Origin of the sequence: Clostridium chromiireducens, assembly GCF_002029255.1 — a bacterium.
In the GTDB taxonomy this organism is placed as follows: Bacteria; Bacillota; Clostridia; order Clostridiales; family Clostridiaceae; genus Clostridium; species Clostridium chromiireducens.
Window position 1 is genome coordinate 1 of sequence record NZ_MZGT01000043.1, and the last position, 50842, is coordinate 50842.

Annotated in this window: 35 protein-coding genes and 1 riboswitch; of the genes, 34 read left to right on the forward strand and 1 reads right to left on the reverse strand. The window is 29.4% G+C overall.

Annotation, left to right across the window (positions count from 1 at the left end; genetic code table 11):
- Positions 1–399 precede the first annotated feature (399 nt).
- The 24 genes from hflX (at position 400) to CLCHR_RS15600 (ending at position 32809) form a co-directional block, all read left to right on the forward strand.
- Positions 400–2205 (forward strand): GTPase HflX, encoded by a 1806-nt coding sequence (gene hflX, locus CLCHR_RS15485; protein WP_079440740.1) that lies wholly within the window; start codon positions 400–402, stop codon positions 2203–2205.
- A gap of 65 nt (positions 2206–2270) precedes the next feature.
- A complete protein-coding gene (locus CLCHR_RS15490) occupies positions 2271–2870 on the forward strand; it encodes a hypothetical protein (protein WP_079440741.1) in 600 nt (199 codons plus the stop codon).
- Positions 2871–3025: 155 nt separating this feature from the next.
- The gene (locus CLCHR_RS15495; RefSeq protein ID WP_079440742.1) at positions 3026–3931 is read left to right on the forward strand and encodes a nucleotidyltransferase domain-containing protein; all 906 of its coding nucleotides are present in this window, start codon (positions 3026–3028) and stop codon (positions 3929–3931) included.
- Positions 3932–3960: 29 nt separating this feature from the next.
- On the forward strand, positions 3961–5397 hold the full coding sequence (locus CLCHR_RS15500) for an aminotransferase-like domain-containing protein (RefSeq protein ID WP_079440743.1): 1437 nt from the start codon (positions 3961–3963) through the stop codon (positions 5395–5397).
- Between the two features lie 24 nt (positions 5398–5421).
- Entirely contained in the window at positions 5422–6069 is a 648-nt protein-coding gene (locus tag CLCHR_RS15505) for a YigZ family protein (RefSeq protein ID WP_079440744.1), read from the forward strand.
- 47 nt (positions 6070–6116) lie between these two features.
- Positions 6117–8216 (forward strand): sensor domain-containing diguanylate cyclase, encoded by a 2100-nt coding sequence (locus CLCHR_RS15510; RefSeq protein WP_079440745.1) that lies wholly within the window; start codon positions 6117–6119, stop codon positions 8214–8216.
- A 100-nt stretch (positions 8217–8316) separates the two neighbouring features.
- Positions 8317–9057 carry a YebC/PmpR family DNA-binding transcriptional regulator gene (locus tag CLCHR_RS15515; protein ID WP_079440746.1) on the forward strand — a complete coding sequence of 247 codons (741 nt, stop codon included), beginning with the start codon at positions 8317–8319 and terminating at the stop codon, positions 9055–9057.
- Positions 9058–9600: 543 nt separating this feature from the next.
- Positions 9601–11316 (forward strand): methyl-accepting chemotaxis protein, encoded by a 1716-nt coding sequence (locus CLCHR_RS15520; RefSeq protein ID WP_079440747.1) that lies wholly within the window; start codon positions 9601–9603, stop codon positions 11314–11316.
- 642 nt (positions 11317–11958) lie between these two features.
- Positions 11959–12990, forward strand: a complete 1032-nt coding sequence (locus CLCHR_RS15525) for a type IV pilus twitching motility protein PilT (protein WP_079440748.1) — start codon at positions 11959–11961, stop codon at positions 12988–12990.
- 150 nt (positions 12991–13140) lie between these two features.
- Positions 13141–13223, forward strand: a riboswitch (cyclic di-GMP riboswitch).
- Positions 13224–13378: 155 nt separating this feature from the next.
- Positions 13379–14131 carry a prepilin peptidase gene (locus CLCHR_RS15530; protein WP_079440749.1) on the forward strand — a complete coding sequence of 251 codons (753 nt, stop codon included), beginning with the start codon at positions 13379–13381 and terminating at the stop codon, positions 14129–14131.
- Between the two features lie 123 nt (positions 14132–14254).
- Positions 14255–15940 (forward strand): GspE/PulE family protein, encoded by a 1686-nt coding sequence (locus CLCHR_RS15535; RefSeq protein WP_079440750.1) that lies wholly within the window; start codon positions 14255–14257, stop codon positions 15938–15940.
- A gap of 66 nt (positions 15941–16006) precedes the next feature.
- Complete coding sequence (locus CLCHR_RS15540; protein WP_079440751.1) at positions 16007–17209, forward strand: type II secretion system F family protein; 1203 nt, start codon at positions 16007–16009, stop codon at positions 17207–17209.
- A gap of 79 nt (positions 17210–17288) precedes the next feature.
- The gene (locus tag CLCHR_RS15545; protein ID WP_079440752.1) at positions 17289–17693 is read left to right on the forward strand and encodes a prepilin-type N-terminal cleavage/methylation domain-containing protein; all 405 of its coding nucleotides are present in this window, start codon (positions 17289–17291) and stop codon (positions 17691–17693) included.
- Positions 17694–17816: 123 nt separating this feature from the next.
- The gene (gene pilM / locus CLCHR_RS15550) at positions 17817–19028 is read left to right on the forward strand and encodes a type IV pilus assembly protein PilM (RefSeq protein ID WP_079440753.1); all 1212 of its coding nucleotides are present in this window, start codon (positions 17817–17819) and stop codon (positions 19026–19028) included.
- 13 nt (positions 19029–19041) lie between these two features.
- Complete coding sequence (locus CLCHR_RS15555; protein WP_079440754.1) at positions 19042–19599, forward strand: PilN domain-containing protein; 558 nt, start codon at positions 19042–19044, stop codon at positions 19597–19599.
- 1 nt (position 19600) lies between these two features.
- Complete coding sequence (locus CLCHR_RS15560; RefSeq protein ID WP_079440755.1) at positions 19601–20905, forward strand: pilus assembly protein PilO; 1305 nt, start codon at positions 19601–19603, stop codon at positions 20903–20905.
- Between the two features lie 15 nt (positions 20906–20920).
- Positions 20921–21856 (forward strand): PulJ/GspJ family protein, encoded by a 936-nt coding sequence (locus CLCHR_RS15565; RefSeq protein WP_079440756.1) that lies wholly within the window; start codon positions 20921–20923, stop codon positions 21854–21856.
- Between the two features lie 11 nt (positions 21857–21867).
- Positions 21868–24213 (forward strand): hypothetical protein, encoded by a 2346-nt coding sequence (locus CLCHR_RS15570; protein WP_079440757.1) that lies wholly within the window; start codon positions 21868–21870, stop codon positions 24211–24213.
- Between the two features lie 29 nt (positions 24214–24242).
- Positions 24243–24791 carry a type II secretion system protein gene (locus CLCHR_RS15575; RefSeq protein ID WP_079440758.1) on the forward strand — a complete coding sequence of 183 codons (549 nt, stop codon included), beginning with the start codon at positions 24243–24245 and terminating at the stop codon, positions 24789–24791.
- A 154-nt stretch (positions 24792–24945) separates the two neighbouring features.
- The gene (locus CLCHR_RS15580) at positions 24946–28398 is read left to right on the forward strand and encodes a VWA domain-containing protein (protein ID WP_079440759.1); all 3453 of its coding nucleotides are present in this window, start codon (positions 24946–24948) and stop codon (positions 28396–28398) included.
- A gap of 238 nt (positions 28399–28636) precedes the next feature.
- A complete protein-coding gene (locus tag CLCHR_RS15585; protein ID WP_079440760.1) occupies positions 28637–30076 on the forward strand; it encodes an O-antigen ligase family protein in 1440 nt (479 codons plus the stop codon).
- Positions 30077–30477: 401 nt separating this feature from the next.
- Positions 30478–31131: a DedA family protein gene (locus tag CLCHR_RS15590; RefSeq protein WP_079440761.1), complete on the forward strand. Its 654-nt coding sequence runs from the start codon at positions 30478–30480 to the stop codon at positions 31129–31131.
- 396 nt (positions 31132–31527) lie between these two features.
- Positions 31528–31992: a hypothetical protein gene (locus tag CLCHR_RS15595; protein WP_079440762.1), complete on the forward strand. Its 465-nt coding sequence runs from the start codon at positions 31528–31530 to the stop codon at positions 31990–31992.
- A gap of 160 nt (positions 31993–32152) precedes the next feature.
- Entirely contained in the window at positions 32153–32809 is a 657-nt protein-coding gene (locus tag CLCHR_RS15600; protein ID WP_079440763.1) for a LysM peptidoglycan-binding domain-containing protein, read from the forward strand.
- A gap of 435 nt (positions 32810–33244) precedes the next feature.
- On the opposite strand, the gene CLCHR_RS15605 is transcribed toward CLCHR_RS15600, so the two are convergent.
- On the reverse strand, positions 33245–34558 hold the full coding sequence (locus tag CLCHR_RS15605; RefSeq protein ID WP_079440764.1) for an aspartate kinase: 1314 nt from the start codon (positions 34556–34558) through the stop codon (positions 33245–33247).
- Positions 34559–35308: 750 nt separating this feature from the next.
- Between CLCHR_RS15605 and glnA the strand changes: the two genes are divergently transcribed.
- The 10 genes from glnA (at position 35309) to CLCHR_RS15655 (ending at position 50732) form a co-directional block, all read left to right on the forward strand.
- On the forward strand, positions 35309–36640 hold the full coding sequence (gene glnA, locus CLCHR_RS15610) for a type I glutamate--ammonia ligase (RefSeq protein ID WP_079440765.1): 1332 nt from the start codon (positions 35309–35311) through the stop codon (positions 36638–36640).
- A gap of 40 nt (positions 36641–36680) precedes the next feature.
- Positions 36681–37241 carry an ANTAR domain-containing response regulator gene (locus CLCHR_RS15615; RefSeq protein ID WP_079440766.1) on the forward strand — a complete coding sequence of 187 codons (561 nt, stop codon included), beginning with the start codon at positions 36681–36683 and terminating at the stop codon, positions 37239–37241.
- 170 nt (positions 37242–37411) lie between these two features.
- Positions 37412–41989: a glutamate synthase large subunit gene (gltB, locus tag CLCHR_RS15620; RefSeq protein ID WP_079440767.1), complete on the forward strand. Its 4578-nt coding sequence runs from the start codon at positions 37412–37414 to the stop codon at positions 41987–41989.
- 13 nt (positions 41990–42002) lie between these two features.
- A complete protein-coding gene (locus CLCHR_RS15625) occupies positions 42003–43472 on the forward strand; it encodes a glutamate synthase subunit beta (protein ID WP_079440768.1) in 1470 nt (489 codons plus the stop codon).
- Between the two features lie 284 nt (positions 43473–43756).
- On the forward strand, positions 43757–44686 hold the full coding sequence (locus CLCHR_RS15630; protein WP_079440769.1) for a CPBP family intramembrane glutamic endopeptidase: 930 nt from the start codon (positions 43757–43759) through the stop codon (positions 44684–44686).
- 136 nt (positions 44687–44822) lie between these two features.
- On the forward strand, positions 44823–45746 hold the full coding sequence (locus CLCHR_RS15635; RefSeq protein ID WP_079440770.1) for a CPBP family intramembrane glutamic endopeptidase: 924 nt from the start codon (positions 44823–44825) through the stop codon (positions 45744–45746).
- A gap of 412 nt (positions 45747–46158) precedes the next feature.
- Positions 46159–46446, forward strand: a complete 288-nt coding sequence (locus tag CLCHR_RS15640) for a hypothetical protein (RefSeq protein WP_079440771.1) — start codon at positions 46159–46161, stop codon at positions 46444–46446.
- 346 nt (positions 46447–46792) lie between these two features.
- On the forward strand, positions 46793–48001 hold the full coding sequence (locus tag CLCHR_RS15645; RefSeq protein WP_079440772.1) for an NADP-dependent isocitrate dehydrogenase: 1209 nt from the start codon (positions 46793–46795) through the stop codon (positions 47999–48001).
- A 409-nt stretch (positions 48002–48410) separates the two neighbouring features.
- Positions 48411–50213, forward strand: a complete 1803-nt coding sequence (locus CLCHR_RS15650) for a PAS domain-containing sensor histidine kinase (protein ID WP_242966109.1) — start codon at positions 48411–48413, stop codon at positions 50211–50213.
- A gap of 48 nt (positions 50214–50261) precedes the next feature.
- A complete protein-coding gene (locus tag CLCHR_RS15655) occupies positions 50262–50732 on the forward strand; it encodes a hypothetical protein (RefSeq protein WP_079440773.1) in 471 nt (156 codons plus the stop codon).
- Positions 50733–50842 lie beyond the last annotated feature (110 nt).

Consider the following 50842-nt stretch of genomic DNA (forward strand, 5'->3'; position numbering starts at 1 on the left):
ATTAAGGATAATTCATTAAAAGAATTATCAAAATAATAATATATTTTTGACGTTTTTCAACAGTTTATTCCAAAAATGTGAATTGTACATTGTCAATTATGAATTATATAAGTTATAATTAGGCATATGAAAGAAAATAATAAGTCTATGATGCAATGTATATTTTTCGTTAGCCAAGGAAGTATATTTGCCTCATAGCGGGCTATTAGGCGAATATGCTGACGAAGTATAACGGAAAATATACTAGCATGCTGACTTATTATTTTTTTTATATGCCTTAATGAATTAATAGTATAAAATTATATGAAAGTTGTCAAGATAGGGATATGAGGGAAAATAGACGGACATACTGACTTTTTATTTTGTTGAATATCCCTTGGGATATGTGAGGTGTTTTTTATGATATACGGAAATATTGAAGGAATAAGAAAATCTATAATAGATGAATTAGAGAGTGTCTACTCTATAAGGAACTTAAAAGATGAAGTTTGTGATGTAGAAATTTTGAATATTATTGCGAGAATTTCTAGTCAAATTGAAAGAGAAGTAAGTGTAGGAATTAATAGAAAAGGAAATGTTACTTCTGTTGCAATTGGTGATTCTACATCTGTTGAAGTTCCATTAATAGATATAGAAGAAAAAAGATTATCAGGAGTTAGAGTAATTCATACTCATCCAAATGGCTATTGCAATCTGTCAGCTTTAGATCTAACAGCATTGTTAAAATTAAAATTAGATGCCATTGTATCAGTAGCTATAATAGATGGAAAGATAATCGATTTCTCATTAGGAATGCTTACATTATACAATAGTAAGCTAGAAACAGATGAAAAAATAAATCTATCACTAGAAGAAATACTGTCTATACACATTTTAGATAAAATAAGATTTATAGAAAATCAAATTAAAACAAATGATGTAATAGAGGATACAGAAGAAAAGGCCATATTGGTTGGATCAGACACAAAGGAAAGTCTAGAAGAGTTAAGAGATTTAACAGAAGCATGTGATATACCTGTCTTAAAAACTGTATTTCAAAGTAGAAATAAAGTAGATGCTGCTTATTTTATTGGTAGAGGTAAAGTTTTAGAGATAGCAGCTATGAGACAAGTAGAAAGAGCTAATGTAATTATATTTGATGACGAACTATCAGGATCTCAAGTAAGAAATTTAGAAGCAGCTTTAGGAGCTAAGGTAATTGATAGAACTACTTTAATATTAGAAATATTTGCAACAAGAGCAAAGAGTAAAGAAGCTAAAATACAAGTAGAGTTGGCTCAGCTTAAATATAGATTAAGCAGATTACAAGGCTTAGGTACTATATTATCTAGAACTGGTGGAGGAATAGGGACTAGAGGTCCTGGTGAAAAGAAATTAGAAACTGATAGAAGACATATAATGGAAACAGTATATGATTTAAAAGATGAATTAAAGAAAATCAAGAAGACTAGAGATGTACAAAGAGAGAAAAGAAACAAGGAGAATATCCCTAAGGTATCTTTAGTTGGATATACTAATGCGGGAAAATCCACTTTAAGAAATGTTCTATGTGATATAGCAGCTAATAAAGAAAATAAAATTAAAGAAAAAGTATTTGAAGCAAATATGCTTTTTGCTACACTTGATACTACAACTAGAGCATTGACTTTAAGTAAGAAAGGTGTGATAACTCTTACAGATACAGTTGGATTTGTAAGAAAATTGCCACATGATTTAGTTGAAGCATTTAAATCAACATTGGAAGAAGTTATATTCTCAGATCTTTTATGCCACGTAATAGATTCATCCTCAGATGCATCAGTAGAGCAATACGAAGCAGTAAATGAAGTATTAAAGGAATTAGGGGTAATAAATAAAGAGACAATCTTAGTTTTAAATAAAATAGATCAGGCAACAGAAGAACAGATTGCAAAAATTAAAGAAGCAATAGGTGATAATGAAGTAATAGAAATTTCAGCTAGGGAAAAAATCAACTTAGACGAATTGTTGAATTTGGTAGAAGAAAAATTACCTTATAATTATAGAAAAGTAGAATATTTAATACCGTATGAAAAAGGTGATATTCAATCATTTTTACATAGAAATGCAAGAATACTTGAAGAAGAGTATAAAGATGATGGAACTTATATGGTAGCTGAAGTAGATGATGAGGTATTAAATAAAACTAAAGAGTATGTACAAACAAATGTAATGGTAACTAATTAATTGATAATAAATATAGTCTTTTTATAATATACTTAAAATGAGTATATTATGGGGGACTATATTTTATGGAAACAAGTGGACCATTTAATCCAAACGACCCGAGAAGTGCAAGATCACTTAGAAGTGCTCAGAGAGTAATAAATCAAGGGGCTACAGAAGGGGCAAATGCAACTGAAAGTCCTGGTAACGCAGCTGATACAAGTAATGCAGGAAATCAAGGTACGGCGGCATCAAGTGATCAAATGGCAGTGTTGCAGAATAGGGTATTAGAGCAGCTTAATAGAATGAGTGAGGCAATAGCGGCAATAAGCACAGCTCAAACTAATGTTGCTTCAATTAGAATTGAGCAATTCAGTATAACTTATTTCACTAGAGAGGTGCGTCCTTTGCTTGATGCTCTATATTTTATATCTATTTCATCTCTAAATATAGCAGGTGTAGCTCAAGCATTACAAAATAATACCTTTGGCGAGAGAAAAGAGCTAAGGGAATCGTTGGAATTAGTTTATACAATGAACCATGAACTTGAAGGAATATTAGAGTCTTTAAGCAGGCGAATGAAGATTTACATACATCAGATAAAGAAAATGGATAAAAATTGTCCTCCTTTTGTAAAAGCGGATGATAATTGTCCTCCATTCGATAGTAGGACAGAAGATTCTTAGATGTTTTTATTTAAGAATCTTTTTTTATTAAGTTTTATAGATTTCATTATCCTAAGAAGTGGTGCCTTTAAATAAATACTTGTTTAAGTTATAATAGTAATAATATTGTTTTTTATAGAGTACATAATGCCTTAGGCAAAAGAAGGTGAGATAAGGTGTCAAAATCCATTTTGGATTATCAAAAATCCTCTGAAAAATTAATAAATATATTAAAGACTAATAAAAAGGTTCTGGCTATATTTGCATTTGGAAGTATAATTAGCGGAGATCTTTGGGAAGAGTCTGATATAGATTTATTTGTTGTTTATAAAGATATATTTGAAGATGTTAGAGATATATATACGGAAATGCTTAATATACCAGTTCACATGAAAATATTAAGTAAAGAAAAGTTTTTAGCGTTATACGAGAGCTATGGGAAAAAAGGCCTTATAAGAAATTTACTTATATCCTCTAAAATAATATTTTCAAGAGATGAAGAAATAGAAAGTATTTTTAATAAAGCTAAGTATAGTTTAGATAAATATAAGGAAACATGGAATTTAGTATATCTAGGCAATATCATAAAAGATATTGGAGTAACTAAGAAATATTTACAAAATGATAGCATATTTACATCCTATGAGGTTTTAATTAGAGCTTTAGATAGTTTCGCTAAATTGTATTTAAACCTAAACGGTTATACTGTAAGCAAAGATGCAGTAAAGATGGTAACTAACTTTGATAATAGGTTTAGCATAATAATAGAAGAGTTATTTAATGGTAAGTTTATAAAACAAAATATACAAGATACTGTAGATTATATTGAACAGTTTTTAAATGAGAATATTAATGAGGCATCAAAGCTTATATTAGATTATCTATATGAAAAGAATAAATTCTTAAGTTCATATGAAATAAAAAATAGTGAACTATTTAAGGAATTTGATATAAAAGTTGAGGATATCTTAAAGGAATTATACAAAAGAAAATTAATAATTAAAAATACAAAGAACTTAGATTTACCATCTAATGAAAAGTTGATAAGTGAAAATGTATATTCATATAAGGTTTATAACTAGATGCATTCTGATAATAAAGGGGAAATGTTATGGATATATACAAAGATTTTAAATTCGAGAATAACGAAACACCGAAGTATGTTCAACTAGCTAACTATATAAAGAATATGATTGATAAAAGAAAAATAAAAGAAGGAGATAAACTTCCGACTATTAGAGATTTATCAAAAAGATTAGGTGTAAATAATGTTACTATAGTTAGTGCATATAATAAATTGAAATTAGAAGGATATGCTTATCAAAAAGTTGGAAGTGGAAGTTATGCAAAGAGAAAAGAGGTTGCTTCAAATTTTAGAAAAGAATATTCAAATGCATTAAAGAAATTATCTATGGAGATTTTATCCGAGGTAGTTGATTTTACAGGGGAAACCACTGCAGAAGTATTATTCCCTATTGATGACTTAAAGAATATTATTAATGAAGTGCTAGAAAGAGATGGGGCCAATGCTCTGCTTTCTGACAATAGAAATGGGTATACAAATCTTATATATACCATAAATAAAGTTTTTTGGGATAATAATCTTAATAATGAAGATATAATAATTGTTTCAGGAGCGCAGCAAGGAATTGATATAGCATCAAAGGGTATATTAAATATTAATGATAATATTATAGTAGAAAAGCCGACATATGTTGGTGCACTATCAGTTTTTAAATGGAGAAAAGTAAATTTATTTGAAGTTCCAATAGAGGAAGATGGAATAAATTTGGATAAATTTGAAAAAATACTTCAAAAGAATGAAATAAAATGTTTTTATACTATGAGTTATTTTCAAAACCCAACAGGTATAAGTTATAGTATAGAAAAGAAAAAAAGAATTTTAGATCTTGCAGAAATTTATGATTTTTACATAATCGAAGATGATTATTTATCGGAACTTATATATGAAAATTCTTTAGAATATGTTCCTTTTAAATGGCTTGATAAGAGAGATAGGGTTATATATATAAAAAGTTTTTCTAAAATATTTTTACCTGGAATAAGACTGGGGTACTTAGTGGCTCCAGAAATATTTAGAGAAACGCTTCAAAATTCAAAACATAATACGGATATTACAACATCAAGTTTAATGCAGAGAGCATTGGAGTCATATATTTCAGGACAAAAGTGGAAAAAGAATATAAAAGATTTAAATGATGAATACATTCAAAGATATACACAAATGAAAAGTATACTAGATAATGAGTTTGGCGATATATTAACATATATAGACCCAAGAGGTGGACTAAATTTTTATTTAACCTTAAAAGATGACTATAGAGTAAATACAAAAGAACTCTTCATGAGCCTAAAAAAGAGGAATGTGTATATTACTCCGGGGGTTATGTTTTTTACGTCACAAAATGATGGACAAGATTCCTTTAGATTATCATTTTATCAAACTGATAAAGAGAGAATAGAAAAAGGTATGAGAATACTTAAAGAGGAAATTATTTCGATAGTAAATAATCAAAGAGGATATTAAGACTTGGAAAGGAGCTAGATAAGAATGTCCTACATTACAATAAAAGATTTTGGTGAAGATAGATTTGAAGAAAAGAAATCTGAGTTTATTGGATATGCAAAAAGAGTTGAAAGTGAAGAAGAAGCTAAAGCTTTTATAAATGAAATAAAAAGCAAGCATAAGCAAGCTACTCATAATTGTTCTGCATATATTATTGGGCAAAATATGAATATTCAGAGGTATTCTGATGATGGAGAGCCGCAAGGAACAGCTGGAATACCTATTCTCGAAGTAATGAAGAAAAGTAGAATAACTGATTGTGCTGTTGTAGTAACTAGATATTTTGGAGGAATCCTTCTTGGTGCAGGAGGATTAACGAGAGCGTATACCAAGGGAGCAAGTATAGCTATAAAATCTGCAGGAGTTGTTGAAAAGGTTGACGGCTTAAAATTAAGTTTTGAAATGGAATACGATTTGTTTGGAAAGGTTCAGCACTTATGTGGACAAAATTCATGGCATATAGAGGATACAGAATACAGTGATAAGGTTGTTGTTAATATATTGGCAGAAAAAGCAATATCAGAAGATATAGAAAACGAAATTATAGAAGCAACTAATGGGAAAATTATAGTTAGAAAAAGCGAAGAGGGAATTTATTTCAAGGAAGGTAACAGACTATATACGAGAATTTAAAACTCATATGTTAAAATATAGATTATTACATGGTAAGGGGGAGAGTAATGAGCAGATATCCAGAGTTAGATGAGCATATCAAGTTGTTGAAACAAGATGAAAATCATATGAAGTATTTCAGACAGTTTGCATTGGAAAATATTAATTCTGATCCCAAATATGTTAAAAAGGTATTTGAGCATTTACTTGAACTAGTAAAAGAGTGGAATTACAAGTCAGCCGAGCATTGGTGCTTAGTTTACATTGGATGGTGTGAAAATTTTACTAATAATTTTCTAGAAGCGTCCACTACTCACTTAATCGCAAATGAGTTTTTTGAAAAGGAACAAGACGTTGAGGGAATAATAACAACATGCAACGCACTTCTTTCGGATTATTTAAATCTAGGTGAAATAGAGCTGGCGATAAGAAACGGTATAAGAGGGATTGAATTAGCTAATGAGGTGAAAGATGAATGTAATTTAATTGCATTACTTCTTAACACGGCAGAAACTTATATTGAAAGTGAAAATTATGATGAGGCATTGGCATTAGTAGAAAGACTGAGAAGTTATAATTACACCATTAAAGTTACAGACGAAGTTATAATACTAGGAATATTATCAAAAATTTCGTTAAATGATAATAAGCTTAAAGAGGCTTATGAGTATTGTAATAAAGCTCTAGAGATTATGGAGAAAAACCATGATATTATTGATAGAGAAGAACTTATGGGAACAAGAGCTGAAATTAATTATAGGCTTGGAAATTATGACGAAGCAGTAAGAGAATTTGAAGAAATAATTGAGATGACCGGAAGAAATAATGATCCATATTTTAAAATTAAAACTTTAATTAGATGGGCCAAATGTTACTATAATTTAGGTCAATATAATTTTTCAAAAGCAAAGCTGCTTTTGGTAATCAATAGTGAAAGATTAAATGATTATATTAGAATAAGAGTAAAGGCATATGAGCTTTTGAAGGATATTTATATTAAATTAGGTGAATATGAAAAAGCGCTTGAAGCGTTTAAAAAATATGATGAGTATAAGGATAAATCCAATATAAATCATAGTAATTTATGGTTATCGGTTTTAAAATATAAAAGCGCAGCGAATGAAGCAAAAGCTTATAAATCCTTATATAAAAAAATCGATCTTATTTCTGAGATTGGAAGGAAAATAACATCAAGTCTGGATCTTGAAGAAATACTGAAATCAATTCATGAGGAAATTGAAAAAATAGTTGATACGGATATACTAGGTATTGCTTTGTATAACAAAGAGAAGAATATGTTAAACTATGATTTCTTTATTAAAGATGGGAAGAGATTTCAAAAAAGTGAAAAGGCAATTAATGATAATACAAGTTTTGGAGCATACTGCTTTAATAGTAAAAAAGAAATATTGATTAATGATATAGTTAATGAATATTGGAAATATATAGACAAATCAGGTATTAGTGAAGAAAAATTAAGGAGACTCTCTACCTCGGTAATATATTTACCAATATTAATGAATGATGAACCAATAGCACTTTTGACAGTACAAAGTGATAAAAAAAATGCTTATACAAGGCATGATATATCAGGTTTAAAAATTTTAGCCTCTTATATTGCAATTGCAATTGAAAATGGAAAACTATTTAATGAGGTTAATTATTTTGCTAATAATGATGTCTTAACAGGTGTCTTAAACAGAAATGGAATAATTAGAAATGGCGAAGAAATGCTGATAAACAATAGAAATTGCAGCAATTCAATAATAATGATGGATATTGATTACTTTAAAACAATTAATGATACATGGGGGCATCATGCCGGGGATATTGTACTTAAAAGCGTAGCAGAAATTGCTAGTGACAAAATTAAAGAGTATGGTAGTATAGGCAGATACGGCGGAGAAGAATTTTTAATTATACTTCCAAATAGTGATTTGGCTAAAGCTAAGAAAATTGGAGAATCAATTAGAAAAGCAATAGAACAATATAATTACCCTATAGATAATAATAAATATGGAAAGATTACTGCCAGCTTTGGAATATATGAGTTTGTGAATACACATGAATCCTTACTTGATGGATTAAAGAAAGCAGACCAGGCTCTTTATAAAGCAAAAGCTTCTGGTAAAAATATATGCATTAGCTATGTAGAAGAATTTGATTAAAGGGAAATTAAGTATATACGTACATTGTGAATTAAAAAGAAGTGTGTTATAATTTCAATGGATTTTACAAGATTAAAAGGAAAAGTAAGGAGGAAAACACATGTCAGGACACTCAAAGTGGCATAATATTCAAGCAAAAAAGGGCAAAACAGATGCAAAAAGAGGGAAAATTTTTACTAAGATAGGTAAAGAAATCGTTATGGCGGTTAAAAATGGTGGTGCTAGTCAAGAGATAAATGCAAAATTAAGAGATGTAATTGCTAAAGCTAAGGCAGCAAACATGCCTAATGACACCATTTCAAAAGCAATTAAGAAAGCATCTGGGGAATTATCATCAGTTAATTACGAAAATATAGTTTATGAAGGTTATGGCCCTAGTGGAGTGGCTGTAATAGTTGAAACTCTTACTGATAATAAAAATAGATCAGCAGGAAATGTAAGAAGTGCCTTTACAAAAGGTGGCGGAAACATGGGGACATCAGGTTGTGTAGCGTTCATGTTCCAAGAAAAAGGAGAAATTGTCATTGAAAAAGAGGATAAAGATGAAGATGAATTGATGATGATAGCCCTAGATGCAGGAGCGGAAGATTTCTCAAGTGATGAGGATGAAGTGTTTGTAGTAACTACTTCACCAGAAGATTTTGGAGCAGTCAGAGAAGCCTTAGAAGCACAAGGGATTGAATTCTTAGAAGCAGCTGTAAAGAAGATTCCAGATACATATACAGCAATAGATGAAGCAGATGCTAAGAAGTTCCAAAAGATGCTAGACTTACTTGAAGATGATGACGACGTTCAAGAAGTTTACCACAACGCTGAATTCCCTGAAGGATGGGATGAATAGGACATTTCAGGGAGATTTGAAATTATAAATAGCGCTGAATCATTATAAATTTATATATAATAATGACACTTTCAATATTGATATACATAGTTATCAATATTGAAAGTGTTTTTTCTTTTTCTAGCCATGCAGATGTAGATTTATGTAGGGCTGTAGGAGCCGAAAATTATTATAGAGTGACGAAAAAATAAAAATGGTGATTAATGTTAGGAAATGTGAATAATAAGATTATTAATATATAAAATAATTGAATTATGGATAAAGATTATTAAATAATATAGATTTTTTTGTAATAATATGTTAAAATGAATCAAACAAAGTACACTCAAACATTTAATAAATTCCATTAAATATGAGAATAACTCAGTAGAAAAAGATCTTTAGCGCTTTTTTATTTTTTGTCATAATATATTGTTTTACTTCAAAAATATAATTTTTTTATACATTAAGCTTAAATCAAATTTAACGATAATAAAATAAAAGTGTAAAAAAACAGAAAAATGTAATAAGAATAACAATTAAATAATTTTAGGGGGTATTTTTTTGAGACTGTTTGAAAATTTAAAGACTATACAAAAGTTAATATCTGCATTTATCTTAGTGTCTCTATTTATAGCTGTGGTTGGATTTATTGGAATTAATAATATGGGGGCAATCAATTCTAATGCAACTTCAATGCATGACTATAATCTTGAATCAATAAAGGAATTAACAACAATAAGGCAAAATATTAGTGACATAAGATTTAATGTATTAAAAATTGATGCCCAAAGAAATTTGAATAACCAAAATGAGTCACTTGAAAATGAAATAAAGCAATTATATGATGAAACAAATGCAATAATATTAGATTATGAAAAATCAATATTATCTGATGAGGAAAAGCCAACATTTAATAAGCTTAAAGATGACTTAAATGAGTATAAAAGAGCATATGATTTGGTAATACAACGGGCAAATGAAAATAATTATACCGATGCCGATGCAAATTATACTAAATTAACGCCAATAAGGACGAAAATATATAATGAAATAGGTGAATTAATAAAGATAAACGTTAATCAAGCAGATAATTCATATCAAGAGAATAATTCAATGTATAAAAGCTCTTTATATAAAATAGTTGCAATAGTTTCTTTTGCTTTAATTATTGCAATCATTTTAGGAATTTTTATATCAATTTGGATTTCAAAGCAATTAAAGAAAGTATTAATTTTTGCTGAAGCTATTGGAAGCGGAGATTTAACTCAATCAATAATGATTGATACAAATGATGAAATTGGAAGTCTTGCTAAAGCACTGAATCAAGCTAGTCAAAACATAAAAAATTTAGTCGGTGAAATAATTAATAGTGCTAGTGATATAAGTTCAACTAGTGAGGAATTATCAGCAACTGCTGAAGAGGTTTCATCAAAAATGGAAGTAGTAAATGAATCAATAGAACAAATAGCTAGAGGGGTTCAAGATTTAAGCGCAACTACTGAAGAAGTAAGTGCTTCAACAGAGGAAATAAGTGCTAGTACTAATGAGCTTACAAATAGAGCGAATGAGGCAGAGATATCTGTAGGTGAGATAAAAAAACGTGCAATAGATATAAAAACTAAAGCCTCAAAAAATATAGAAGAAGGTACTGTTATATATACAAAAAATCGTACTAATATTTTAACGGCTATAGAAGAGGCTAGGGTTGTAGAAGAGATAAAAGTTATGGCTGATTCTATTGGAACCATAGCAGAGCAGACTAATTTACTAGCATTAAATGCAGCCATTGAAGCAGCAAGAGCTGGAGAACAAGGAAAAGGGTTTGCTGTTGTTGCTGATGAAGTAAGAAAGCTTGCGGAACAATCTGCTGAGGCGGTTATGAATATTAAAGGGATGGTTACACAAGTACAAGTTGCAGTTGCTAAACTTTCACAAAGCGGGGAAGATGTACTTGAATTTATGGAGAATGATGTAAAACCAAACTATGAATTCCTTCATAACACAGGAATTCAGTATGAAAAAGATTCGGAATTTGTTAATAATATTACTGAAGAGATTTCGGTTTCGTCAAGGCAAATGAGTGAAGTAGTTGAGCAAATAAGTTTTGCTATACAGAATGTTTCAGCAACAGCAGAGGAGTCAGCAGCAAGTTCTGAAGAAATATCCAATAGTGTTAATGAAATAACTATTGCTATTAATGATGTTGCAAAATCTGCACAAGGTCAGGCGGATTTGGCACAAAGATTAACTGATATGGTACAGAAGTTTAAGGTGTAAAATATATTAATTTAAAGAAATTATAGAACATTTAGAAGAGTTAAAAAAGCCCTGAATGATGGTATATCTATTAAAATAATAACACTTTCAATATTGATATGCATAGCTATCAATATTGAAAGTGTTTTTTCTTAAAAGTATAAGGAAAAACGGAGAGGATATTTTCGGAGTTTAGCATAAGTTGGTTTGTTTCGAAATTGATGTTAATCATGCATCAACATTTTTATTATCCATGTAAGATTATTACTAAAATTATATTACCAAAGTTAAGCGATAATGTGGTAGAATTATATGATATTTATAAATACTGAAAAATTTGTAATATATTTTTTGTGAGTTTTTATATATAGATTATATTTAGACATTTTTATTTATTATTATGTATTATTTAATTTGCTAGTTGGATGTGATTGTTTTAAATATGAATTTATACAATACGGTGTATGGCGAGAATTAAATATAATTATAAAAAGGAGAAAAAAATCCCTTTTGTGGTAATAAGTTTTGACGTAAAACTATCATTTTTTAGTATTAAATTAAATATTTAGAGAATTTTATAAAAAATTGAGGTGACAGTACTATTTTAGTAATGATATAATAATTTTATAAAATATTCTAATATTTATACGGAGGATACAGAACGTGGCTAAAATAGATAAATTATTAGATACCGTTGATATAAGTAGTACATCTGATATACATATTACTTCTGAACAAGTTCCTAAGGTAAGAATAGATGGGGTATTAGTTAAGATACAAGAAGATATAATTTCTCATGGAGAAGTTGGAGAATATATTCAGGATTTAGCTCCTGATAAATTTAGCGAATTTTTAGAAGATGGGGAAATTGATTTTAAATATAATAGACCTGGAATGGGGAATTTCAGAGTTAATGCATATAAGTGTAAAGGAAGTTATGCAATATGTCTGAGAGTAATTAAAGAGGCTATACCTAAACTTAAAGATTTGGCAACCGCACAAGCACTAAAATCGTTTACTGAATTAAGTGATGGTTTGGTACTAGTTACAGGACCAACGGGTTCAGGTAAAAGTACAACGCTTGCAGCTATGGTAAATGAAATAAATTTAACTAAGGAAAAGCACATAATTACTCTTGAGGAGCCAATAGAATATATATACGAAAACCATAAGTCTATGGTAAATCAAAGAGAGATTGGACAAGATACTAAAAGTTATGCAATGGGTTTAAGAGCTGCACTTAGACAAGACCCAGATGTTATATTACTTGGAGAAATGAGAGATCCAGAAACTATTGAAATAGCATTAAGAGCAGCACAAACAGGTCACTTGGTTTTTTCTACATTACATAACTTGGGTGCTGCAAATAGTATATACAGAATTATAAATTCATTTGAGTCTAGTCATCAAAATGAAGTGAAGATTCAGCTATCGTCTTTATTGAGAGGTGTTGTATCACAAGTTCTGCTTCCAAAAGCTTCAGGGCAAGGTAGAACAGCAGCAATGGAGATAATGGTATGTACTCCAGGTATAAAAAATCTAATTAGAGAAGGTAACTTTGAGCAAATAGATAGTTTTATACAAATGGGATCTAAATTTGGAATGCAGACAATGGATATGGACTTAAGAAATTTAGTTATGAGTAATGTGATTTCAAGACAAGAGTATGAAAAATGGATACAAACTAATAGATAGAAATTATATTATAAGGTTTTTCATACTTATGAGGAAATATATATTTGAATTGTAGACTATTAAGATGTTATGTGATAAAATTCAAATATATGTAATAGATGGTATGTTTTTGTACAAAAACTGCTCAAAATTGAATAGAAATAGCATTTATATGTTATAGGGAACGATGATTCATATATTTATTTGGGCACTTTATATGTGATGAGTTAATAGTGCAACCGACCTTTATAGTTATAGTATCTTAGGTTGGTTTTTTTGCATACTTTTCAGAAGCAAAAATAACTGCCTGAAGTATAAGGAATTATTAAAAGGTTCTTAAAAATAAATTGGATTATATTACCAGAGAATTTAAAAGAAATATTTCTACAGAGGTATTGGAGAGAGTAAATTGGATTATGGATTAATAATTGTATTGGGATTAGTTATAGGAAGTTTTTTGAATGTATGTATACATAGAATTCCTAGGGAAGAATCAATAGCATTCCCCCCGTCACATTGTACCAGTTGTAACCACAAATTGAGTTATCTAGACTTGGTACCGGTAATTAGTTATATATTTCTCAGGGCAAAATGTAGATATTGTGGTGAAAAGATATCCATAAGATATCCGCTCATTGAGTGTCTTAATGGGATACTCTACTTATTAATATACTTGAAATTTGGCATAACTCTAATTACTATAAAATATTGTATATTCGTATCGTTTCTAATAGTTATTTCCATGATAGATTTTGATACTCAATATGTGTTTACCAGCACTACAATTTTGAGTGGAATAATTGGGATCGTATTTGTATTAACGCAATATTTTATGCATGAAAATGGAGTCCTTAATTTAATTTTAGGAGGATTAATAGGCGGAGGAATTATAGGATTAATTGTATTTCTAACTAAAGGGATGGGAGAAGGAGATATTGAAATTGCTGTTGTTTGTGGGTTGTTTCTAGGTACAAAAGCAATTATGCTAGGATTATTTTTAGCCATAATCTTAGGAGGAATAATAGGAATAATAATTGTTTTATTAAAATTAAAAAAACTAAAAGAAAAGATGGCTTTTGGACCATTTATAGCAGTAGGGAGTATAATTTCCATGTTTTATAGTACAGAAATTTTAAGAATATATTTTGAATTATTAACATAAAGGTGTATATATATTTATCTTTTACAATGTTTTTACTTGTATAATTTTCATGCTGAATTTACACTAATATTGAGGACACAATACTTATTTCATTTATAACAAATAAAAGGGGTTAAACATATAATGGCGACTGAAAAAAGAAGGTTAGGGAACATTCTTGTAAATGCGGGTAAAATTACGGGATATCAATTGCAAGATGCATTAAAGTCTCAAAAGATTCTAGGCAAAAAGTTAGGGGAAATCTTACTCGACAGTAAGATAATAACTGAGGAAGATATAATTGAGGCTATTGAGCAGCAAACTGGAATAAAGAAAGTAGATTTAAATACAATAAATTTTGATAGAAAAGCAATAACTTTAATACCTCAAAATTTGTGTGAGAAATATATATTAATTCCATTTGGTTTTGATAATAATAAGATTAAAGTTGCGCTTGCAGATCCGTTAAATATTTTTGCTATAGATGACGTAGCGATATCCACTGGGTTTGAGATAGAATCATTTATATCTAAAAAAGATGATATCAAAAAATTTATAGGAATATACTATAGCAGCCAAGAAGTTAATAATGCGGCTCAGCAGCTATCTAAGGAAACAGCTGAATCTAAAAATTCTAAACTAAATGTTGAAGATGTCGATAATGTTAAAAATGCACCAGTTGTTAAAATGATAGAATACTTATTTAAAAACTCAATAGAAATGAAGGCGTCGGATATTCATATAGAACCATTTGAAAATGAGATAAGAATAAGATATAGAATAGATGGAAAGTTGCAAATAGTTAATACAATTAATATAGAAAGCTTAGGACCATTAGTGACTAGAATAAAGATACTTGCGGGATTAAATATAGCAGAAAAAAGAATACCTCAAGATGGAAGAATAATGGTTAGTGTAGATGGAAAAGATGTAGATCTTAGAGTTTCAATACTTCCAGTAGTTAATGGTGAGAAAATAGTAATAAGAATTTTAAATACTTCTGGTGGAAATATAGGAAGAGATAAATGGGGAATGAGTAAAGAAAATCTTCAAAGAGTAGATAGAATTATTTCAAATCCTCATGGAATAGTTTTAGTTACAGGACCTACAGGAAGTGGAAAATCAACAACTTTGTACACTATTTTAAGTGAATTGAATAATGATAAAGTAAATATAATCACAGTAGAAGACCCCGTAGAATATACCTTAAGTGGGGTAAATCAAGTAAGTGTAAATAATAAAGCAGGATTAACTTTTGCAAGTGGTCTTAGAAGTATATTGAGACAAGACCCAGATATAATCATGATTGGTGAGATTAGAGATAATGAAACTGCTGAGATCGCAACAAAAGCGGCTATAACTGGACATCTTGTATTAAGCACGCTACATACTAATGATGCTCCATCTTCAGTAATAAGACTTGTGGATATGGGCATAAAACCATATCTAGTTGCTACCTCAGTGGTTGGAATAATTGCACAGAGATTAGTTAGAAAAATATGCACTAATTGTAAGCAACCATATGAAGCTACTGAAATTGAAAAAGAAATACTTGGGGTAAATGAGGACAATCCTTTAACCTTGTATAAGGGCAGCGGTTGTGGATATTGTAATCATACAGGGTATGTTGGACGAACAGGCATATATGAAGTTATGGAAATAACAAGAGAGCATAGAGAAGCTATAAATTTAGGTGAAAGTTCAGATGTACTCAGAGATATATCAATAAAAAATGGAATGACTACCTTGGCTTCGGGTTGCAAAGATTTAGTTATTAACGGCATAACAACTATGGCTGAACTTGCAACAATAACTATGACTAAGGAATAGCGCATGTAATAATATAAGGCGTAATTAGTTATTGTAAATTCTAAATTTAGAGGGGGGATAAATAAAGTGGCTAGTTACAAATACAGAGCAATGAATTCAGATGGAGAAAAAATTGAAGGTATACGAGAAGCTGATTCTAAAGGAGATGTTATGGATTTTATTTCCTCTAATGGATATTATCCTTTGATGGTAGAAGAAATAATTGAAAGTAGTAAAATAGAACTAAACTTTAATGATAGGGTAAGAATTAAGGATATTTCAATTTTTTGTAGACAATTTTATACAATGCTAGATGCTGGAGTGCCAATATTAACTTGTTTAAATATACTATCAAAACAGACTCAAAAGAAAAAGTTAAAAGATTCTATAATAGAAATTGAGCAAGAAGTGCAAAAAGGTGGAATATTATCACAAGCTATGAGAAAACAAAAAAAAGTATTTCCAGAACTTTTAGTCGGCTTAGTGGAAGCTGGAGAAGCAAGCGGTACATTAACTAGTATTATGCAAAGAATGGCAACGCATTATGAAAAAGAGAATAAAGTTAATAATAAAGTAAAAAATGCAATGATTTATCCAGTTATACTAAGTCTAGTAGCTGTAGTGGCAGTTGTATTTATACTAATTTATGTAATGCCAACATTTAAAGGGATTTTTGATCAGACTGGGACAGTATTACCTTGGTCAACTAAACTTATACTTGGTAGTGGAGATTTCTTAAAGGAAAATTATCTGTTGATTTTTACATTGCTAATATTATGTGCAGTTGGTATTAAATATTACTTTAGCACTGAAAGTGGCTCAATTGTTTCAGGTAAGATAAAACTTAAACTTCCAATAATAAAGAATTTTACTGAAATGGTGATAGTATCAAGGTTCACAAGAACATTGTCTACATTATTAGCAAGTGGTTTGTCTTTAGTAAATGCTATGGATATTGTTTCTGGAGTTGTAGAAAATAAGATAGCAGAAAAAGCGTTAAAAACAGTTAAAGAAAAAATAGTCAAGGGTGAAGAGTTAAATACTTCAATGAGGGAAACAGGAATATTCCCAGAGATGCTTTATTCAATGATTAAAATTGGAGAAGAAACAGGATCAATTGATGAAATTTTGAGTAAAACAGCAGACTTTTATGATGAAGAATTAGAAACTACTATACAAGCAACAGTTGCTTTAATGGAACCAATTTTAATAGTAGTAATGGGACTTGTTATTGGGTTTATTATAATGTCAGTAATGCTTCCGATGTATGATAGTTACACCCAGATTTAAAATTGTTTTAATAATGCATAATGTATTATCCATAGTGCGTTATAAAATATAAATTATATAAAAATTAGGAGGAATAAAAATGACTAGTTTATCAATCACAAAAATGAATGAACTATCAAAGAAAAAAAAGAAAGGATTTACATTAGTAGAACTTATTATTGTTATTGCTATTATTGCAATATTAGCAGCAATTGCTATACCTAAGTTTGGACAAATTACAAGAGATGCAAATATAAAGGCTGATATAGCTACTGCTAAGAATCTTCACGGTATAGCAGCTCAGTTAGTGGCGGAAGGTGAGGAAGTAACAGATGCTAATGTTGCAGCTAAGCTAGATGGTTCACCTGCAACATTACCTAATACTAAGGCGACTAAAGCACAGTTTGTGGTAGAGTATGATAATACAGATGGTGATATAACTGTAGGCGATGGTAGTACGGAGATATATCCGACCTTGGGTTCAGGTTATGGAACACAATCTTAAATTATAGCTACAATTAGAGAAGAAAATAAAATTATATGAATATACTAAAAGTGTAAAGCTAAAATAAGCTTTACACTTTACTCTATACACTTAAATATATGAGGGGAAATAGGTGGGGGAATAATGAATAAAATAAAAGAAAAAATTCATTTGGGTAAGAGTGAAGACAATAAAAAGAAAATAGATTTAAGTAAAATTAAAGAATTAATGAATGTTGATATTAAAGATATTAAAGCTAAATTATTAAAAAACAGTAATAATAATAAAAAAAAATATTTTAATAAATCAGAGAAAAAGAGAAAAGTAGTAGCGTTTGATATAGGAAATACAAGTACTAAAATTGTTGAAGGCATTTACTATAAAGAAAACTTGTCAGTAAGTAAATTTATAAGAATTCCAACTCCTAAGGAAGCAATTTCAGATGGAGCAATAGTTAATAAGGAAATTTTGATTTCAAGATTACAACAAACCCTATCTGAAAACTCTATAAGTGCTAGGGAAGGAATATGTACAAGTAATTCTACTTCAATTATAAATAGAGAAATTATGATTCCTAAGGTTGAAGATGATGAAATAGAAACTGTAGTTAGATACGAAATTCAACAATATTTACCTATAAACTTAGATGATTATGTACTTCAAACTAATATTTTAGGCGAGGAAAAGTTTCAAGAGAATCAAAAGTTAAACGTTCGTGCTATTGCATATCCAGAGAAAATGGCTAGAGGATATTATGAATTTTTAGAATTATTAAATTTAAAGCCATATGCATTAGATGTTAATTATAATGCATTAAATAAATTAATTAATTATGTAGATATCATTAATGAATATGAATATAATCCTAAAGAATCAATTGTTTTCATAGATATGGGAGCAACGAGTCTTGATGTTAACATATATAATGAAGGTGTTTTAAAATTTACAAGAATAATAAAGAATGGTGGAATTGATATTGATGAAATATTAATTCAAATGTTAAACATTTCAAAAGATGAAGTTGAACAATACAAACAAAGAAATATAAACTTAAGAGAAGAAAATCTCAGCACCCAAAATGGAGATGTAGTAAATGAAATTGATGACTGGATTGATAAAATAGAAAAAGTAATACAATTTTATAAAAATAAAAATATGGGGATTGGTGTAGATAAGGTCTTTATTTACGGAGGTACATCTAAGATAAAAGGACTAAGTGAGTATATGACTTCGAAATTATCAATAAGTGTGGCAAGGATTCAAAGTATTCCCAAAATAGATTTTAACTATAGTAATGAAACATATGAATCTATTGACAGCTTTATTAATGCAATAGGTTCAATAATAAGGTTGTAGGGGAGGCGTAAAAGTGAGAGATATAAACTTTTTTAGTTATTATCAAGGAAAAAATCAAGAAAAGAAAGATGAAAAAATATATTTTTATATAGCTTATGGAATATTAACTTTAGTAATTTTAATAACGGTTATCATAAATTCAATTAAAATTTTGACTCTAAATAATCAAATAAAAAGTTATACTGAAAAATTAAATGCTGCAGATATACAAGCACAACTCAAAGAGGCTGACGAAGTAAACGGGAAAATAGAAACTTTGAGTAAATATGAGAGCAGTTTGTCGGAAGTGTCTAATTCCATTGCTAAGAATGACATTGTAACAGATGATTTATTAAATGATATATCTAGTACAATTCCAAGTAATGTTTCTTTTAAAAGTTTTAAAATAGAAGGTTATGATTTAACAATAAGTGGAGTTTCACATGATAGGGAAGCTGTTAGTGAATTTGAACATAATTTAAAAGGTTTATCTGAAATAAAAAGTGTTCATGTAATAAACATAAATAATAGTAATGCAGTAGGTGAAGATTATTCCTTTGATATGACTTGTGTGTTAAAGGAGGTTAAATAATATGAAAATAAGTAAAAGAGAAAAGCTAATGCTACTTATCTTAGGTTTTTTCGCTGTAGGAATTTTATATTATGAATTTGGTTATGCAGCCCTTACTAAGGCTGTAGAAGAAAAAACTAAGGCGAAAAATCAAGTTGAAGAAAAATATAATAAGGCTATGGAAACTATAGATTCTATAGAACTTCAAAGAAGTAAAGTAAAAGTATTAAATGCTAAGATAACAAGTCAGGCTAATCCATTGTATCCTACAATAAGTCAAGAGCATATAATATTAGAACTCGACAAGTTAATGAAAGATAGCGGATTAGAAGGTGGAATGACCTTTGAAACCGTAGAAGTCAAAGGGGTAGAATCAATTAAAGAATCGCAGAAAGATAAAGAGTTACCAGAAAGCTCTTTGCAAAAAGATGCGGATGAATATAATTATAAATACGGGGAAGCAAAAGACGAAAAAAATACTATAAGCAAAGAAAATGATACTAAAGATTCTAATTCAAATAATCAAAGTTTAAAAAATGCTAACAATAATACTTCAAATACAAGTAATAATAACAATTCTAATTCTACAAAAGATAAGAAACAAAGTGACTCAAATACCATAGCTCAACTCAAAATTAATTTGAATTTTAATGGTAGTTATGATGCAGTGATTAAATTTTTGAATTCTATTGGAGAATACGATAGAAAAATTCCAATTTACAACATTAGTATAAATGAAAAGAGTTTAGATGAGGTGGCTGGTTCGTTGAATATGACCATATACTCTATTCCTAAGATAGATGAAGATATAGAGAGTTATTTAAAGTGGAGTTTAAATAATACCTATGGAAAATCACAACCTTTTAATGTAGGAAGTACTGCTGGAGCTGGAATAAAAGCGAATACAGATGTTGCTGATTTTATGGTTTCAGTTAAATCAGCAACATCAGAGTTACCAACAATTATAATGGGTAAGGCTAATGATCTATTAAGAACTACTTATGCTTATGCTGATGGGAATAATGAAGAGAATGCTGAAATTACATTAACTCTGAAGGATAATAAATATTATTATAAATATAAGACTAAGAATGATAAAATTCCTATAGATTATAGTGATCCAGGAAACGAATTTGTACCTAATAGTGAAAATATAGTTTTAAATATATCAAGTGAAAACAGAATCACATCTAATGATAAATCTGGATTAAAATTAAAAATAGTTAATAATACAGATAAGTTAGTAAAGATAACTGTAAGTGGAGATGATGTTAAAGAACCAAGAGTTTCAATTGACGGTGATAGTAAAAATATAAGCGTTAATTAAGAGTAGGTGAAATTTATGAAAAATAATCATAAAAAACATAGAGGATTCACTTTGTTAGAGATGGTAATAGGCATTACTTTGTTGGCAATGTTGATTATTCCTGCATATTCAATAATAATATCAACTATGGACAGTAATAAACAGGCAAAGGTAAAACAATTTGCTGCATTGCAGGGACAGGAGATTTTTGAAAAAATTCAGAGTGAAAAAATAGAGCCGCGTATAGATGAAGAAGGAAATATTACTGGAATTAGTAAGATTGGTACTTTAGTTATTCCAGAGGGAAAAAATGAGGCGACACAGACGGTTGATCAGATATATAAAGTCACAGTTAAAGTAGTTAAAAATGAAGATATAACTTTGGCTAAAGAAATCACCGCAGGAATTACAACTAATGATTTAAAAGTTGATTTAAGTGGAACTACTGCTTCTAATTCTACTTCTATACAAGTTAAATCAGATAATAATAATGATAAAGATGATGGGAAATTAAATATTCATAATTTAGACACAACTTTAAAATTAGTTATAAATACTATGACAAAAGGAAATCAAAAAATAGTAGTCGTTAAAGATAGCGGCAATAATGATATTCTAACTTATCCAGTAACGGTAACTGATGAAAATAAGAGTAATCAAATAAAGCTAGTGTTAAATTTTGATGGGTATGAAGTTGTAAGTAATACTGATTCAACTAAATTAAAAACGGTTGAAGTAAGTGTATACAATCAAGATGATAATCGCTTGAATTTGTTTTTACAAAAGTCAACAAATTTAGATGTGCAAGTAGATACTAAACTTGGAGATGTCAGAGTTTATGATAATCGTTCATTGAATCCTTCTAAGCTTGGAGAATTATATAATATAAACATAACAGTAACTAAAGAAGAAGATGGGAAAGAGATAGAAATATTTTCTGGAAAAAGCAGCCAAAATATAAATATTAATTAGGCGGTGATTAAATGATAAGGAAAAAAAGAGGCTCTAGTTTAATTATGGTAGTTATTATTTCTGGTATTTTAATTACGGTAGGAACAGCTATGCTATCAATGTCAGTTGGGGATTACAAAAGGAGAGTAGTAGAAAGTACAAGAATAAAAAATTTATATTCATCAGAATCAGGATTAGATGCTGCGTATAATATACTTGTAAAAACTTTTGATGCGGCAGCTATATATGGAGTTAATGAAATAGAGAGATACAAAGAAACAGAAGCGATTATTAATATAGATACTGAAATACAAGAAATAAAAGACAGTACTACAATTACCAATAAAGATGAACAAATAAAAGAACAGGAAGCTGAAAAGGATAGAAGGATTAATGAACATTTTAAAGAAGTTTTCAGTACGTTTATATATAAGGAAAACGCAGTTGAATCAGTGAATTCAGATATTCCAACTAATGAAGATGAACTTAGAAAATCTATAAACGGAAAAAAATATGTTGCTTTTAATGAAGATGGAACAGAAGCATATCGACATGTGACTTTAAATGTAGACGATGGAGAAGACGATGAAGCAGATCTTTCGGTTGCTATAGAAGGTAATTATAAAATAACAATAACGTCTAATTATAGAACAATAGATACGAATGTAAAGGCAACAACTAAAAGAACACTTCAATCAACATATAATATGACAGTACCAAATTATAAAGATATTGTATTTAGTGAACGAAAAGTAGAATTACCTAAGTACACATTTTTGAATGATAAAGCAATAATTGTTGGTGGAAATATGAATGTAATAGATTCTCCTCTTTCTGTTACAGGAAATATATTTATTCAAGGCAATGGATATAATGATATAGATGTAGATGGGATAGATAGGGCGTATAATAAATATAATGGTGGAATAGTTCTAGATGCATCTACAAATAAGAAAAAAGTTATATTTAATGGAGATGTTGTTACAGGAAAAACTTTTAATATTAGAAATTATGTAGAATCAACTATAAATGGAAATCTATACGCTATGAATGTTTACGCAGGTAATGAAAATGCAGCAGATGATTCAGCCCGATATTCAACTTTATATGTTAGTAAGACTTCGCCCGATAAGATACAAGATGTGGAAAGAGAAGTTGTAGTAGATAATGATATTACTTTAAAGGCTGATAATACTAATATTATAATAGATAAGTTTTTTGGAATCAATGATAAGAATTTAAAATATAGTTATGAAACAAGAAGCAATGGAAGAAATGAGTCTGATAGACCATTAGGCAGAACATCTAGTAGTATTATAGTTAATGCACATCAAAATTCTGGTGTTAAAATTATTACGGAAGCCTATATTATGGGAGTGGCTCATATTAATACTGATAAAACAGTTACAACAAATGGATATACTACTGGTGAATCTACAGGTGTTAAAGGTAATTATATAGCATATGCACTACCGGATGTTGATCAAGATGGTAATATTGAATCTGTTGATAATTATGGTCAATTACAATTGTTAAAAGAAGATAATGTTATCATAAAAAGTGAATACTTTAAGAAATATTGGGAAGGAAAATTACCAGTAGAAAATACTGGTGGAATTGAGCTTCCAGAAACGACTAGAGACCATCCAGAAAGAAAGACATGGTCTCTAGGTGCAAGAGTATATAAAGACTCTAACAATGTTGTTAAAGTTGAAGACAGTAGCTATCGTTTAAACGGTATTCCTTCAGTTATAGGTGAGAAACAAAAAATATTTGCTTCAAAAGTATATCATATTGACGGAGAAACATTAACTGATACTGATTTACAAGCTTTATATGACGCATTAGGTCATGAAAAAGACGAGGTGAGTGATTTAATGTCTATAGAAAATGCACTTCAAAGTTATAAGGATGAGAATCCAATTTTCTTTAAAAACTCTGCAGATACATCAGACAAATCAAATCAAAGAAATAATAATGAAAAAGCTATATTTACTGATAAGGATATAATAATTACAGCTTCAGACACAGAAGATATAGAGAGTGATGCTAATAGTATAACAATAAAGGTACATAATAGTACTAATACTTTAAATGCATTTGTGGCTACATCTGGAAAGGTTACTATTGACGGTAATGTTAATTTTAAGGGTAATATAATTGCTGAATGTGATTTAGATATTACTGGAAGTGATCAAACAACTATAGAATATAATAAAGAGTTATCAGACAGAATACAAGCTTCAAATGTTGATCTTTTTTCTTCTGTATTTGGAAATGGAACTATAGAAGCTGAGCCTGGAACTACTCTAGGTAGTTTGAATGTAGAATATGATGTGAATAAATTTATAAAAAATGGAATATGGAAGATTGTTTAGTAAAAAATAAGTAAGGATGTGAGACGGATTTGATAAGTAATAGAAAAAAAAAAGGGTTTACGGTAATGGAACTTGTAATTGTTATGACATTAACAGTTGCTATTTTAGGAATAATATGGACGATGGTTAGTGTAAGTAATGAAATAATTTCAGATGTTGTTATTGAATCCGACTTACAAAGGGAAAGACAAGCAATTCAAGAAGAATTAAGTAAAATTGGAATGGAAGCTAATGGGATTGAACCTATAGATGAAGGTGATATTGATGTTGCAGGTGAAGTAAAAAAAATAACAATTAATTCATACTACAAACATACATCTCCCCATGGATTCGAAATTTTGAAGGAATATTCAGGAGAAAACTATAAAAATGGAAACAATAGATACAATCTTAAAGTTGATAAAATTCCATTTTCAACTAATGTTGAAAGCATAAAAATAATAAATAAAGATAATATTAGTGAAAATAATTATATTGATTTAACGATTAAATTAAGGAAAGATAGAAATTATAATGATAAACCGATAACTTATGATATAAATGTAAGAACTGTATTTAGAAATAAAAATAAAACTTAGTATTTAAATTTATTTAAAAAAAGAAGCGTAGTAATATGTAAATGGTAGTATTTATATTAATATATTATGCCATAAATATCTGCTAGAACCTGTATTATAACAAGATAATTTATAATGTATTAATAAAAAATTTGTAACAAGGGGGGAGATATGGATGAAAATAAAAATGAAATATAATAAGAAATATGGAATATTAAGTTTCATTATGGTTATTACATTTATATTAAATACAATATTAGCACTTAGAGTGAATGCTACAGTTAATCCACCTCAAATTAATGTAAATGTTTCACTTACACCTAATCCGGCACAAAAAGGACAACCTATTACTGTTAGAGGGACTATAACGCCACAGCAATTTGAGACAGATATTCCCAATAAAGAAATAGTATTGGTTTTGGATGTATCTGGTAGTATGAAAGATGAAGTAACTAATTTATGTGATAACACTGGAGACTATTATTGTGATGATTGTAGGAAATATTTAGATGAGACTCCTGAAGAACATAAAAATGAACAACCTTATATTAATCATACAGTTACGTCGTATTGGTGGGGGAAGAATTATTATTATTGTAATGATTGTAGAGAATGGATAGATGAAGATCAACAGACACATAGAAATGCCAAACCATATTTTAAACACAATATTAGAAAGACAACTTATTGTTCAGAACATAACAAGAACGGTGCGCATAAAAGTACAAAAATATATGAACTAAAAAAAGCAGCTAAAAATTTTGTTGATAAAATGAAGAACGTACCGAATTTAAAAATTGGAATAGTAACATATTCTGATACGGCAGATATAGAGAAAGCTTCTATTAATAATAATGATACAGCTTTAATACCTGCTGCTTATGTTGACCAATTAAATGAAATAATTGATGATTTAAATGCAGATGGAGGAACAAATACAGGTGAAGGTTTAAGAAAAGCAACTTATCTATTAAGTAAGAGTAATCAGAATGATAGTACAGCCAACAAAACCGTGATACTTATGTCAGATGGTATACCAACTTTTTATACAAAGATTAATAATTCAAATAATAATTATTATTTGAATACAGATACAGAAACGACTGGAACGATTTCGGATAGTGGCGATGGAAAGGCAGATACATCTGATTTTAAAGATTTAAAATATGCTAAAGCTATAGGTGAAATCATCAAAAATAAAGGATACAATGCATTTTGTATTGGATATGGAATGAATAATGATGGAGTAGATAGGATGAGGCAAATTCAAGGTTCTATGACTGGTAAAAATATGAATGACACCTCGACTACAGACCAACAAAAGGGTTTTTATCCGACTAGTGATGGATCTATAGAAGGAGTTTTTGGTACAATAGCAGATCAAATAATTGATACTTATACTATAACGAATGTTAAATTTAATTTAAATCTTCCAAGTGAGTTTCAATTAGATGGTGGTGGAAATATTGTTTCGGTAGATAACATTACTTATAGGAAAGTTTCGCAAACTGGTAATAAGATAATATATAATGCACAACCAGTTCCTTTTTCTTTTACTTTGAATGCTACTAGAGCTGGAACATATACATTGTTTAATGATTCAACATTAACCTATCAATTTAATGGTACGCCTATAACAAATGATAATATAAATAGTATAAACATTACTATAACTGATACTACTACTGCTACTAGTGATAAAGTTACTATGAAAGTGAGTGATTCTTCGGGGACAATTAATAAAATTTATGATTCTACAGTTAATACTTCTAATTATGTTATTGATAATAACGGAGAAGTATATAAATTATATGGTAAAGCAAATGTTTCAATGAATGTTGCGAATTCACAAGCCACTGATTTGAAATATAGATTTGTAAAAGAGGGACAGGAGTCTAGTGAAAGTGATTGGCAATATATAGCATTAACTGGAGATGTAGATACCGCACATCCAGGATATCTAACTCAAATGCCATATGATGTATCTCATATGCCATTAATGAGTAATGATGCAATGTGGAGTAATAGAAATGAAGTGTATAAGACTCCATTCGCTGATAAAACAGGGCTAATAAGTACCGGTGTTACTTCAGCAAATGCAGAATATGTAACAAGTGAAAATGTTAGAAACAAAGATGGGAATATAATAACTAGGTGGGTACCTAAGACTTTATTTGTTAATAACCAGTATGTTGAGGCGTATGCTAGTGGTTATAAAGAATCAAGAAAAACGTGGGGATATATAAAAGTAAATCAAACAGGAAACTATTACTTCAAAGCTTATTCAGATGATGGCTTTTATGGAACCATTACTGTTAATGGAGAATTAAAAGTTTTAGGTGATTCCTTTGAGCCAAGAGGGGTTAGTGATTCTGGACTAACTGATACTAACGCAATAGCATTAGTAAAAGATGTATATTATCCAATATATCTTGAATATTTTAACTGGGGTGGATCTGCTGCCTTTAGAATTGAGAGTAGTTTAGGTAATAAAAATAATTATCAACTAATCGGATCATCTTCGAGTAACTGCACATTATATCCATCTAAGAGCGATTCTCCTATAGAAACAGGAAATAATATATTTATGGGAGCTACAACTGTAAATTTTAAAACTGAACCAGGAATATATACAATTGAATATGCTCTATTAAAAGAAAAAAGTGCTAGTACAACGTCACAAACAGAGTATGATGAAATTAGTACAGGTAGTTTTGGAAAATTTGAAGTAGAAGAAAGATTTAATGAGCTAAGTAAATCTTTTTCAAAAAATCCGATTGAAAAAGGTGAACATTTTAATATAAACTATACTTTAACGCCGAAACCGATAAAATTAACTGATTTATATAAAGGGAATGATAGTAGTAATAAGCCGAGTTCGTTATATGTAAAAAATGTAATACTAACAGACGAATTACCACAAGGGTTAGTTCTTGCAGAGACTACTAATTCAACAAGTATAAATAAAGTTGCAGATATAGAATATAAATATAATTCACAAAGTGATAAATATGAAGCAAATGAATATACTTTTAATGTTAGTGTAAAACCAAAAGATTCAAATGTAGATAGTGTTAGTTTTAATGAAAGCGGACAAATTGATTACCGTGATATTTCATTAAAAGATGACTCAAGGATATCACAAACACAATATTTTCAAGGTATACCTACATTAAATTTTATCGGAAACAGTTTGATTACTAAGCACGGATTATTTAATGGGAGTACTGTAACAGATAATACGGCTCCAGTAGATGTAGTTGCTTCTATGAATTATACTTTTGGATTCGTGATAGATGTGAAAGGTTCTATAAATAATTTTACGCTTAAGTGTATACCTAATAACGTAAATATTGATAGTGATAATATATGTATATATGAGCTAGATGAAAATGAAAATGTTATTATATCCTCTAAAAAAATCATCAGCGGTACAAAAAATGACAATATAATAACTGTAAACTTAATAAACAATTCTCAATCGTTGCTTGATTCAGGTAAGAAGTATGCAGTGATATATAAGGTAAATAGTGTCAATGGTGATGCTGCCTTGACAGCGCAACTTGATACCGGGGACTATAGGAATTTAAAATTAAAGTTAAAAACAAATCTGCCAGAATTATTTTAAATCGGTTGATTTATATTATAATATATAACCCAATTAATTAATGGATTCCTCACAGGGGTGTTAGTGCCTTGTACGGAATTGTAAACAAAAGCACTCCACTAAATTAAGATTTGGTGGAGTTTTTGCTTGAGAAATGTTAATGCCGATGGGATGATGTGAGAGATGACAATAATATTAAAGTTCAATAACGTGAATCTTAGAGTATTTACTGGATATCAAATGGAAAGGTGGTTTCAAGTTGAAATCAATAACTAATATATCAGAAAAGATAAAGCATACATACAATGATATACACCGAATGACCAAGATTAGTGAGCTTATTGACTATATTTCTATACAGTCAATTGAAAAGGTAGCTGCTATATTGCTTGTGATATGGACATTATCGCCTATTATTATAATGTTTTCATATAATTCTATGCAAGGTATAGAGCCGTATCTTTTCTTAATATTAAAACATATATATTGGTGCCAGATTCTTCAGACAATTGGATTTCTTGGATGTATATTAAATATTATTGTATTTTCTAAAAGTATTTTAAATGCGAAAAGGGAAAGTGTTTCTATAAAACAGTATCTGAAGGATAATATATTTTTGTTATTTTTAGTTCTGATGCTTTTTTGGAGTATCTTTTCATGTCTAGCATCAGATAATTTAGAAATTGCCTTTAACGGAACGCTATATCGTAAAGAAGGACTTGTTACTTATTTTACTTACTTTGGTATTTTTGGTTGTGGTTATATTCTTAGGAATAAACGATTTATACGATATATTCTTGAAGTTTTTACACTATCTTCAGCTGTATTATCATTACTTATGCTTATTAATTCAGAAACCTTAAATAAGTTATTTGGTTTTACAGTTCATTCAACTGTTTTTTTACAGTTTAATCATTTTGGCTATTATCTATGTATGTCGACAATGTGTGTATTACTGTTATTCCAGATAGATAAAAAGTCAAAACTAAGAAGGGTATTTAGGATTACATCGTTCTCTATAATTGCAGCAGCTTTGATGGAAAATGGATCTTTAGGTCCTTACCTTGCTGTAGTAGCAGGATTGTTGTGTAGTGTAATTCTTACAATATGGATTAATAAACTATTTTTGAAAAGAACACTTTTATTAGTTGGAGTATTTATCATTGTAACAATAGCTATGAATATCTATAATGGACATCTTTACAAAGATATTTGGACGCTGGGGGGAGATGTATCTAAGGTAATGAGGGAATCGTCTGATGTAGATAGTGCTGGAACAGGGAGATGGATACTTTGGAGGAATGGAGTAAGATTTATTTCTGAAAAGCCATTGTTCGGCTATGGACCAGATAACCTTGGTGAGCAATATGCAAAGGCTAATGTTGGGACAGATAGAGCACACAACGAAATTATTCAATTTGCTGCAAGCCTTGGTATTCCAGCAGCGATTTTCTATATTATAGCAATGGTTAATTATTTTATAGGTTTCCTAAGGATCAGAAAGAAGGTTTCCACGATTGAAATTGGTATGTTTTGTACGGTAGTAGCTTATTTGGTTTCATCTATGTTTGGAAATACAATGTATTATACAAGCCCATTTTTCTTTATGCTTTTGGGAATATCGAGTGGTATGGAAAAATCACTTAAAAATAAAAATCTAACTGTTTTAGAAGAAGACATAATAAAAGTAGTGAGCTAGTACAAGAGACTTAATGTAATTATTAAAAAATATTAGAATTTAAATATGAGGTTAATATTAAAGCTATGATTAAAATAGCTAGAGTTGAAGTGAATAATAAAATAAAAAAACTTTTGAATGGCTTTTAATACGAAGAACATTTTTAATAAAATCTTAATTTTACTTTGTCGATTAATAATGTATAATAACCATATATGATAAAGTTTCACTTATCCAGGAGCGTGCAGCCGTTATCTCCCACTTAGGCAGACATCTCAAATCTGTGATTTGATGATGGTCGCTTACTCTGTGAGTACTCATCTGACTTTAGGAAGAGGAGTTTCATATATTGTGGGAGTGTTACGTATGCTAGCTATCGGATTAAGATATTAGCGTAATAATTTATATATGGGAGGAAATAAATGAGTACACTTAGTTATCTAATAGATATATTTTTACACCTTGATAGGTACTTAGGCATGGTGATAAATAATTATGGCACTGAAACGTATTTAATACTGTTTGCAATAATTTTTTTAGAAACAGGTCTAGTAGTGACACCATTTTTGCCAGGAGATTCTTTAATATTTGCTGCTGCGGCTTTCGCGGCTATGGGTATGCTTAACATATACATATTAATCGGAATTTTGATTGTAGCAGCAATTTTAGGAGATACGGCAAACTATGAAATAGGAAGAATTTTTGGAGAAAAACTTATTAAGCTGCGTGGTGGAAAACTAATAAAGAAAGAACACCTTGATAAAACTAATAGGTTCTATGAAAAGCATGGTGGAAAGACAATAATCTTTGCGAGATTTATTCCAATAGTTCGTACCCTGGCACCATTTGTAGCTGGAATAGGAAAGATGCAGTATAGACATTTTATTTCCTTTAATGCAATCGGTGGAATTGTGTGGGTATTGGGAGTATCTGCTTTAGGATATTTCTTTGGAGCTATTCCAATAATTAAAAATAATTTTGAATTTGTAATTATAGCAATAATTTTAATCTCGGTATTGCCAGTAGTTATTGAATTCTTAAAAAGTAAAACAAAAAAAGCTAATCAAACAGTGTAAATGATGCCTGACTAAGGAGAAAAGCTAATATAACTTCTTAGTTAGGCATTTAAATTTGAGGTTAAGTATATAGCTTCGAATTAAAATACTTAATTAAGTTTTTTGTTTGAAGACATTAATTTGTAGTATATAATAAATAAAGATAAATTGAATCAATAGTATAAAAGTTGAATTTTGGATAGATTATACATAAAGTCATGAGGGATAAAATGATTCAGACTATGCTAAATGTTTTGATACTAGTAATCGAAAACAATTGAAATTAGTTGATTATTGCTCATTAAATTTAAATATTGACTATAAAACAATAATAGATAAATATTCAAAATATATTTCTCAAAAAAGGTATGATTTTATCCTAGCTTTATTAAAAGAGAGAATAGAGGTGGTGAAGAAATGTTGCTCCCTAAATCAAAGATAGAAACTGTTGAACTTATGAATGAAGAGTATTATTTAGGAGATTTATCTTATGATTTGATTTCAGAAGAATATAGTTTTAAAAGAAATGAAGATATTGATGATTTAAAACTATACCCAGCAGAGTTTTATGGATTATTTAATAGAAAAATTAGAGTAGTTCCAAGTGACGTCATAAGAGAATTTATAGTTGATAGAATAATTCCTTATAATAGAATGAATCTAGATTGTTATCTTGAATATTATAATCTAGATTTTTGGGATGAATGGGAAGTGTTTTTAGCCGCAAAAGGAATGTGCTTTCTGGATACCTTTTGGATAAGAAGAAATAACGAGGAAAGCTACAAAAAACATATAAGATTCACCAATTCTGTAAGAGATGATCTACTCACAGAAGAATATTTTATTAAGAAAAAGTTTAGTAAGATTAGTAGTAGAAAATAGAAAACTAATAAAATATAAGTAATCTTATTTTAAGTAAGTAGTCTATAGGATAGAATAAAAAAACAAAGAAGTTGAAATAACTTACTAAAATATGAATATAATGATTTTTATATGACAATACTTCTAAGAATAATAAAATATTACTGGAGGTAATCATATAATGACTAAAAAACTAATGCCATTAATAGTAATACTGTGTATATTTGCAGCTGTGCTATTGCCTGCCACATTTTACAAAATCGAAAAATCAACAACTTCATCAACTGAAAGTAAAAACAAAAATATTAATACTGATATTTCCACAGAATCTGCTGATACCACTAGGCAAATAAAGACAGATTCTAAAAATGAAAGTTCAAATAAGAGTGTACCCAATATGGTAGCAAATGACACGCAAGTTGTTAAGGAGCAAAAGACTAACAGTGAAAATAGAAAAACTGATATTGATACATCTAACTATTTGAGAAGCTTACAGTGCATTAGTTATAAATTGAAATCAGGAGAAACTTTAACGGATATTGCTAGAAAATATGAAAGTACTTGCAATTTAAACAGTACAATTAAGATGATAAAATCAATCAATAAAATTGAAGATGCAAATACTATAGATTCCAAAACTGTTTTGAATATACCAGAAAGCACAATTAGAACTGGAAAAATGTATACTGTAGTTGAAGGTGATACGTGGTATAAAGTAGCTAATGAAAATTATCCCCAATATACAGCTGAATCCGTAATGAAGCTCTTGGTATATATAAATAATTTGCCCAATAATGATTTACCTCTAGGAGAAAGAATTTTTTTACCAGCTATATAGAAAAGAACATTATTTAAGTGTATTTGTTATAAACTATAATCAAATATTTAGCAGTGTCCTTTGAATATCCTTATTTCAAGCAGAAAATATATAAGGCATAGTTGTTTAGAGGATTTGGGTGTTAAATAAGTGATTATTTAAATATTAATACTAAGGCATGTAATATAAATTTTAAGATATGGTTAGGTCTTAGTTATAGATCAACAATCACATCTTAAAATTATACATTATCAGAAAGAAGGATACACTTTTGTGGAGTGTTGCATTGAGAATATGGCTTTGGGAATTTCTTCATTAGAAGTTGTTCCATTCTTGCTTGTCCTTAGGAACTAAGGAGCATGCAGGAATGGGCACAACTTCTAATGTTAGAAATTCAAAGCTATATTTTCTAGCAACCGGAACAAAAGTGTATCCTTCTTTCGGTTGTATATATTTTTAGTTAAATGCGTTATATATTGCAGCTATTCCTTTTTCAAAGTCATCATTTTCAACACCAACTAAAATATTCATTTCACTAGAACCTTGATCGATCATTCTAATGTTGATTTCAGCTGTTGAAAGAGCTGTAAATATCTTAGCAGCAGTTCCTCTTTGTTTAGCCATTCCACGTCCAACAGTTGCTATCATAGCCATGTTTGGATGAATTTCTATACTGTCAGGATTGCATGCTCTTTTTATTTCTTCAACAACAACTTCTTTTTTATTCTTTAATTGTGAGTCTTGAATTACAAAACATACAGTATCTATTCCAGAAGGCATATTTTCAAATGAAATATTATGCTGTTCAAGTATTGATAAAATTTTTCTACAGAAACCAAGTTCTGAATTCATTGATGCTTTAGCTATTGAGATTACTGTGAAATCTTTTTTACCAGCTATACCTGTTACCGTTGTTGGCTTCATTGAACCATCTGTATCTTTTACGATAAAAGTACCTTCATCTTGAGGTCTGTTTGTATTTTTTATATTTATTGGAATTCCAACTTCTCTTACTGGGAATATTGCATCTTCATGTAATACAGAAGCACCCATATAAGAAAGTTCTCTAAGTTCTGTATAAGTTATTTTGCTTATTGGTTTTGGATTATCTATTATTCTAGGATCTGCCATTAAAAATCCTGAAACGTCCGTCCAATTTTCATAAAGATCAGCATTGATGCTTGCAGCAACTAAAGCTCCTGTTACGTCAGAACCACCTCTTGAGAATGTGATTATATTACCGTCTTTATCTGCTCCATAAAATCCTGGAATTACTGCTTTAGATATCTTAGATAATTTAAAGTGTAGAGCTGAATTTGTTGCAGCAGTATCTAAAGAACTATCAGCATTAAAGATCATAACATCTTTAGCATCTATAAATTCGAAACCTAAATAGTTTGCAAGGATTAGTCCGTTTAGGTATTCACCTCTACTTGCGGCGTAGTCACTTGAAGCCCCTTCTTCAAGATCTTTTTTTATGATATCTAAGTGTTCATTAATATCAAAGTCTAAATTTAAGTCATTAACAATACTGCAATATCTATCTCTTATATGATTAAAAACATCATCAAAAGATATCCCAGTAGAAACATGGGCATGACAAAGATATAGTAAGTCTGTTATTTTGGAATCTTTAGAATTTCTTTTTCCAGGTGCAGAAGGAACTACATATCTTCTTTCTTCATTAGAAAATATTATTTCCTTTACCTTTCTAAATTGACTAGCATCTGCTAGTGAGCTTCCACCAAATTTTGTTACAATAGTATTCATAATAATAGCCCCCATATTTTCATATATTTTATAAAGTGAATCTTAGTTAAACTTATCTAGGGTCGTACCAATGTCACAGTGGCTTGACATCAGATAAATTTTACATCTTAGATTGTAGCAATTTATCAAAAAATGTTCAAGAGAATTATTGATAATAGAAATAATTAGTATTATTATTTCTAAAATATAGTATATTAAATATGTATAAATTGTGAAAGTTATGGGATAAGCACCAGAGAGAAATTATTGACACTAAAAGTATTAATATATATAATTAATGTAAGGATTTAATAATTTATGACGATGAAGTCACAAAAAATGATTTTTTGTGACTTCATTTTTTTATATTATTGCAGTAATTTTTTATCTGTAAAATGTTAAATATATATTTAAAGATTACTTTGGTAATAATAAATTATGATTTTAACAATAATAATTATTGTAATATTAATCAAAAAAGAAACATAAAATACATATTGTAAAGAAAAAATGACAATAAATGTTTCTAAAACAATACGCGTTTGTAAAAAAATGCCACAACACTTTAGATTATAAGTAATGTGGTATCATTTACTTTAAAATTTAAAGTTTCAATAGCGATAATATTTATTTTTTAAGAAAAATCACTTGATTTATTAAAAATAGTATTATATAATTTCATTAGTAAATGAATTGAGCAAAGGCGTTCGATAGATGGTATACCTCTCTATTGTGCGCCTTTTTTTAAAAGAAAAAGGGGGGAATTGTTAAATGGCAAAGTACACAAAGGAAGATATTATTAATTTAGTAAAGGAAAATGGAGTTAAATTCATTAGACTACAATTTACTGATATCTTTGGAACTTTAAAAAATGTAGCAATTACAGATAAGCAATTGGAAAAAGCACTAAATAATGAATGTATGTTTGATGGATCATCTATTGATGGTTTTGTAAGAATTGAAGAATCAGACATGAATTTAAGACCAAACTTAGATAGTTTTGTGATTTTCCCATGGAGACCACAACAAGGTAAGGTTGCAAGATTAATTTGTGACGTTTATAACCCAGATGGAACGCCATTTGAAGGGGATCCAAGATATGTTCTAAAGAGAGCTATTAAGGATGCAGCTGAATTAGGATATACAATGAATGTTGGTCCAGAATGTGAATTCTTCTTATTTGAAACTGACGAAAATGGTAATCCAACAACTAATACTCAAGACAAAGGTGGATATTTTGACTTAGCACCTACAGATTTAGGAGAAAATGCAAGAAGAGATATGACTTTAGCATTAGAGGATATGGGATTTGAGATTGAAGCTTCTCATCATGAAGTAGCTGAAGGTCAAAATGAAATAGATTTTAAATATGGTGATGCGTTAACTACAGCGGATAATATCATGACATTTAAGCTAGTTGTTAAATCAATAGCTCAAAGACATGGATTGCATGCATCATTTATGCCTAAGCCGATTTTTGGAATAAACGGTTCGGGTATGCACGTAAATATGTCATTATATAAAGACGGAAAGAATGCTTTCGTTGATGAAAATGATAAGAATGGATTAAGTGATGTAGCTTATAAATTTATTGCTGGATTATTGAAGCATGTTAAGGGCGTTGCTGCAGTAACTAATCCTTTAGTAAATTCATATAAGAGACTAGTTCCAGGATATGAAGCACCAGTTTACTTAGCTTGGTCATGCAAAAATAGAACAGCATTAATTAGAGTGCCAGCAGCTAGAGGAGCAGGAACTAGAGTAGAATTAAGGTGTCCAGATCCAAGTGCTAATCCATACTTAGTATTATCAGTGTTGCTACAAGCTGGTTTAGATGGTATTAAGAATAACTTGACACCACCAGCAGAGGTTGAAGCAAACATTTTCGCAATGACTGAAGATGAAAGAAGAACTAATGGAATTGATAATCTACCAAATAACTTATATGAAGCAGTTCAATTTATGAAAGATAGTGAATTAGCTAAAGTTGCATTAGGTGATCATGTATATGAAAATTATCTTTCAGGAAAAGCAGCTGAGTGGGATGATTATAGAACTAAAGTTCATGACTGGGAAATAGAAAACTATCTTAATAGATATTAATCTGTAATACCAATTAATATTAATTAAGGTGGGGATTGCAATGGCTCAAAATGGAAGAATTATAATAGCATTAAGCAATATTGAGACTGCGACAAAATTGAAGAGTTTACTAGTGCAAGAGGGCTATGAAATATTAGCATTGTGTACTTCAGGAAATGAATTGATTAGATTAGTTATGCAATATTCCCCAGACCTAGTCTTAGTTGGATATAAATTTAAAGATATGAGTTTATTAGATGTCTATGAAACTTTAGTAGACCAAACTAGTTTTTTAGCTATAGTAAATGAACCTTATAAATCATTTATAGAGGAAGATACTGATATATACTGTATTGGTACTAAAATCTCTAATGTGCTTTTGACTAATGCAATTGATTTGATCTTTCAAAGTAAAAAGAGAATTACAAAGTTAAGAGCGCAGGTTGAAAAATTAGAGCATACTTTAGAAGATAGAAAGCTTATAGAAAAGGCTAAGGGGCAACTTATGTCAACTTCAGGACTTACTGAGAATGAAGCATTTAGATATATGCAGAAGATAAGTATGGATTCTGGGAAAAGAATGAAAGATATTGCTAGCTTAATATTAAGTGAAGTAGAGTAATTTATAATAAAGTAAATATACGAGTAATTATACCAAAAAAAGAGGTGTTTTTACTCGTAATTTTGCTACGAATGGGTAAATTCCGATATATTAGGAAATAGACAAGTACCTAATCTTTAATTTGGATAAGGTACATATCAATATATTATTATTTCAAGGGGGAATTTTAAATGGAAAACAATAATCCGAATGCACAAGGGCTATATAATCCGTGTTTTGAACATGATGCTTGTGGAATTGGGACTATAGTAAACATTGATGGCAAAAAATCACATGAAATTTTATCAGACTGTTTAACTATCTTAGAGAAGCTAGAACATAGAGGTGGTACAGGAGCTGATGAAAATACTGGAGATGGAGCTGGAATATTATTTAACATACCTCATAAATTCTTTGAAGAAGAATTAAAATCAAAGGGAATGGCACTTGAAAATGAGGGTGATTATGCAGTTGCTATGGTGTTCTTACCACAAGAAGAAAAGGCAAGAAAAGAAGCTATGCGCCTTTTTGAAGATATATCAAAAGAGGAAAATCTTGAACTGATTGGGTGGAGAGAAGTTCAAACTAATCCTTCAATACTTGGAAAAGCATCTTTAGAAGCTATGCCTGCTATAATGCAAGCTTTTGTAAAGAGACCTAATGGCATAAAACAAGGAAAAGAATTTGAAAGACATTTATATATAGTTAGAAGAAACATAGAAAAAAGAGCAGGATGGATAAGCAAATTCTTAAATGAAACTTTCTACATAGCATCTTTTTCATCTAAAACAATTGTGTACAAAGGAATGCTTTTATCTACACAATTAAGGGAGTTTTATAAAGACTTAGAGGATGAAAGAGTAGAAACATCTTTAGCGTTAGTTCATTCAAGATATAGTACTAACACATTCCCAAGCTGGGAAAGAGCACATCCAAATAGATTTATGATCCATAATGGTGAAATTAATACACTTCGTGGAAATGTAAATAAAGTTTATTCTAGAGAAACAAACGTAAAATCTAGAGTACTTGGTAAAGAGTTAAATAGAGTATTACCTATTATAAATAAAGAAGGATCAGACTCTGCGATCTTTGACAATAATTTAGAATTCTTATATATGAATGGTATGGACTTAACTAGAGCAGTTATGATGGCAATTCCAGAACCATGGTATAAGAGCAAAACTATGAGCAAAGAAAAGAGAGCTTTTTATGAATATAATGCTACACTAATGGAACCATGGGATGGTCCAGCAGCTATCGTATTTACAGATGGTGAAAAAGTTGGTGCAGTTTTAGATAGAAATGGTTTAAGACCGTCAAGATATTATATAACTAAAGATAGAAGATTAATCCTTTCTTCAGAAGTTGGTGCTTTAGATATACCAGCTGAAATTGTTGAAAAGAAAGATAGATTAATGCCAGGTAGAATGCTGCTTGTTGATACAGTTAAAAAAGAAGTTATAGATGATGAAGAATTAAAGCATTCTTATGCAACAGAGCATCCATATGAAGAATGGCTTAAAGAAAATTTAGTTACTTTAGATAAATTAAAAGATAGTAAAAAATTCAGAATTGAATATGATAAGGAAACAAGAAAGAGATTAGAAAAAACTTTTGGATATACTTACGAAGAAGTTAAGACAACAATGCTTCCAATGGCTAAAACAGCAGCAGAACCACTTGCAGCAATGGGTGTTGACGTTCCAGTAGCAGTATTATCTAAAGAAGCTCAGCCGCTATTTAATTACTTTAAGCAATTATTTGCGCAAGTAACTAATCCTCCTATAGATGCAATCAGAGAAGAAATAGTTACAGCTTCTAATGTTTACATAGGACCAGAAGGTAATATATTGGAGGATAGACCAGGCAATTGTGAATTGCTTAAGCTTGATTCTCCTATAATTAATGATGAAGAGTTTGCTAAAATAAAGTCACTTAATAGTGGAAACTTAAAATCAAAAGTTATTGATATAGTATTTGATAAAGGTGGTTCCCTAGAAGTAGCATTAGATGAATTATTTGAAAAAGCACAAGATGCATATGAAAAAGGATATACTGTATTAATATTATCAGATAGAAATGTATGTGAAACTAAAGTTCCAATTCCATCATTACTTGCAGTATCAGCACTTCATCAATACTTAGTTAAAAAAGGAACAAGAACATCAGTTGGACTAGTTTTAGAAAGTGGAGAACCAAGAGAAGTTCATCATTTTGCAACTTTAATCGGATTTGGTGCATCTGCTGTAAATCCATATATGGCTTATGAAGCATTAAGAGGCTTAATTGAAGAAGGATTACTTGATGTAGATTATAATAAGGCTGTATATAATTACAATAAAGCAGTTACTAAAGGAATAATTAAAATACTTTCTAAGATGGGTATTTCTACAATTCAATCTTACCAAGGAGCTCAAATATTTGAAGCTATCGGTATTGGTACAGAAGTTATAGATAAATACTTCACTAATACTGTAAGTAGAATTGGTGGACTTGGATTAAAGGAAATGCAAAAGGAAGCAGAAATAAATCATACAAATGGATTTAGAGATAAAACTTATGCTGCTGATTTCACATTAGACTCACCTGGATATGAAAAGCTTAGATCTGGTGAAGGAAATGAAGAAAAGCATTTATATAATCCATTAACTATTCATAGACTTCAAGAAGCAACAAGAACAGGTAACTATGAGTTATTTAAGGAATGTACTTCTTTAATTGATGCTGAAGACTCAGAAATAACATTAAGAGGTTTATTGGAGTTTAACTTGAATTCTAATTCAATTCCATTAGAAGAAGTTGAGTCAGTAGCAGAGATAGTTAAGAGATTTAAAACAGGAGCTATGTCTTATGGATCAATATCTAAGGAAGCTCATGAAGCATTAGCTATAGCTATGAACAGAATCGGTGGTAGATCAAACACTGGTGAAGGTGGAGAAGATCCAGATAGATGGATTGTTGATGAGAATGGAGATTCAAGAAGATCTTCAATTAAGCAAGTTGCATCTGGTAGATTTGGGGTAACTTCAGAGTATTTAGTAAACGCTGATGAACTTCAAATAAAATTAGCACAAGGAGCAAAACCAGGTGAAGGTGGACAATTACCAGGAACTAAGGTTTATCCATGGGTTGCTAAAACTAGACATTCAACTACAGGGGTTGGACTTATATCACCACCACCACATCATGATATTTATTCAATAGAAGATTTAGCGCAATTAATTTACGATTTAAAAAATGCAAATACTGGTGCTAGAGTATCTGTTAAGTTAGTTTCAGAATGTGGAGTAGGTACTATTGCAGCTGGTGTTGCTAAGGGTGGAGCCGAAGTTATATTAATTTCCGGATATGATGGAGGAACTGGTGCATCACCAAAGAACTCTATCAAAAATGCAGGACTTCCTTGGGAACTTGGACTTGCAGAAACTCACCAAACTTTATTACTTAATGATTTAAGAGAAAGAGTTAGAGTTGAAGTTGACGGTAAGCTTATGAGCGGTCGTGACGTTGCTATAGCTGCACTTCTTGGAGCAGAAGAATTTGGATTTGCAACTGCACCACTTGTAGCGCTTGGTTGTGTTATGATGAGGGTTTGTAATCTAGATACTTGTCCAGTTGGAGTTGCAACTCAAAATGAAGAATTAAGAAAGAGATTTAAAGGAAAGCCAGAATATGTTGTTAACTTTATGTACTTCATAGCAGAAGAACTTAGAGAAATCATGGCTAAGCTAGGGTTTAGAAAACTTGATGAAATGATCGGTAGAGTAGATAGACTTAAACAAAAAGAAAATATTCATGGCTGGAAAGCTCAAAATATCGATTTAAGTTCGGTGCTATACACTCCTGATAAATATAAAGGTAAAGTAGTTAAATTTGATGAAACTAAGAAATATGACTTTAAACTAAACAAAGTGTTAGATGAAAAGTTATTCTTAGATAAATGCAAAGAAGCTATAGATAGTGGTGAAAAGATAAGCATAGAAGTTGACGTAACTAATACTGATAGAACACTTGGAACTATCTTAGGATCAGAGATAACTAAGGTACATGGTGGAAAAGGGCTTCCAGAAGATACAATAAATATAAAATGTAATGGAGCCGCTGGTCAAAGTTTCGGTTCATTCATTCCAAAGGGATTAACTTTTGAAGTTGAAGGAGATGCTAATGACTACTTAGGCAAGGGATTATCAGGTGGTAAGATTATAGTTTATCCTCCAAAGAAATCAACATTTGTAGCTGAAGAAAATATCTTAATAGGAAATGTTGCTTTATACGGAGCAACTTCAGGAAAAGTATTTATAAATGGTATTGCAGGTGAAAGATTCTGCGTTAGAAATTCAGGAGCAACTGCTGTTGTTGAAGGTGTTGGAGCTCATGGATTAGAATACATGACTGGTGGTAAAGTTGTTGTTTTAGGTAAAACAGGAATTAACTTTGCAGCAGGTATGAGTGGAGGAATTGCTTACCTTTATGAAGAAGATCCAAACTTCAGAATAAATTTAAATGAAGAAATGGTTCTATTAGAGGAGTTAAGCTTAGAAGATGAAGAAGAATTAAGAAACTTAATTGAAGAACATGTAAAAGTTACAGGCTCTCCTAAAGGAAATAAAATATTGTACAACTTTGAAACAGAAAAATCTAAATTCCATAAGATAATTCCTAAGGATTATAAGAGAGTAATAGAAACTGTTGAAAAGTATAAGAATCTTGGATGTAATGAGGACGAAGCATTAATTAAAACTTTCCAAGAAATTAAAGGAAATTAGGAGGGTTAGACAAATGGGAAAACCAACGGGATTTTTAGAGTATGATAGAGAAGTAGGTAAAAATAGAGAACCTAAAGAAAGATTAAAAGACTATAAAGAATTTCATTTAAGTCTTCCAGCTGATAAGCAAAGCATTCAAGGTGCAAGATGTATGGATTGTGGAGTTCCGTTCTGTCAATCAGGAGTATTAATTTCTGGAATGGTATCAGGATGTCCACTTCATAACTTAATTCCTGAATGGAATGATTTAGTATATAGAGGAAAATGGGATTTAGCTTATGAAAGATTAAATAAAACTAATCCATTCCCTGAATTTACAGGAAGAGTATGTCCAGCTCCATGTGAAGCTGGGTGTACAGCTGGATTAAATGGCCCTTCAGTTACTATAAAAGAAAACGAAAGAGCTATAATTGATACTGCTTTTGAAAATGGAATAGTTAAAGCTAATCCTCCAGCTAAGAGAACTGGAAAAACTGTTGCTGTAATTGGATCAGGTCCAGCAGGACTTGCTACAGCAGATACTTTAAACAAATGTGGTCATAAAGTTACTGTATTTGAAAGAAGTGACAGACCAGGTGGACTATTAATGTATGGTATTCCTAACATGAAGCTAGATAAAGAAGTTATCTTGAGAAGAGTACACATTATGGCAGAGGAAGGCGTTAAATTCGTAAATAATGCAGATATTGGTAACAATTATGATGCAAATGAAATTTTAGATGAATTTGATGCAGTAATCCTTGCTACAGGAGCATCTGAACCTAGAGATCTTCAAGCTAAAGGAAGAGACGAAGTTAAGGGAGTTCACTTTGCTGTAGATTTCTTAAAGGCTAATACTAAGAGTTTATTAGACTCAAATCACGCTGATAACAACTATATTTCTGCAAAGGATAAGAATGTAATTGTAATTGGTGGTGGAGATACAGGTACAGATTGTGTTGGAACTTCACTTAGACATGGATGTAAGTCATTAGTTCAATTTGAAATAATGGGTGAGCCCGCTCGCGAAAGAGCTGAAAACAATCCATGGCCAGAATGGCCTAAGGTTCTTAAGGTTGATTACGGACAAGAAGAATTTATAGATGTTTATGGCAAAGATCCAAGAGAGTATTTAACTACAGTTACAGCTCTTAATGCTGATAAAGATGGAAATCTTGAAAGTGTTGACACTGTTAAAGTAGAATGGAAGAAGGACGAAAATGGAAGATTCGGTCCAGTTCCAGTTAAAGGCTCAGAAAAAACTTACCAGGCTGAATTAGTGTTACTTGCAATGGGATTCACAGGATCACAAAGTTACATTAAAGAAGCTTTTGGAGTAGAATCAGATGCAAGAACTAATATAAAAACTGGAGAAGACTTTAAGACTAATGTTCCTAAGGTATTTGCTACAGGGGATGCTAGACGTGGTCAGTCATTAGTTGTAACAGCTATTAATGAAGGAATTAGAGTTGGTATTACAGTTAATGAATTCTTAAGAAAATAAACACCTATAAAAAGAGTGGCTATGCCACAATGCGGAACATTTCACAGATAAAAAGAGCAGCTATGCTGCAATACGGATCATTTCACAGATAAAAAGAGCAGCTATGCTGCATATAAGATTATTTCACAAAAACAATACCTCTAGAAGATGTTCTAGAGGTATTGTTTTTTATTTGCAACCAAATAAATAGCGACTATATTTAGGAAAGGGTAATAAAGTATTGTTTTGATAAATAAATTAAATATGTAAAATATATTTATTTATGAAAGTGAGGTAAAAAGATAGTGAAAATTTTTAGAAATAATAAAAGCATAATAATATCTTTACTGAAAATAGGAATTTTATATTTAGTATCTACTACAACGTCAAATGCAGTTTCAGATATTTTTTTCAAAATCTATGATGTATTTATTCAAAAAATAAATCCTCAATTAGTAGTTGGTTCAGAGGAATATATAAAATATTTAGATGAACAATTATCTAACATGAATAGTTTTCCAGCAACTTCAATAATATTAATTGAATGTATATGTTCAATACTTTGTGTTGTCATACTGTGGAGGATATATGAAAAAAGAAAACTCAGAGATATGGGGCTTACTAACATCTATGTCAGCTTTAATGATTTATTATTTGGATTAATAATTGGGGCACTGTCTTTTACATTAGTAGCATTTACTTTACTATGTACTAAATCTGTAGAACTACAAAATAGTTTTAGTAAGCCACACTTTTCATATGTATTAATTATTCAACTAATTGTTTTTATCTTTGTTGGAGTTAGTGAAGAACTTTTTTCAAGGGGATACTGCATAAATATTTTAAAGCAGCCTAAAAAATCTTGGGTTATTCCCATAGTGATATCATCCATAATCTTTGCATTATTACATTCTAATAATCCAGGAATAAGTACACTAGCTTATATTAATTTATTTTTGTTCGCAGTTTTTATGGGAATTGTATGTATTAAGACTAAAAACTTATGGATGGCGATAGGATATCATATAACATGGAATTATTTTCAAGGCAATGTTTTTGGATTTTTAGTAAGTGGAATTGATACTACTCCCATATATAAAGTTAAAGTAATAAGTCCGAATATAATAAATGGTGGGGATTTTGGGCCGGAAGGTGGAATCATAGTTACAGTGTTACTCATAGTAAGTATATTAACAGCATACAAATTTTTACCAAGCAGGAAAGTGTCTTTATAGAAATTTAAAATTTACATTAAGATAAATTTAAGTATATTTTAATATATTCGTATTGATTTCAAGCTATAATAAATTATACATCAAAATGTTTAAGAGTTTTATAAAAGAAGACTAATAAGGGGGATTAGAGAAATTAATGAGAATCTTTAAGAATACTAATAATCAAATTAGGTCTGGATGGAAAATATTAATTGTATTTATATCATTTTTCCTTACAACCTTTGCATCATCATTTATTTTTAGTGCTTTATATGGCATAATTATTTTTATTGTGAAGCCAGAATTATTATCTCAAGGTGATGGGGGCGCAAAATATATTTCCGAACAATTTACAAGTATGTCTTCTATTCCAGGTGCATTTATAAGTTTACTTCAATGTTTATTGATGATATTTTTTGTTATTCTATTCTGGAAGATATGGGATAAAAGAAAAGTGGCAGACATGGGATTAACAAGTATAAAAAATAGTTGGAAAGATTTGTTCATTGGTTTATTAAGTGGTGCTATATCTTTTTCATTAGTTGCAATTATATTATTATGTACAAAATCTGTTGAAATGGTAAATAGTATTAACAAACCAAACTTTTCATGGGGGTTAATTATAGAATTAATTATTTTCATTTTTGTTGGAATTAATGAGGAGCTTTTTGCAAGAGGATACTGCATGACAGTTTTAAAGCAAACTAAAAAAGCATATGTTCCGATTATTGTATCATCAATAATCTTCGCATTAATGCATTCATTAAATCAAGGAATAAGTTTAATTGCATATCTTAACTTATTCTTATTTGGAATTTCTATGGGATATGTATTTATAAAAACTAAAAATATATGGATAAGCATTGGATATCATATAACATGGAATTATTTTCAGGGAGACATTTTTGGATTTTTAGTAAGTGGAATTTCTACAAACTCCATATATAACATAAAAACAGTTACTCCTAATTTAATTAATGGCGGTAGTTTTGGGCCAGAAGGTGGGTTAGTGGTTACTGCATTACTTATAGCTACAATATTTATAATATATAAATTTTTGCCTGAAAGAAAGTATATATGAGCAGTGAACCTTTCTTTCGGGTATATAATATGCTTTAAATAATAAACAAAGTTTAGGTTAAGGTGATTTGTATGTGATATAATTTACATTATAATATTGTAAGTAGTATTATATTGATATATAATATTAAATAAAGTAACTTAAAATGTTATTTATAATTATGTTATATTCAATGGTTTGTTTAGGTTTATAGATACCTAACGTGAAACTTAGACTTATGTGATAACTTATTGAAGTTATAAATATTTTCATCTAATAAGTCTTTGACATATACTTAGAATAACTATTCCTATTCATACTTGTTAGATTTTAGTTTATTTCGGTAAGTTATCACATAATTATAAGTACAGTTACACATTGGATATGTATAATTACTATAGGATAAATTTAAGGAATGTAGAGGTTAAGTGTGATGAGTGGAGATATTAAAAAGTATATATATATTATTGGAGGAATAGGCATAGTTTTTATAGTTGGAACTATAATATTAAATCTTCTTCCATGGCTTTTATTAATTGGATTAATATCGTACATTGGAGTAAAGATTGCCGGTTTCATTAAAAAGAAAAAAGCAAAAAAAACTGCAAATAATTTTAATGATTCAGATGATTATCAAAGTTATAAAATAGAAACTGATGATTACACTACAGGAGAGATTATCGATGTTGAGTATGAAGATGTGGATAGCAAGAAAAAATAATACTTGATTTTATTGAAAAACTCAGTTCATGAACTGGGTTTTATTTAAATTACTTATAAAAGCGCAAAGTTGATAAATTCTCTCTGCAGACAAAATTACTTAAAACTATATTTCAGTTGAAAAGATACCGAAAATAATATTCGCATACTTATGCAAAAAGTTAGCTGTATTTGGGTTAATCACATGAATTATTTATTGTTAATTGATAAAAATGTAGCAATAATGTATAATTATCTTTATGAAGTAAGGCATCTAAAAGAAGACAACAGGTGAATAAAATAGTCACTTACTTATTTCTTTTTAAAGATACTTAGTGATAATATAAGCAATATAGGAGGCAATAAATATGGAAAAGATTAAAATGTTAACTCCATTAGTTGAAATGGATGGAGATGAAATGACTAGAATTATTTGGGGCGCAATAAAAGAGGAGTTATTAAATCCTTTTATTGAATTAAATACAGAATACTATGATCTTGGATTAGAATATAGAAATGAGACTGATGATCAAGTTACTGTAGATGCTGCAGAAGCTATCAAAAAATATAAGGTAGGGGTAAAGTGTGCAACTATTACGCCAAATGCAGCAAGAGTTAAAGAATATGATTTAAAAGAAATGTGGAAAAGTCCTAATGGTACTATAAGAGCAATTTTAGATGGAACAGTATTTAGAGCACCAATTATAGTAGAACCAGTAAAACCATACGTTAGAACATGGAAAAAGCCTATAACTATAGCAAGACATGCTTATGGAGATGTATATAGAGATGTAGAAATGAAGATAGAAGGAAAAGGTAAGTGTGAACTTGTATTTACTTCAGAAACTGGTGAAGAAAAAAGAGAGTTAGTACATAACTTTGCAGGTGATGGAGTAGTTCTTGGTATGCATAACCTTAATGAGTCTATTGAAAGTTTTGCAAGAGCTTGTTTCGGTTTCGCACTAGATACTAAGCAAGACTTATGGTTTGCAACTAAGGATACAATTTCAAAGAAATATGACCATACATTTAAAGATATATTCCAAGAAATATTTGATGCAGAATATAAAGCTAAGTTTGATGAAGCAGGAATTGAGTATTTCTACACATTAATAGATGATGTTGTAGCTAGAGTAGTTAAATCAGAAGGCGGAATAATATGGGCGTGCAAGAATTACGATGGAGATGTAATGAGTGACATGGTTGCTACAGCTTTTGGTTCACTTGCAATGATGACATCAGTATTAGTTTCACCAGAAGGAAACTATGAATATGAAGCAGCTCATGGTACTGTTCAAAGACATTACTATAAGCACTTAAAAGGTGAAGAAACATCAACAAATTCAATTGCAACTATATTTGCATGGTCTGGAGCGTTAAAGAAAAGAGGAGAATTAGATAATAATTCAGCTTTAGTGGATTTTGCAGATAAATTAGAAAAGGCTTCAATAAAGACAATTGAAGATGGAATAATGACTAAGGATTTAGCATCACTTGCAGAGCATGACAATATTCAGACTCTAAATACTTTTGATTTTATAAAAGCAATTAGAAAAACATTAGAAGAAATAATATAATTTTATTATAAAGATAAGCTGTATCAAAATAAAAAGTGATTTTTATTTTGATACAGCTTACTTTTTTATGGATAAAAGGCATTACGTAATTTAATATTATAATCATTAAATTATAATATTAAATATTTATGATGATATTGGTTTTTAATGAAAGTATATAATTCTAAAAAAAATTTCAAAGATTTAGGTATCGCTTAAAAATAGTTTAAATTACCCTAAATTTAAACTATATATAATGAGACTGTGTAAAAAAATGTAGATTTTTTGTATGAATTATTATATTATGTTAATGTATAATTGTTTCTGTAAAAATATAATATTTGCAAGCAATTATTGGATTTAATGTAAGTATATATTTAAACTTATCATTTAGCAAAAGTTTCATATCTATAAATAGAAGGTGGATTAAGTGAATACTATTAATAATAACAGATACAGAAATATACTTGGAACCATTTCTATCGCAAAATTTGGAGTATTATTGATTATTTCAATAATAAGTATGAACGAATTATTGAAAAGTCCAGATTACTTAAATCAGATCCCGTTAAACAATTATGTCATTTTATTTATCCCAGCATTGTTAATAATCACTATTTTATTATGGTCATTTTCATATATATATATATTTAAATATAAAAATATTAAAACTGTTCAAATAGTTGAAGATAGTGCTTTTACTTTTATGTTGTGTATATTGATATTTTTATCGAATACATATCAAAGTCAGTATAAGTATTTGTTTTTATTTAGCATTATTTCATCAACAATATCATTAGGTAAAAAATATGGTTTAATAGTTGCAACATTATCATCATTTATCATATTTTTTATAGACTTATTTTTTGCTCCAAATTTAAGAGTTAATATATATTTTGAAAATGATTTGATGCTAGCATTAGGATTTATTATGGTTGCATGGGTTTTAGGGGAATATAAAAAATTTGAAAGTGACCAAAGAGAATTGTTAGAGTCGGAGCTAAAAGAACAGCTAAGACAACATGATTATATCGAAGAAATGTTATTAAAAAATGAAGATTGTTATAATTTACTAATTAAATATTCTTACTATTCAATTATGATTCACGATAGTGAGAAAATATTATATTTAAATAAAAAAGCTATAGAATTGTTTGGAATAAACTCATTAGAAGAAATGAAAAAAAAATATCTCACTGCTTTTTACAATACAGATGATTATAAAAAAATAAAGGGAAAATATCTAGATATAATAAATAATAAAAAGTCAGCGGTATCCTTTGAAGAAAAAATTATAAATAACAAAGGCAAGAAGATCAATGTTCATAATATCTCTACATATTGCGTTTATGGAAAAATGCCTGTAATACTAACTATCATGAGAGATATTACACCAGAAAAACAAGTACAAAAATTAAAAGACGAAGTAAAGGAAAATATTAAGTTATTAAATGAAACCCAGCAACAGAACAGATTTATAACTGAATTTTTTTCTAATATATCGCATGAATTAAAGACGCCTTTAAATGTGATATTTTCTTCACTTCAATTATTGAATGTATATGATGATGAAGAATTTATCAAAAATAGAAAGAAATATTTAGATGTAATGAAACAAAATTGCTATAGGTTAATTAAATTAGTTAATAATTTATTAGATATAGTAAAATATGATTCTGGATTTATTATTCCAAATATGCAGAATGAAGATATTGTTTATGTGGTTGAAACCATTGCTATGTCTATAGTTCCATATGCTGAAGACAAGGGGATAGAATTGGTATTTGATACTGATATTGAAGAGAAAATTATTGCTTTTGATGTGGACAAAATGGAAAGAATAATTTTAAATTTACTTTCAAACGCCTTGAAGTTTACAGATAGGGGCGGATATATATATATAAGCATAAAAGATAAAAATGAAAAAGTCGAGATATCTGTTAAAGATACAGGAATAGGAATAGCTGTTGATAAAAAGGAATTTATATTTGGAAGATTTACTCAAGTGAACAAGAGTTTAAAAAGAAATCATGAAGGAACTGGTATAGGACTTTCGCTTGTAAAATCTTTCGTAGAATTACATAATGGTGAAATTAAACTTGAAAGTAAATTAGGTCATGGAAGTGAATTTACTGTTGTGTTACCTTCAAGGCAATCCGAGGAAACGAAGGTTGAAACAGAGATAAAAGACAATGTGATTGAAAGAGTTAGCATGGAATTATCTGACATATAGTCACGTGAATTTGAAAATAGTTTGTCGATAAGATGGGAGAGATGTAAGTTGTTTGAAATGTCACTAATATATTTGATTGGAATATCAGTCCCTGAAAGTTTGCTTTTTGTTTGGGCATTTTATACTTTGTCACAAACCCCAATAAATATTAAGAGGTTCTTTTTGTCTGTTATAGTGAATTTTACTTTGGTTTGTGGAGTAAGACTCTTACCTATAGACTTTGGGATACATACTTTGCTATTAATAGCAGCATATATATTTACTAATATTTTAATAAATAAAATTAACCTAATAACATCAATATTAGTAACTATTAGTGTGATCATAATACAGTTCATAAGTGAATTTATAGATTTATTTATTATTGGACATATATTGAAATATAATATGGAATACATATTGAGCAATCATGTAGCGAAAGTACTGTCTGGACTTCCTGCTTTTATATTTTTTGCATTTTTTGTTGTCTTGGCAAAAATGGCAATAAGTAAAGTACAAGGTAAAAATTATAATAAATAAAGATATATAATAAAGTTCCTATATATAATGATTGGATTGTCTATCATTATATATAGGAACTCTTTTTTACGTAAAATATTATAAAGTTAAATAGATAATATAGATTATGT

Bases quoted from the DNA above. Each gene is read 5' to 3' on its own strand.
- hflX (WP_079440740.1), top strand. From the start codon at position 400: ATGATATACGGAAATATTGAAGGAATAAGAAAATCTATAATAGATGAA.
- CLCHR_RS15490 (WP_079440741.1), top strand. From the start codon at position 2,271: ATGGAAACAAGTGGACCATTTAATCCAAACGACCCGAGAAGTGCAAGA.
- CLCHR_RS15500 (WP_079440743.1), top strand. From the start codon at position 3,961: ATGGATATATACAAAGATTTTAAATTCGAGAATAACGAAACACCGAAG.
- CLCHR_RS15505 (WP_079440744.1), top strand. From the start codon at position 5,422: ATGTCCTACATTACAATAAAAGATTTTGGTGAAGATAGATTTGAAGAA.
- CLCHR_RS15510 (WP_079440745.1), top strand. From the start codon at position 6,117: ATGAGCAGATATCCAGAGTTAGATGAGCATATCAAGTTGTTGAAACAA.
- CLCHR_RS15515 (WP_079440746.1), top strand. From the start codon at position 8,317: ATGTCAGGACACTCAAAGTGGCATAATATTCAAGCAAAAAAGGGCAAA.
- CLCHR_RS15535 (WP_079440750.1), top strand. From the start codon at position 14,255: ATGGCGACTGAAAAAAGAAGGTTAGGGAACATTCTTGTAAATGCGGGT.
- CLCHR_RS15545 (WP_079440752.1), top strand. From the start codon at position 17,289: ATGACTAGTTTATCAATCACAAAAATGAATGAACTATCAAAGAAAAAA.
- pilM (WP_079440753.1), top strand. From the start codon at position 17,817: ATGAATAAAATAAAAGAAAAAATTCATTTGGGTAAGAGTGAAGACAAT.
- CLCHR_RS15560 (WP_079440755.1), top strand. From the start codon at position 19,601: ATGAAAATAAGTAAAAGAGAAAAGCTAATGCTACTTATCTTAGGTTTT.
- CLCHR_RS15565 (WP_079440756.1), top strand. From the start codon at position 20,921: ATGAAAAATAATCATAAAAAACATAGAGGATTCACTTTGTTAGAGATG.
- CLCHR_RS15570 (WP_079440757.1), top strand. From the start codon at position 21,868: ATGATAAGGAAAAAAAGAGGCTCTAGTTTAATTATGGTAGTTATTATT.
- CLCHR_RS15580 (WP_079440759.1), top strand. From the start codon at position 24,946: ATGAAAATAAAAATGAAATATAATAAGAAATATGGAATATTAAGTTTC.
- CLCHR_RS15590 (WP_079440761.1), top strand. From the start codon at position 30,478: ATGAGTACACTTAGTTATCTAATAGATATATTTTTACACCTTGATAGG.
- CLCHR_RS15595 (WP_079440762.1), top strand. From the start codon at position 31,528: ATGTTGCTCCCTAAATCAAAGATAGAAACTGTTGAACTTATGAATGAA.
- CLCHR_RS15600 (WP_079440763.1), top strand. From the start codon at position 32,153: ATGACTAAAAAACTAATGCCATTAATAGTAATACTGTGTATATTTGCA.
- CLCHR_RS15605 (WP_079440764.1), bottom strand. From the start codon at position 34,558: ATGAATACTATTGTAACAAAATTTGGTGGAAGCTCACTAGCAGATGCT.
- glnA (WP_079440765.1), top strand. From the start codon at position 35,309: ATGGCAAAGTACACAAAGGAAGATATTATTAATTTAGTAAAGGAAAAT.
- CLCHR_RS15615 (WP_079440766.1), top strand. From the start codon at position 36,681: ATGGCTCAAAATGGAAGAATTATAATAGCATTAAGCAATATTGAGACT.
- gltB (WP_079440767.1), top strand. From the start codon at position 37,412: ATGGAAAACAATAATCCGAATGCACAAGGGCTATATAATCCGTGTTTT.
- CLCHR_RS15625 (WP_079440768.1), top strand. From the start codon at position 42,003: ATGGGAAAACCAACGGGATTTTTAGAGTATGATAGAGAAGTAGGTAAA.
- CLCHR_RS15635 (WP_079440770.1), top strand. From the start codon at position 44,823: ATGAGAATCTTTAAGAATACTAATAATCAAATTAGGTCTGGATGGAAA.
- CLCHR_RS15640 (WP_079440771.1), top strand. From the start codon at position 46,159: ATGAGTGGAGATATTAAAAAGTATATATATATTATTGGAGGAATAGGC.
- CLCHR_RS15645 (WP_079440772.1), top strand. From the start codon at position 46,793: ATGGAAAAGATTAAAATGTTAACTCCATTAGTTGAAATGGATGGAGAT.